Source organism: Olivibacter sp. EAT-5, assembly GCF_044784325.1.
Classification (GTDB): domain Bacteria; phylum Bacteroidota; class Bacteroidia; order Sphingobacteriales; family Sphingobacteriaceae; genus Olivibacter; species Olivibacter oleidegradans.
The window spans coordinates 4,899,872-4,957,542 of the sequence record NZ_CP173028.1 but is presented as its reverse complement, the minus strand read 5'-3'; the positions used below and the strand labels follow the sequence as shown (position 1 = coordinate 4,957,542).

At 39.7% G+C, this 57,671-nt stretch carries 46 protein-coding genes and 1 tRNA gene (2 of these 47 running past the window's edge); 26 read left to right on the top strand and 21 right to left on the bottom strand.

Annotation, left to right across the window (positions count from 1 at the left end; genetic code table 11):
• On the top strand, positions 1 to 969 hold the 3' portion of the coding sequence (gap, locus tag ACH11B_RS20715; RefSeq protein ID WP_013667143.1) for a type I glyceraldehyde-3-phosphate dehydrogenase. 27 nt of this gene lie to the left of the window's left edge; 969 of the gene's 996 nt are visible here — the last part of the coding sequence; its start codon lies beyond the left edge, outside the window; its stop codon occupies positions 967 to 969.
• A 58-nt stretch (positions 970 to 1,027) separates the two neighbouring features.
• On the opposite strand, the gene ACH11B_RS20710 is transcribed toward gap, so the two are convergent.
• Together ACH11B_RS20710 and ACH11B_RS20705 are read right to left on the bottom strand one after the other, a co-directional pair.
• Positions 1,028 to 1,747, bottom strand: a complete 720-nt coding sequence (locus ACH11B_RS20710) for a copper homeostasis protein CutC (RefSeq protein WP_130855839.1) — start codon at positions 1,745 to 1,747, stop codon at positions 1,028 to 1,030.
• A 77-nt stretch (positions 1,748 to 1,824) separates the two neighbouring features.
• Positions 1,825 to 2,844, bottom strand: coding sequence for a N(4)-(beta-N-acetylglucosaminyl)-L-asparaginase (locus ACH11B_RS20705; RefSeq protein ID WP_013667141.1), 1,020 nt, complete (start codon positions 2,842 to 2,844; stop codon positions 1,825 to 1,827).
• A 186-nt stretch (positions 2,845 to 3,030) separates the two neighbouring features.
• On the opposite strand from ACH11B_RS20705, the gene ACH11B_RS20700 reads away from it, so the two are divergent.
• Positions 3,031 to 4,221, top strand: coding sequence for an NlpC/P60 family protein (locus ACH11B_RS20700; RefSeq protein WP_377608784.1), 1,191 nt, complete (start codon positions 3,031 to 3,033; stop codon positions 4,219 to 4,221).
• A 38-nt stretch (positions 4,222 to 4,259) separates the two neighbouring features.
• Here the strand turns inward: ACH11B_RS20700 and ACH11B_RS20695 are convergent, their stop codons facing one another.
• From ACH11B_RS20695 to ACH11B_RS20685, 3 genes are read right to left on the bottom strand one after another with little or no spacing between them, the layout of a single operon-like run.
• On the bottom strand, positions 4,260 to 5,747 hold the full coding sequence (locus ACH11B_RS20695) for a M14 family zinc carboxypeptidase (protein ID WP_289553206.1): 1,488 nt from the start codon (positions 5,745 to 5,747) through the stop codon (positions 4,260 to 4,262).
• Positions 5,748 to 5,789: 42 nt separating this feature from the next.
• Entirely contained in the window at positions 5,790 to 6,848 is a 1,059-nt protein-coding gene (locus ACH11B_RS20690; RefSeq protein WP_289553204.1) for an LD-carboxypeptidase, read from the bottom strand.
• Between the two features lie 35 nt (positions 6,849 to 6,883).
• Positions 6,884 to 8,221 (bottom strand): dihydroorotase, encoded by a 1,338-nt coding sequence (locus tag ACH11B_RS20685; RefSeq protein ID WP_289553203.1) that lies wholly within the window; start codon positions 8,219 to 8,221, stop codon positions 6,884 to 6,886.
• A 93-nt stretch (positions 8,222 to 8,314) separates the two neighbouring features.
• Between ACH11B_RS20685 and ACH11B_RS20680 the strand changes: the two genes are divergently transcribed.
• The 7 genes from ACH11B_RS20680 (at position 8,315) to ggt (ending at position 18,087) form a co-directional block, all read left to right on the top strand.
• Positions 8,315 to 9,643, top strand: coding sequence for a DEAD/DEAH box helicase (locus tag ACH11B_RS20680; protein WP_377608787.1), 1,329 nt, complete (start codon positions 8,315 to 8,317; stop codon positions 9,641 to 9,643).
• A complete protein-coding gene (locus ACH11B_RS20675) occupies positions 9,640 to 9,897 on the top strand; it encodes a hypothetical protein (RefSeq protein WP_130855845.1) in 258 nt (85 codons plus the stop codon). Before ACH11B_RS20680 ends, ACH11B_RS20675 begins: the two co-directional genes overlap by 4 nt.
• A gap of 44 nt (positions 9,898 to 9,941) precedes the next feature.
• The gene (gene gldC, locus ACH11B_RS20670; RefSeq protein WP_013667134.1) at positions 9,942 to 10,292 is read left to right on the top strand and encodes a gliding motility protein GldC; all 351 of its coding nucleotides are present in this window, start codon (positions 9,942 to 9,944) and stop codon (positions 10,290 to 10,292) included.
• Between the two features lie 334 nt (positions 10,293 to 10,626).
• A complete protein-coding gene (locus ACH11B_RS20665; RefSeq protein ID WP_404273984.1) occupies positions 10,627 to 13,665 on the top strand; it encodes a SusC/RagA family TonB-linked outer membrane protein in 3,039 nt (1,012 codons plus the stop codon).
• 49 nt (positions 13,666 to 13,714) lie between these two features.
• Positions 13,715 to 15,160 (top strand): RagB/SusD family nutrient uptake outer membrane protein, encoded by a 1,446-nt coding sequence (locus ACH11B_RS20660; protein ID WP_289553199.1) that lies wholly within the window; start codon positions 13,715 to 13,717, stop codon positions 15,158 to 15,160.
• Positions 15,161 to 15,348: 188 nt separating this feature from the next.
• The gene (locus tag ACH11B_RS20655) at positions 15,349 to 16,353 is read left to right on the top strand and encodes an NAD(P)H-dependent glycerol-3-phosphate dehydrogenase (RefSeq protein WP_289553198.1); all 1,005 of its coding nucleotides are present in this window, start codon (positions 15,349 to 15,351) and stop codon (positions 16,351 to 16,353) included.
• A 27-nt stretch (positions 16,354 to 16,380) separates the two neighbouring features.
• A complete protein-coding gene (ggt, locus tag ACH11B_RS20650; protein WP_377608792.1) occupies positions 16,381 to 18,087 on the top strand; it encodes a gamma-glutamyltransferase in 1,707 nt (568 codons plus the stop codon).
• Positions 18,088 to 18,145: 58 nt separating this feature from the next.
• Here ggt and ACH11B_RS20645 read toward each other — a convergent pair whose 3' ends face one another.
• Both ACH11B_RS20645 and ACH11B_RS20640 read right to left on the bottom strand, forming a co-directional pair.
• Entirely contained in the window at positions 18,146 to 19,939 is a 1,794-nt protein-coding gene (locus tag ACH11B_RS20645; protein WP_130855849.1) for a DEAD/DEAH box helicase, read from the bottom strand.
• Positions 19,940 to 20,224: 285 nt separating this feature from the next.
• Positions 20,225 to 20,959, bottom strand: a complete 735-nt coding sequence (locus ACH11B_RS20640) for a DUF4397 domain-containing protein (RefSeq protein WP_130855850.1) — start codon at positions 20,957 to 20,959, stop codon at positions 20,225 to 20,227.
• A 161-nt stretch (positions 20,960 to 21,120) separates the two neighbouring features.
• Between ACH11B_RS20640 and ACH11B_RS20635 the strand changes: the two genes are divergently transcribed.
• From ACH11B_RS20635 to ACH11B_RS20620, 4 genes are all read left to right on the top strand, one after another.
• Positions 21,121 to 23,739: a DNA translocase FtsK gene (locus tag ACH11B_RS20635; RefSeq protein ID WP_130855851.1), complete on the top strand. Its 2,619-nt coding sequence runs from the start codon at positions 21,121 to 21,123 to the stop codon at positions 23,737 to 23,739.
• Between the two features lie 115 nt (positions 23,740 to 23,854).
• On the top strand, positions 23,855 to 24,505 hold the full coding sequence (locus tag ACH11B_RS20630; RefSeq protein WP_130855852.1) for an outer membrane lipoprotein carrier protein LolA: 651 nt from the start codon (positions 23,855 to 23,857) through the stop codon (positions 24,503 to 24,505).
• 39 nt (positions 24,506 to 24,544) lie between these two features.
• The gene (locus ACH11B_RS20625) at positions 24,545 to 24,817 is read left to right on the top strand and encodes a hypothetical protein (protein WP_013667125.1); all 273 of its coding nucleotides are present in this window, start codon (positions 24,545 to 24,547) and stop codon (positions 24,815 to 24,817) included.
• Positions 24,814 to 25,581 (top strand): MBL fold metallo-hydrolase, encoded by a 768-nt coding sequence (locus ACH11B_RS20620; protein ID WP_130855853.1) that lies wholly within the window; start codon positions 24,814 to 24,816, stop codon positions 25,579 to 25,581. Before ACH11B_RS20625 ends, ACH11B_RS20620 begins: the two co-directional genes overlap by 4 nt.
• Here the strand turns inward: ACH11B_RS20620 and ACH11B_RS20615 are convergent.
• Positions 25,548 to 26,360 carry a DUF3050 domain-containing protein gene (locus tag ACH11B_RS20615; protein ID WP_377608795.1) on the bottom strand — a complete coding sequence of 271 codons (813 nt, stop codon included), beginning with the start codon at positions 26,358 to 26,360 and terminating at the stop codon, positions 25,548 to 25,550. The genes ACH11B_RS20620 and ACH11B_RS20615 overlap by 34 nt on opposite strands.
• A 234-nt stretch (positions 26,361 to 26,594) precedes the next feature.
• Between ACH11B_RS20615 and ACH11B_RS20610 the strand changes: the two genes are divergently transcribed.
• On the top strand, positions 26,595 to 27,230 hold the full coding sequence (locus ACH11B_RS20610; RefSeq protein ID WP_013667122.1) for a peroxiredoxin: 636 nt from the start codon (positions 26,595 to 26,597) through the stop codon (positions 27,228 to 27,230).
• A gap of 311 nt (positions 27,231 to 27,541) precedes the next feature.
• Positions 27,542 to 27,739, top strand: coding sequence for a cold-shock protein (locus ACH11B_RS20605; RefSeq protein ID WP_013667121.1), 198 nt, complete (start codon positions 27,542 to 27,544; stop codon positions 27,737 to 27,739).
• Positions 27,740 to 27,854: 115 nt separating this feature from the next.
• On the opposite strand, the gene ACH11B_RS20600 is transcribed toward ACH11B_RS20605, so the two are convergent.
• The 3 genes from ACH11B_RS20600 to ACH11B_RS20590 all read right to left on the bottom strand — a co-directional run bounded on the left by ACH11B_RS20600 (position 27,855) and on the right by ACH11B_RS20590 (position 30,188).
• Positions 27,855 to 28,835: a 2-hydroxyacid dehydrogenase gene (locus tag ACH11B_RS20600; protein ID WP_377608797.1), complete on the bottom strand. Its 981-nt coding sequence runs from the start codon at positions 28,833 to 28,835 to the stop codon at positions 27,855 to 27,857.
• A 97-nt stretch (positions 28,836 to 28,932) separates the two neighbouring features.
• On the bottom strand, positions 28,933 to 29,322 hold the full coding sequence (locus ACH11B_RS20595) for a DUF1634 domain-containing protein (protein ID WP_377608800.1): 390 nt from the start codon (positions 29,320 to 29,322) through the stop codon (positions 28,933 to 28,935).
• A 32-nt stretch (positions 29,323 to 29,354) separates the two neighbouring features.
• Positions 29,355 to 30,188 carry a sulfite exporter TauE/SafE family protein gene (locus ACH11B_RS20590; protein WP_130855855.1) on the bottom strand — a complete coding sequence of 278 codons (834 nt, stop codon included), beginning with the start codon at positions 30,186 to 30,188 and terminating at the stop codon, positions 29,355 to 29,357.
• 131 nt (positions 30,189 to 30,319) lie between these two features.
• Between ACH11B_RS20590 and ACH11B_RS20585 the strand changes: the two genes are divergently transcribed.
• Together ACH11B_RS20585 and ACH11B_RS20580 are read left to right on the top strand one after the other, a co-directional pair.
• A complete protein-coding gene (locus ACH11B_RS20585; RefSeq protein ID WP_289553191.1) occupies positions 30,320 to 31,543 on the top strand; it encodes an exonuclease subunit SbcD in 1,224 nt (407 codons plus the stop codon).
• A complete protein-coding gene (locus ACH11B_RS20580) occupies positions 31,540 to 34,605 on the top strand; it encodes an AAA family ATPase (protein WP_130855857.1) in 3,066 nt (1,021 codons plus the stop codon). The genes ACH11B_RS20585 and ACH11B_RS20580 overlap by 4 nt, the downstream gene beginning before the upstream one ends.
• 27 nt (positions 34,606 to 34,632) lie before the next feature.
• On the opposite strand, the gene ACH11B_RS20575 is transcribed toward ACH11B_RS20580, so the two are convergent.
• The 3 genes from ACH11B_RS20575 to ACH11B_RS20565 form a co-directional block, all read right to left on the bottom strand.
• Positions 34,633 to 34,708, bottom strand: a tRNA-Gly gene (locus tag ACH11B_RS20575).
• A gap of 91 nt (positions 34,709 to 34,799) precedes the next feature.
• On the bottom strand, positions 34,800 to 35,243 hold the full coding sequence (locus tag ACH11B_RS20570) for a hypothetical protein (RefSeq protein WP_377608802.1): 444 nt from the start codon (positions 35,241 to 35,243) through the stop codon (positions 34,800 to 34,802).
• A 69-nt stretch (positions 35,244 to 35,312) separates the two neighbouring features.
• Positions 35,313 to 36,503 carry a HAMP domain-containing sensor histidine kinase gene (locus ACH11B_RS20565; protein WP_130855859.1) on the bottom strand — a complete coding sequence of 397 codons (1,191 nt, stop codon included), beginning with the start codon at positions 36,501 to 36,503 and terminating at the stop codon, positions 35,313 to 35,315.
• 249 nt (positions 36,504 to 36,752) lie between these two features.
• Between ACH11B_RS20565 and ACH11B_RS20560 the strand changes: the two genes are divergently transcribed.
• A complete protein-coding gene (locus tag ACH11B_RS20560; RefSeq protein ID WP_377608804.1) occupies positions 36,753 to 36,926 on the top strand; it encodes a DUF6496 domain-containing protein in 174 nt (57 codons plus the stop codon).
• A gap of 18 nt (positions 36,927 to 36,944) precedes the next feature.
• Here ACH11B_RS20560 and ACH11B_RS20555 read toward each other — a convergent pair whose 3' ends face one another.
• From ACH11B_RS20555 to purL, 3 genes are all read right to left on the bottom strand, one after another.
• Entirely contained in the window at positions 36,945 to 37,190 is a 246-nt protein-coding gene (locus tag ACH11B_RS20555; RefSeq protein ID WP_149105714.1) for a hypothetical protein, read from the bottom strand.
• A gap of 174 nt (positions 37,191 to 37,364) precedes the next feature.
• Complete coding sequence (locus ACH11B_RS20550; protein ID WP_377608806.1) at positions 37,365 to 39,833, bottom strand: TonB-dependent receptor domain-containing protein; 2,469 nt, start codon at positions 39,831 to 39,833, stop codon at positions 37,365 to 37,367.
• Between the two features lie 660 nt (positions 39,834 to 40,493).
• Complete coding sequence (gene purL, locus ACH11B_RS20545; protein WP_377608808.1) at positions 40,494 to 44,153, bottom strand: phosphoribosylformylglycinamidine synthase; 3,660 nt, start codon at positions 44,151 to 44,153, stop codon at positions 40,494 to 40,496.
• A gap of 304 nt (positions 44,154 to 44,457) precedes the next feature.
• On the opposite strand from purL, the gene ACH11B_RS20540 reads away from it, so the two are divergent.
• From ACH11B_RS20540 to ACH11B_RS20525, 4 genes are all read left to right on the top strand, one after another.
• Complete coding sequence (locus ACH11B_RS20540) at positions 44,458 to 45,201, top strand: sensor histidine kinase (protein ID WP_377608810.1); 744 nt, start codon at positions 44,458 to 44,460, stop codon at positions 45,199 to 45,201.
• Positions 45,198 to 45,902, top strand: a complete 705-nt coding sequence (locus ACH11B_RS20535; protein ID WP_377608812.1) for a LytR/AlgR family response regulator transcription factor — start codon at positions 45,198 to 45,200, stop codon at positions 45,900 to 45,902. The genes ACH11B_RS20540 and ACH11B_RS20535 overlap by 4 nt, the downstream gene beginning before the upstream one ends.
• Before the next feature lie 104 nt (positions 45,903 to 46,006).
• The gene (locus tag ACH11B_RS20530) at positions 46,007 to 48,283 is read left to right on the top strand and encodes a cation:proton antiporter (RefSeq protein ID WP_377608814.1); all 2,277 of its coding nucleotides are present in this window, start codon (positions 46,007 to 46,009) and stop codon (positions 48,281 to 48,283) included.
• Positions 48,284 to 48,319: 36 nt separating this feature from the next.
• Positions 48,320 to 48,538, top strand: coding sequence for a hypothetical protein (locus tag ACH11B_RS20525; RefSeq protein WP_013667106.1), 219 nt, complete (start codon positions 48,320 to 48,322; stop codon positions 48,536 to 48,538).
• Between the two features lie 76 nt (positions 48,539 to 48,614).
• Here the strand turns inward: ACH11B_RS20525 and ACH11B_RS20520 are convergent, their stop codons facing one another.
• The 3 genes from ACH11B_RS20520 to ACH11B_RS20510 form a co-directional block, all read right to left on the bottom strand.
• The gene (locus ACH11B_RS20520; RefSeq protein ID WP_013667105.1) at positions 48,615 to 48,920 is read right to left on the bottom strand and encodes a hypothetical protein; all 306 of its coding nucleotides are present in this window, start codon (positions 48,918 to 48,920) and stop codon (positions 48,615 to 48,617) included.
• Positions 48,921 to 49,016: 96 nt separating this feature from the next.
• A complete protein-coding gene (locus ACH11B_RS20515; protein ID WP_377608816.1) occupies positions 49,017 to 50,234 on the bottom strand; it encodes an MFS transporter in 1,218 nt (405 codons plus the stop codon).
• 31 nt (positions 50,235 to 50,265) lie between these two features.
• Positions 50,266 to 50,931 carry a FadR/GntR family transcriptional regulator gene (locus ACH11B_RS20510; RefSeq protein WP_377608818.1) on the bottom strand — a complete coding sequence of 222 codons (666 nt, stop codon included), beginning with the start codon at positions 50,929 to 50,931 and terminating at the stop codon, positions 50,266 to 50,268.
• A gap of 398 nt (positions 50,932 to 51,329) precedes the next feature.
• Here ACH11B_RS20510 and ACH11B_RS20505 point away from each other — a divergent pair, with 398 nt between their 5' ends.
• The gene (locus tag ACH11B_RS20505; RefSeq protein ID WP_377608820.1) at positions 51,330 to 54,260 is read left to right on the top strand and encodes an FAD-binding and (Fe-S)-binding domain-containing protein; all 2,931 of its coding nucleotides are present in this window, start codon (positions 51,330 to 51,332) and stop codon (positions 54,258 to 54,260) included.
• A 129-nt stretch (positions 54,261 to 54,389) separates the two neighbouring features.
• Here the strand turns inward: ACH11B_RS20505 and ACH11B_RS20500 are convergent, their stop codons facing one another.
• Complete coding sequence (locus tag ACH11B_RS20500) at positions 54,390 to 55,238, bottom strand: cold-shock protein (protein WP_130855869.1); 849 nt, start codon at positions 55,236 to 55,238, stop codon at positions 54,390 to 54,392.
• A gap of 283 nt (positions 55,239 to 55,521) precedes the next feature.
• Here ACH11B_RS20500 and ACH11B_RS20495 point away from each other — a divergent pair, with 283 nt between their 5' ends.
• The 3 genes in view from ACH11B_RS20495 to ACH11B_RS20485 are tightly spaced (at most 22 nt apart) and all read left to right on the top strand, a layout consistent with a single transcriptional unit that may run on beyond the window.
• Entirely contained in the window at positions 55,522 to 56,736 is a 1,215-nt protein-coding gene (locus tag ACH11B_RS20495) for an MFS transporter (RefSeq protein ID WP_013667100.1), read from the top strand.
• A 16-nt stretch (positions 56,737 to 56,752) separates the two neighbouring features.
• Positions 56,753 to 57,394 carry an HAD family phosphatase gene (locus ACH11B_RS20490; RefSeq protein WP_013667099.1) on the top strand — a complete coding sequence of 214 codons (642 nt, stop codon included), beginning with the start codon at positions 56,753 to 56,755 and terminating at the stop codon, positions 57,392 to 57,394.
• Positions 57,395 to 57,416: 22 nt separating this feature from the next.
• A protein-coding gene (locus ACH11B_RS20485) for a DeoR/GlpR family DNA-binding transcription regulator (protein WP_130855871.1) crosses the window boundary here: on the top strand, positions 57,417 to 57,671 show its 5' end (the start). 495 nt of this gene lie beyond the right edge of the window; only the first 255 of its 750 coding nucleotides appear in the window; the start codon lies at positions 57,417 to 57,419; its stop codon lies off the right edge, out of view.

The following is a 57,671-nucleotide window of genomic DNA, read 5'->3' as shown; positions in this document are numbered from 1 at the left end:
CGTATAGGACGTCTTGCATTTAGGGCTGCTATAAACCGTGAAGGTATAGAAGTTGTTGGTATCAACGATTTAGTTGATCCGGAATACATGGCCTATATGTTAAAATACGATTCTACACATGGTCGTTTTGATGGAACGGTAGAGGCAAAAGATGGAAATTTAATCGTTAATGGAAAAACTATTCGTGTAACAGCCGAAAAAGATCCTGCAAATTTGAAATGGGGAGATGTAGGCGCCGAGGTAATTGTTGAATCAACAGGTTTGTTCCTAACGCAAGAAACTGCTCAAAAACATATTGATGCCGGTGCTAAGAAAGTGGTAATGTCAGCTCCCGCTAAAGACGACACGCCTACATTTGTCATGGGTGTAAATCATAAAGAACTAAGACCTGATCAACATATCGTTTCAAACGCGTCTTGTACTACCAATTGTTTGGCTCCGCTTGTAAAAGTGTTGCACGACAAATGGGGAATCGTTGAAGGTTTGATGAGCACCGTACATGCTGTAACAGCTACCCAAAAAACGGTGGATGGCCCTTCCGTAAAAGACTGGAGAGGAGGACGTGGTGCTTATCAGAATATCATCCCTTCTTCAACAGGTGCTGCTAAGGCGGTAGGCTTGGTTATCCCTTCAATCAAAGGTAAATTAACGGGTATGTCTTTCCGCGTTCCTGTTCCTGATGTATCGGTAGTGGATTTAACAGCTCGTTTAGAGAAACCAGCTACATACGAAGAAATTAAGCAAGCTTTCAAAGACGCATCAGAGGGCGAATTAAAAGGTATTCTAGGATACACTGAAGATGACGTTGTTTCAGAAGACTTTAAAGGGGATGCAAGAACCTCTATTTTCGATGCAAAAGCAGGTATTGCTTTGAACGATAATTTTGTAAAAGTCGTTTCCTGGTACGATAATGAATGGGGATATTCCAATAAACTGATCGACTTGGTTCAGGAAATTGGCAAATTGTAAAATTGTTAAGTAGTTAAGTAGGTAAATAGTTAAATCAACTATATGCCTACTTAACGTTTTAGCTATTTAACATCGCTACTATCTTCCTAATTTTATGCTCATTACTTACCTCGATCGTATCGCCCATATTGGTTATTGCCATGTTGTGATAGATCATTTTACTTGGAATAGGTTCTTTTGCTGATGTATGGAATTCTTTAGCATTGGTCGATTTTTTTAATTCTGTAATGTTTTGTTCATTAATGCCCGAACCAGGCATAATGACGATTCTATCACCTGCCTTTTCAACTAAGGTCTTTAAGAATGCAGTTCCTTCTGTCGCAGTATTTTCCATACCCGATGTCAATATACGTTCGCAGCCACATTCTATAATATCTTCTAGCGCTTTTAAACCATCATTGCTGCAGTCGAAGGCGCGATGGAAGGTAACACCCATTGGAGAGGCTAGTTTAACCAATTCTTTCGTTCGCTCGATGTCTACATTCCCATCTTGATCTAGTAGACCAATCACTATACCATCGCAGCCAAGCTGTTTGCATATAGCGATATCTTCTTTCATGACGGTAAATTCATCATCAGAATAAAAGAAGTCTCCTGCACGTGGTCTAACCAGTACATATACCTTTATTTTAAGCAGCTTGCGAACGCTTTTTATGGTTCCATAGGAAGGTGTTGTTCCGCCTTCATTTAAATTCTCACAAAGCTCGATGCGTTGGGCACCGCCAAGTTGCGCGGACAAAGCGGATGCAAGTGAGTTTGCACATATTTCGAGTGTCATATGTAGTTGTTGGTTATTAGTCATCAGTTGTTGGCGGAAGAAGCTAGGCTTCAAAACTCATAACACGAAAACGTTATTTAGTATATACTTTTCCCTTTAATAAGTAAGTCTTGTTGTTCTTCATTACACACGGCAAACGAAAATCCTTGTTGTAGGGCATAGGCGCCATATTCACCTTGCTTATTCATGGCTAAGAAGCCAACTTGGATTTCCTTCGCTTTCGCGGGTTTTTTCTTTACAATGCGCTGAACGGCTTCCTTGCAGGCATCTTCCGGTGAATAACCTTGGCGCATTAATTCAACAACCAGAAAGCTTCCAACGGTTCTGACCACTTCTTCACCCACGCCCGTAGAAGTAGCAGCACCTATTTCGTTATCTACATACAAGCCGGCGCCAATAATGGGACTGTCACCCACCCGGCCATGCATTTTAAAAGCCATTCCACTTGTGGTGCAGGCACCGCTAAGGTTGCCACGGTTATCCAAAGCTAGCATACCAATTGTGTCGTGATTATATTGATTACCTGGTAATTTATTTGGCGAAAAATGCTGATTTTCAATATTCATAATCGGCTTGTACTCAGCTTTTTTTAACCATTCTTTCCAAGCTTTCTCTGATTCTTTTGTCAAAAGGTTTTCCTTCTTAAAACCGTTTTCCAATGCAAATTGAAGCGCACCATCACCTGCAAGCATTACATGTGGAGTCTTTTCCATTACCAACCTGGCGACTGAAATGGCGTGTGTAATATGCTCCATAGCTAACACGGCCCCGCAATTGCCATTCTCATCCATAATGCATGCGTCTAATGTCACGTGTCCATCGCGATCAGGATAACCGCCTTTGCCAACGGTAACATTTTTAAGATCGGCTTCCGGCACTTTTACACCAGCTTCGACGGCATCTAATGCACGTCCTCCTTCTTTTAATATTTGCCATGCAGCTTGATTGGCTGCAATCCCAAAATCCCAGGTGGAGATGACAATAGGCTTGGAAGATTTTGCGGAAAACGAGAGTGGATGTCCATATGTTTCGTTCTTAATTCCCAAGGCAACAGTTCCGATAATGCCTTGACGAATGAACTTTCTTCGATTGATCATTCTAGTTTATTTATATCGATGCAAACATAAAAAAACTCTTTAGAAAAACGGCAAGTAAGTGACATGCAAAAGAAATCGTTGCGCAAAATGCGTTATTTTGCATTTTTATATAAAAATTATGCAAAGATAATTTGCTCTTCTTGACATATACGTTAATTTAGTACCCAATACCTCCATCTGAATTATATGAAAAGGATCACAATTCTTGTTCTATTCGCTTTAGGGCTTTGTTCGCGGTTAAATGCACAGCAGAATTTGCCCCTAGAAGAAAGAATTGTACACTTAATAGAGCTCACACGCAGTAAATATGCATTGGATAAAAGGACAGTTGTTTTTGAAGCTTATACCGATTCTTTAGGAAGATGTGTACTTGAAACGAGCAGCAATGTAGCAGCCGCCTATTTTCGTGAACAATACCAAACTGCCAATATAAACCAGCCTTTGTTCATTAATACTTTGCCGGACGCGGCGCTGGAAGATACTACTTTCGGTGTAATAAATGTTTCTGTAGGTAATATGCGTACGTTCCCCAAAAACGCTGCGGAAATGGCCAGTCAAGCACTGCTCGGTTGGCCTGTTGATGTATTGAGAAAGAAGGAGGGGTACTATCTAGTGCGAACGATCGATAGTTATATTAGCTGGCTAGATGAAGCGGCTATTTCGTTAAAAACAAAACCTGAAATAGATGATTGGAATAGAAAGGAAAAAGTAATAGTTGTAGGCGACTACGGGCATGTCTACAGTGATCTGGATAAAAGGTCTTTACGAGTTTCTGATATAGTGATGGGAAATATATTGGTAAAAGAGGGTGAGTTCGAGGATTTTTTTAAAGTCATTTTTCCCGACGGCAGACGTGGTTATATCGATAAAGCAATAGCGCTGGATTATGAAGATTGGAGACACGGGCTTAACCCGTCAGCAGATGCAGTTCTGGGAATTGCAAAAACAATGATTGGTGTGCCTTATCTATGGGGAGGAACATCGATAAAAGGAGTTGATTGCAGTGGATTTACAAAGACAGCCTATTTAATGAATGGTTTTATCATTCCGAGAGACGCTTCACAACAAGTCTTAGTAGGAGAGCCCATTAATATTTTAACGAATGATAAACTTGATTTATCCAAAGCACTTAACAATTTAAAACCAGGCGATCTCCTATTTTTTGCTGGAGGAAAGCATAGAAGCGCAAATGCCAAGGTAACCCATGTGGCATTATATATAGGCAATGGCAGCTTCATCCACGCCGCAGGCAAGGTGAGGATCAACAGTATGGTGCCCGGAGCCTCCAATTATGATGATTTTGAAAGTCGAACGGTAGTAGCAGCGCGTCGCTATTTAGCAAACCGGGAAATAGAGGGCATAAAGAAGGTGAAATAGTTCGATTGACACCTCGTTTCTTCCAGTCTGTTTCCTCATTATTGAATATAATTTTTAAAGTTTTCATCCAGCTCTTTCGACAAGTCAACCAAATAACCATTTACAATGGCATACTTAGGTTCATCCTCTTTAGCAAGAAAAAAATTCGCCTGACTTCCTAGCGTTGGACTGTTGCCATAAATTGTTCCGTTACCGGTTAAAAGAAGCGGCCATTTATAGTGTTTATTATTCGCTACGTTTTTAACTTGAACAGCAATGTAACCTGCTCGCAATAATCCGATAACCTTTTCCTTTGTGAGTTCGTTGAGATGATTTATTGCTGTCGGATACAATTTCCCTTTCATAAAACTAAGCCCTTTCGCATCCAACTCCTCATAGCCATAACTATCTTTCAGGTCACCTACATCGTCAATTCTACCTCGTATATAAAATGCACTGTCCGGTGCATTCAATTCGTCTCTTTTAATCGCTAGATCAATCGGATAGGTTACCGAGTCTCGTTCAGCTTGGATATTCCTTATTAATAGATCACATAGTTTAGTCGCATTTTCAGGAATATCTTGATAAGCCTTTTGTTCATACTGGGTATAACTTTCTTGTGCGATCTCAATCAAGGCGTTTAAAATAATCAAAAAGTTTAGCTTTCGGATATATTGCTTTTCGGGATCATTCTTATAACCTCCCGATTCGATGAGCACCGTGCTGGCTCCCCATTTCTGAAAATTGTCGCCGAAACCGCGGGGTTCATGTGTGTCATCGTATTTAGCCACACCATTGGGGATGTATTGCTGTAAGATTTTATTCATTCCCACAATAAGTTGCATCGCTCGGCCCCTTACATCATTAATGTCTTTTTCATGATTATAAGCTGGTGCCAAGAACGATATTGTCGCTGGATTTGGCGTGCCCGGAACGTTGTAATAAATATGTTGATCATGCAAATTAAAGCCGAATGCCGGTTTGTTAACTTCGGCAGCATGTTTTAGTATGCGAGCCTCCGGGCTCGCGGTTTCGCGGGCATCTCGATTTAAATCGATGTCCAACGCATTTCTGCGGTTAAAAATTTGAGCACCATCGGGATTGATCATGGGTAGAAAGTACAATGTTGTTTCTTTGTTTAGCAGATTTCGAACGGAATCAAATTGGTCATTTCTACCCTCCAAAAAATTAAAGAGATCAAATAGCGCCATGGTAGCGGTACTTTCGTTACCGTGCATTTGTGACCATAGCATCACTCGTTTATTTCCTGAGCCATATTTCAGCTGATAAAGCGTTCTTTTTTGTACGGATTGGCCTAACTTACTTATTTCAAAAAGCTTACTCTCTCCTCGTTTTAATATCAAAGGCTCTATATCTGCGTGTTTAAATCGACGATGCGTAAGATCTTTTTCTTTAAAAGTTTCAAAAGCAGTTGCTAACATAGCGGTATCGGGACTATAGTTTTTTTTGTTGTTAAAGCTGGATTTTTCGCGCTGACAGGCGCTTATTGTAAGTAAAGCAAAGAATACGATTTTAATTAACTTCATATTGCACGGGATTGTGAGAAATAACCACAGACCTAATTCATTTTAAGAAACCATCTTCCCTTCAACAAGAAATGTGCCTTCATTTGCGTTCATCGTAACTTCTGCGCCGACAGGAAGAATAAACTGCTCGCGAATATGACCAATTAGTGCACCCTGATAAGCGGGTATACGAAGTGGTTTAATATAATCTTCTAAAATTTGATCGAGTGTCAATGAGCCATAACCACCACTAGGCGAGCAATCTGTGCATTTTCCAAAAATAAAACCTCTGATTTTATCGAGTGTACCGTTTAGCTTCAGCTGACAAAACATGCGTTCAACTCGATATGGTTCTTCTGATACATCTTCCAAAAATAAAATGCTATTATCAAAATCTGGATAATATTTTGAACCGGCAATACTGGTCAAAACGGTAAGATTTCCACCTAATAATTTGCCTTTGGCAATACCGGGGACAATTGTTTGGATACGGTTTTGCCTTGGAATAAGATCGTCACCTTTGTTCAATGGATTGCGGTAGAGTGGGGGGATGCCGTTAAAGAAAATATCTCGGAATTGCTCCACGACTAGGGTCGGCCAGGAACTCGATCCTACCGGGCCATGAAAAGTTATCAAACCTGTTTGACTGTGTATAGCAGCGTGTAAAGCTGTAATGTCACTATATCCCAAAAATATTTTAGGATGGTGTCTTATTAGATTGTAATCTATTTTATCTAACAACCTCGCAGCGCCTGAACCTCCACGCATGCAAACTATAGCTTTAACCCGCGTATCTTCGAACATATCATGCAAGTCATCCAATTTTTGTTTATCATTCCCTGCAAGATGGCCGAAGCGATCATGGGTATGTTTACCCCATTTAACTTTAAATCCCAGGGCTTCGAATGTCTCTTGTGCTAGCATAAATGGCAAGTTTCCATCAATAGCCGACGAGGGAGAAATGATACCAATAGTATCGCCCGGTTTTAATTTTTCAGGATAAATCGGGGCGATCTTAGGCATGTTTTTCTTGGCAGCCTGCACCGTAGGCAGGTTCAAATTCGCCGATGTGACATATGCTATGCCAGTTCCCATGAAACGCAAAAGAGTTCGTCTATCCATTGCCTAATGGTTGTGATTGAATTTACCTGAATTAGCTAATCTCTTTCAAATAATAGGCGTTTCCCCGGTTCGTTGCTCACAATTTTTTCATTTTCAAAAGCCAGATTTCCGGAGACAATCGTATGTGTAATCGAGGATTTAAATGTATATCCATCAAACGGCGACCAGCCACATTTTGATAGGATGTTGGATGAACTTACAGTATATGGTTTGTTCAGATCAACTAATACAAGATCTGCGAAATAACCTTCACGAATAAAACCTCTATTTTCAACCTGGAAACAAATTGCCGTATTATGAGCGGTTTTCCAAGCAATATCTGTTAGCGTTAGCTTTCCTTCATGGTATAAGTCAAGGAGGGCTTGGAGTGCATGCTGTACTAAAGGTCCTCCTGATGGCGCGTCGATATACGGCTTGGATTTTTCTTCCAGCGTATGTGGCGCATGATCGGTAGCTATTACGTCTAATCTTCCGTCCAACACCGCTCGTAGAATTTCTCTTTGGTCTTCCTTCGTTTTTACCGCAGGGTTCCATTTGATGAAATTGCCCTTCGTTTTATAGTCCTGATCGTTAAACCACAAATGATGAATGCATGCTTCTGCCGTTATTCTTTTTTCTTTAAGCGGTATATCGTTTCTAAACAGGTGCGTTTCCCTTGCGGTCGAAATATGTAAAATATGTAATCGAGTACCAAACTTCTCCGCAAGTGCTACTGCGCTTGAAGATGATAAATAACAAGCTTCGGCAGATCGTATCAAAGGATGCATATCCGGCGTAAGTTTATCGCCATACTGATTCTTGAAATTTGTTAAATTTTGCCGTATTGTAGCTTCATCTTCGCAATGTGTTGCAATAAGGATAGGTGCATTTCTAAAGATAGCCTCTAAGGTCTTTTGGTTATCAACAAGCATATTTCCGGTTGATGATCCCATAAAGACTTTGATACCACAGACATCTTTGGGATTGGTTTTTAATACTTCCTCCAAATTGTCATTAGCAGCTCCCATAAAAAAGGAATAATTTGCCAACGAGTTTTTTGATGCTATTCTATATTTGTCTGCTAACAACCCCTGAGTCAACGTATTTGGAACCGTGTTGGGCATTTCCATAAAGCTGGTAGTACCACCGGCAACGGCGGCCCTGCTTTCATGCCATATATCTGCTTTGTGTGTCAAACCAGGTTCTCGAAAATGGACTTGATCGTCGATTAGGCCCGGAAAAAGATGTAGACCCTCCGCACGAATTATGTGATCGGCCGGGTGGTTAATCTCTGACGAAATCATTTCTATTATACCATGGTTTATATATAAATCAGCGATCTGAGTAGTTCCTTCGTTTACAATGGTAGCGGCCTTGATTAAAATGGATGACATAGTATTTTGTTCAGTATGATAAGTCAAACTTAGGCAAAATTGGCTTCATAAACAATTTTATTCAATCCAATCAATTCTCTATCTTTGCAGGCTATGCACAAATCATTTGAGGACTTTAAGTTTAACAGGCAAATACTGAACGCAATAGCTGACGCGGAATATAAAGAGCCTACGGCTATTCAACAAAAGGCGATTACTCCAATACTTGCCGGGCAGGACGTGATGGGTATTGCTCAAACGGGTACAGGAAAGACGGCCGCTTACGTATTGCCCATAATTATGAAGCTCAAATATGCCCAGGGATCAGACCCGAGAGCATTGATCTTATCGCCGACAAGGGAATTAGCAATGCAAATTGAAGAGAATATACAATTGTTCGCTAAGTATACGGATTTGCGTACCGTAGTTCTTTACGGTGGACTAGGGCCTAAGCAGCAAATAGAAGCACTTGAGAAAGGGGTGGATATTCTTGTGGCTACTCCGGGAAGGTTTTTGGATCTATACCTAGCTGAGCACATTAATACGAAGCAAATCAAGTTGCTCGTGATGGATGAAGCGGACAAAATGATGGATATGGGATTTATCGGAAAAATCCATAGGATTCTTGAAGTTGTTCCTAGAAAAAGACAAAATTTGCTCTTTTCTGCAACAATGAGTGAGCTAGTTCATAAAATTGCCGGTGATTTCTTGGCTTTTCCAACTATAGTAGAGGTGTCGCCACAAGCTACGCCGGCAAACACGGTAAGCCAGCAATTATACTTTGTGCCGAATACAAAAACGAAAATTAATCTCTTGCAATATTTACTAAAAAATGATGAAGATTTTCACCGGCTCATCATCTTCAGTAAAACGAAAACGATCGCTGACAATATATATCATTTTTTATCTAGAAAATATGGCGAAGACGAAGTGCGGGTGATTCATGCCAATAAGGGACAAAATACGCGAATCAACTCTATCAACGCCTTCAAAGAGGGATCTGTAAGAATACTTGTTGCGACAGATGTAGCTGCCAGAGGGTTGGATGTAAGCGATGTAAGCCACGTTATTAATTTTGATATCCCAATTGTTATAGAGGACTATGTACATCGCATTGGTCGTACAGGCCGAGCAACGAAATCGGGCATTGCCATTAGTATGTGTACGCCAGCGGAAGCGTACTATATTGCGAAGATTGAAAAACTTATTCGCCAGCAAATTCCTGTATTTGAACTACCCGCCGAGGTGCTTATAGAAAAGACTCCTTTTGAGGAAAAACAAGCTCAGGCTAGGGAAATTGATATGCAAAAGCGGAAAGAGAATCCCGAATTCAAAGGGGCGTTCCACGAAAAGAAAGCGGCGAACAAAAAGGTGAATAAAGCCGGTAAAAGCAAAACGGCAAGTAAAAGGGCAACAAAAGGCAATATGAAACGTAAAAGATGAAGAATCTCCGTTTGACTCCGCTCAATATTGTATGTGCCTTGCTCGCTGTTTCGGGGGTGTGGAGTGTAATTGTTGATCAATTGGCTTGGAAGAGAATTGCGCTTGGCATACTATTAATTGTTATACTGATCATTGCGGACCAGTTCTTTCGTCTTTTTTTTCAACGAATCAGACGTATTTGGCTTGTTGAAATGGGCTTTGTTGTTTTTACCATCTTGGTGATATGGCTAATAGAAAATCAAGGCTCTTTTTGATGTAGAGCTATTAATAGATAATGAATAAACTAAAATAATATAAAGTGAGAAAAGCAGAAATAAAATTAACAATTGAATTAGATGACGCTAATATTCCTGAAAATATAACCTGGGAGTCGACAGAAGGAGAAAACAAAGAAGCATTACCAACCAAGGCAATGTTTCTAGCACTTTGGGACCATCATTACAAAAATGCGCTACGTATTGATTTGTGGACAAAGGACATGCCTCTTGATGAAATGAAACGTTTCTTTTATGAAACCTTGCATACTATGGGCGACTCATTTTTGAGAGCTGCGGGCAGCGATCCTTTAGCGGAAGCCGTAATAGGAGATTTACGCGACTATTGCGCCCATTTTGCTGAAAAAATGGAAGTAGTACAAGCTCAAAAATAACGTTTTCAAAAAGAAACAACTAGTTCAATAAAGTGAACTAGTTGTTTCTCTTTCTCTACAAAGTATCCTTCTCATTCCACATGCCATAATTATGTAAGCAATATTGGCTGTCTTCAATTGCAAATTTCTGATTAAATAATCAAATTGTGTATTTGACGCTTCAGCTTTTCATAAATAGCGTTTTTAACCCTCATTGCTATAAAAGAAAGGCTGATGAGCCGTTAGTAATATGCTACGACTCCTTAGAGTGGACAGACAATTGTTACATACCCTGCATTATTAATCGTTATTTATTAAGCCTTCTGTTATGGTGGTTAGACTCTTATTTTATTTAATGCAATCGTTTAAATACATCAGTATACTGATTGCTTTTTTGTTAGTTGCCGATGTGTTATTTATAAAGCTGTCTCAAGCACAAGAGATTCCAACTCCGACCATTCCCGGCGATACGACCAACACAAAAACACAAGACACGATAACCGGAATTGTGAGGGATGAACAAGGAAATGCACTTCCGGGCGTTTCGGTAATGGTAAAGGGAAAACCCAACACCGGCACCACAACCGATCCGAACGGCCGCTACAAAGCCACTGTTGGCGGTAATACGATACTTGTGTTTTCTTACACCGGTTACGGAAGTAAGGAAGAACGCATTGGAAAGAGAAAAGAAGTTGATGTTGTCCTTAGAGCAGAGCAGGAAGCGTTGGAAGAGGTAGTTGTTATTGGTTATGGTTCGGTAAAAAAACGAGATTTGACCGGTTCCGTGGCGCAAGTAAAAGCTACTGAAATCAATGCTTTTCCAACAAGTAATGCATTGCAATCGTTATCAGGCCGGGCACCTGGCGTGCAAGTTTATCAGGGTTCCGGCGCACCCGGGCCTGCTATGTCCGTACGTATTAGGGGGGCCAATTCCATCTTAGGAAGCAACGAGCCCTTATACGTCGTGGATGGTTTTCCCTTATCGGGGAGTAATCCGACTATCCTAAATAACGCCGACATAGAAAGTATGGAAATACTGAAAGATGCATCCGCGACAGCAATATATGGTTCGCGGGGGGCCAACGGTGTAGTAATTATCACAACAAAACAAGGCGGAGTTGAAGGTACGGGAAGTGCAACACAGGTAGATTTTGAAGCTAATTACGGCATACAGCAAATCCGAAAAAAACTGGATTTGATGACCGGACCTGAATACGCCACGTTTTATAACCTACGTGCTGCAAATGATGGAGTTACCCCTTATTTTACGCAAGAACAAATTAATAATTTACCATCGTTCGATTGGCAAGATTTTATTTTCCGTTCAGCACCGATAAAAAGCACCTCACTCAATATTGGCGGTGGAAATGAACGTACGCAATTTTCAGTCGGTGGTAGTGTGCTTGCACAAGACGGAATTATCAAAGGAAGCGATTATGATCGATATTCTTTACGCGGAAGTATTCAACATCAGATTAGTGACAAGCTAACAGTTGATGCTAATGCTACGTTAAGTAGATTAATCACGGGAAGAAAAGACAGTAATGGTGGAGCAAGGGGTAATTCATTGATATCATCAATTTTAGGGGCACCTCCTGCATTAACGCCATACGACGATAATGGGGGGTACAGATTGCTCTCAAACGCCTTCAATATCGCAGCACCGGATATTATAAATCCATTGAATTGGATAAACGAAGAAACAAACAAAACGGAAGCAAATTTAGTGCTTGCAAATGCAGCCGTTACTTACAAACCTATATCAGACATCAATATTAAACTCTTAACCGGTATTGAGAACCGAGATGATCGCGAAAATATGTATCGCACAAACCGGTATCAAGGCTCAACGGGTGAAGCAAAAATTACGGCTAATAATGAACAAAGTAGATTGGTTGAACTAACCGCAAATTATAATAAGATTTGGAATGAGCGACACAATTTCTCCGCGTTAGCTGGTGTAACTTATCAGGATTTTATAAATAGCTACGTGATGGGAAGCGGCCAGGGATTCATTAGTAATGTAAGCGGATGGGATAATTTAGGCGGCGCATTGGTGCCTTTAGTGCCTGCATCAGGTTATAATAAATCAACTTTGCTGTCTTATTTGGCAAGAGTAAACTACACATTGGATGATAAGTATCTTTTTACGGTAAGCTTTCGTGCCGATGGGTCGTCTCGGTACCGTACGGACAGTCGCTGGGGTTATTTCCCGTCCGGCGCTTTTGCATGGCGAGTCTCGCAGGAGGATTTTATGAAAGATCACAATTGGATATCTGACCTTAAATTGCGGGTAAGCTGGGGTAAAACAGGTACACAGATTGAAGATTTTTATCCGACGTTTAATCCATTAGCTGGCGGATATACTGTTTTCGGACAAGATTTGCACTTAGCTTTTGCGCCTGAGACTGATCTTCCAAATAGGGATTTAAAATGGGAAACGACTGAGCAGATCGATGCGGGACTTGATTTTGGTGTTTTAGATAATCGGCTTGTTTTTACGGCAGATTACTACCGCAAAACCACAAAAGATTTATTAAATGCTGTTCCACTGCCCACCTCAATGGGATACGCAACAACCTTTCAGAATGTGGGACAGATACGTAATAGCGGTGTTGAATTAGGTCTGAATGCTAACATTTTCAAGGGCGATTTTAAATGGGATGTTACTGCTAATATTGCATTTAACAGAAGCAAAGTCTTAAAATTATATGCAGGAGCCGATATATTTGGCGATGAACTGAAGATGAATGTGGTAAGTGATTCCAGAACCATTTTACGCGAGGGTTTACAAAGGGGCTTGTTTTTCGGTTATCTAGAAGACGGGTATGATGAAGAAGGCCAGATAAAGTATAAAGATTTAAATGGTGACGGGTCGATCAGTAACGCAGACCGAACGGTAATAGGCAACCCGAATCCGGATTTTATTTATGGGTTGAACTCCTCCATGTCTTATAAAAACTTTGATTTTACCTTTTTTATACAAGGGATGACCGGTAATGACATTTTCAACGCCAGCTCAATTGGCAGCACTGTGGATTATGTTTCCGGACTGAATATGGTGCGTGATGTGCTGAATAATCATTGGACTCCCGAGAATCCAAACGCAAAGTATCCGGTAATCAGCAATACCGTTAATGCACGCGTGTCTGATAGATGGATTGAAGACGGTTCCTTCTTACGATTAAGGAATATCCAGCTAGCTTATAATTTACCTGTAGAGAAGTTTAATCTCGGGTGGCTTAAGCGTTTACAGGTTTACGTGAGTGGGCAAAATCTGCTCACATTAACCAATTATTCATGGTATGACCCGGAGATGCCTTCCAGTGGTTCTGATTACCTAAGTTATCCGATCGCTAAAACCTATACATTCGGTGTGAAAGCTGGTTTCTAACAAAAAAGACTTTAAGAATATGATACACAAAGCTCAATTAATATATACGATGAAGCATCACAGCCTGGGGATATGGCTAATAGTCGTATTTTTTACGCTATCGAGTTGCAGCAAAGAATTGGATCAGGAACCACGGTCGATCTTGGAAGAAACCTTTTATAATACAGCTGCCGAGGCCGAGGCAGCCGTCAATGCGATTTTCCCCCCAATTCGTTTAGGAGCGCAGGGCATCGCTTCTTATAATGCTACCTTGGAGTGCCATAGCGATTATGCCTACGGAAGAGGAAGTTGGGCGCAGTTTAATGATTTTAGTGGCTTAGATGCTACGAATACCAATCGAGTAGGCGATTTTTGGAATTCATTTTATCTGGCCATCCGAAATGCCAATCTTGTCATTAGACACGTACCGGAAGGTAATGCAATGAATGATGAAGAAAAGAACAGGTATGTTGCAGAAGCAAAGTTCATGCGTGCCTGGTGCTATTTTCATTTAGTTCGTAATTGGGGAGGCGTACCGTTACGTATTGAAAGTAATATGGAAGAAAAGGATGTGCCAAGAAGCTCGGTTGAGGAAGTTTATGCTTTGATTGATGCTGATTTACGGTTTGCAGAAAGTTACCTCCCTGAAGATAATGCTGCACAGCCGGGAAGGCCTACTAAATGGATGGCAAAGACGGTGCTAAGTGATTACCTATTAACCAACAATAAATATCAGGAGGCAAGAGATAAAGCATTGGAGCTTGTGCAATCCGGCCTTTTCTCCCTTGTTCCTATACAACAAGTTGATGACTTCGAACGTATTTTTGGAGCAGGAGTAGGCGTAACAGATGAAGAAGTTTTTCATTTCAAATATACACGAGAAGGTCAGGGAAATTATTATCCATTTATTATCAACCATCCGGAAACAGGGTATTTCATGAAAGGGGGTGGAAAAGGTGCTTATGCCCAATATTCCAATGTTAATAATAATTTTTATAAGGAATGGAGTGACTTGGATTTACGTAAACAATTGTGGTATCCAATGAATATCGGTCTAGGAGAAGGAACCGTTCTTCAAAAAAAGTTCATTGACCCCGCAGCTGCAAATGAATACGGGGCAATTAATGATTTTCCCGTATATCGTTATGCTGAAGTATTACTGTTATTTGCTGAAGCAGAGGCACGGGTGAATGGTGTCACAGCCGAGGCGCTGGATGCATTAAATCAAGTTAAAAGACGTGCTTATGGAAGAGAAATAAATACAGCTTCTGACATCGATTATCAAATTGGGTCATTTTCTCCTGAAACGTTGATAGACTCCATCCTACAAGAAAGGGCCTATGAATTTCAGTTTGAGGGAAAGCGTTGGTTTGATTTGAAACGCACAGGTAAAGCAGCAGAGATACTTCAAAAGAATAAAGGTGTGGCCATTGCTGATAAACATTATTTATGGCCGATTCCATTAGCTGAATTAAACTACAATCAGGGTATAACGGAAAATAACCCCGGGTATTGACAGTTGCTCGTCTATTTGTCTTACTATCTTGTTGGGCAAGTATAACACTTGTTATTACAGTAAACCAAAGTCTGGGAGCGATCCTAGACTTTTGGTTTACATGGCGTAATAGTTCTAAAAAAGAATCCATGTAGTAGTAATGTAAAAAAATCCTTAATTTGGCCTACTTTAGCAGAGTTGGTACACGCATGGAAAGAAAAAAGAAAGTAGCCGTAATAGGAGGGGGTAGCTGGGCGACAGCCATCATTAAGATGTTAAGCGATAACGAAGTGGAAAAAGACATTTTCTGGTGGATGCGAAACAAGGACGCTGCATCCTACATTAGAGAATACCATCATAATCCAAATTACCTTAGTGCTGTAGAAATTAAAATCCCTTCGGACCAGATAACAACCAAATTGTCTGCTGTTATCAAATCTTGCGATCTCTTGATCTTAAGTATACCTGCAGCGTTCCTGAAGGATGCACTTTCGACAGTTTCAGCAGAGCTATTGCAAGGTAAATATATTATAAGCGCGATCAAAGGCATTGTTCCGGAAGAAAATCAGATAATTGGCGACTATTTACAGAGTCGATTCGACGTTCCCTTGGATCGCATTGCTGTCATTAGCGGACCCTGTCATGCGGAGGAAGTCTCCTTGGAAAAGCTTTCTTATCTAACTATTGCCTCTGCGTCTCCACATACGGCTTCTGTTTTTTCGTCTATGCTCAATACGCGTTATATTAAGACGATTCAATCCGATGATATATATGGAACCGAGTATGGAGCTGTTTTGAAAAATATTTATGCCGTTGCCAGTGGCATATGTCATGGCGTGGGGTACGGTGATAATTTCCAAGCGGTTCTTATTTCCAACGCTATTCGTGAGATGGCTCGCTTTTTGGCAAAAGTACATCCGATTAACCGAGATATCAATGAATCCGCTTATTTGGGTGACTTGCTTGTAACGGCATACTCACAATTCAGCCGAAACAGAACTTTTGGGAATATGATTGGAAAGGGCTATACTGTTAGATCTGCTCAACTGGAGATGAACATGGTGGCAGAAGGATATTATGCATCAAAATGTATTCACCAAATTAATAAAACATATCAGGTAGATATGCCCATTTGTAGAGCCGTATATGCCATTTTGTATGAAAAACATTCACCTCATATCGAAATGAGACTTTTATCTGAACAATTAACCTAATTATTAACCAATCATATAAGACTTATTATGAACACCTATTTACGATCAATCGGCAGATTCAGTTGTTTGTTGCTGTGCTTTTTACTTCCAACCCATCATATTGTCGTTGCACAGGATGCAGTTTCAGGATATAGGAATGGTATGGTAGTTTCTGCTCACCCGATAGCTTCAGAAGTTGGTTTGAATATACTGAAGAAAGGTGGAAACGCGGTTGATGCTGCCATTGCAGTACAATTTGCCCTAGCCGTCGTTTACCCCAATGCCGGGAATATCGGTGGAGGCGGGTTTATGGTGTATCGTTCTGCCAAAAACGAATTTGCCGCTTTGGATTTTAGGGAAACAGCTCCCGGCAAAGCGACACGAGATATGTATTTAGACCCCGAAGGCAATCCAATCGAGCGTTTAAGTTTAGATGGACAGTTATCAGTAGGGGTTCCGGGAACCGTGGATGGAATGGTTAAAGCCCACGAAAAATATGCTAAATTGGCTTGGAAGGATTTGCTTCAGCCAGCAATAGATTTAGCGAGAAAAGGTTTCCCCCTTACAGCTATGCAAGCGGAGGAGCTGAATGCAAGAAAGGAAGCTTTTCAGCGGTTCAATCCAATGGGAACGGCGCTTATTAATAAAAAAAGCGAATGGAAAGGAGGCGATCTTTTAGTGCAAAAGGATTTAGCCCGGACACTTACCGCAATTAAGGAGAAAGGTCGTTCTGGTTTTTACGAGGGTCGGACGGCTTTTTTGATTTTGGAGGAAATGAAGCGCGGTAACGGAATTATTAGTTATGAGGATTTAAAACGCTATCAAGCTAAATGGCGCGAACCGATTATAGGAAATTATAAAGGTTACCAAGTTGTGTCGATGCCGCCTTCATCTAGTGGCGGTATTGCTTTAGTGTCCTTGCTCAAATCAGTTGAACCCTATCCGTTGAGCAGGTGGGGCTTCCAACAAGATTCGACAATTCAAGTGATGGTGGAAGCTGAGCGGAGGGTTTATGCGGACCGCGCGGAACATTTAGGAGACATCGATTTTTACCCAGTACCAATTAAGGGGCTGTTGGATTCCAATTATCAGCTTGGAAGAATGCGAGACATGAATTTTAATCGGGCTACCCCTAGCAGCGCCATCAAAGCAGGAAGCCCTCAACATCATGAGAGTGAACAAACGACGCACTTTTCAATTGTTGACAAAGAAGGGAACGCGGTATCCATAACGACTACCCTGAATAATGCCTATGGCTCACAGGTGGTGGTGCAAAAAGGAGGGTTTTTATTAAATGATGAAATGGATGATTTCTCAATTAAACCAGGTGTGCCCAATTTATATGGACTTCTTGGTGGAAAGGCAAATGCAATAGAACCGGGAAAGCGAATGTTAAGTGCAATGAGTCCGACAATCTTAACCAAAGATAACAAGCTTTTTATGGTTCTTGGTACACCTGGCGGATCAACTATTATAACGTCGGTATTTCAAACGATCTTAAACGTCATAGAATTCAATAAAACAATGCAGCAGGCTGTTGATGCACCCCGTTTTCATCATCAATGGATGCCGGACGAGGTATTTGTAGAAGAGAACGCGATAACAGACGCTGTCCGAACTCGTTTGGAGCAGAAAGGATATAAGTTTACGCCTAGAGGTAGCATTGGTAGGGTGGATGCAATTTTGGTAGGTTCGGATGGCTCATTGATGGGAGGCGCCGATTCAAGAGGAGACGATAAGGCCGTTGGATATTAACTTAAAAATAAGAAACAATTGGTATAAAAAAAGCCCCTACTAAATAGGGGCTTAAGGGTTACCATTTTTTTCGTTCACCTTTTCTCTCGCGACGTTTTCCCGAAAAATCACGAAAACCTCCGCCATTACCACTATCTCTTTCACGATCGCGTCCTCCACGTCCACTACTTCTTGAAGAGCGCCCACTCCGACTGCTTCCACTTCTAGAAGGGCCTGCGTCTCGGTCGCCGGCTAATTCAACACGTACGGAACGTCCGTTGAAATCCGCTCGCTGAAATCCGCTCATGATTTTGTCAACTACATCATTTTCTACTTCAAAGAAAGTATACACACCTTTTAGGTCTATCTTACCGATGCTTTTACCGCTTATCTGTGCATTGTTACAGATGTATCCCAACATATCTCCTCTGGTAAAATCATCCACCGAACCAAGATTAATAAATAAGCGAGTAAAGTCAGATTTGTAGCCTGTACGGCCAAAACGATCTGCTTTTCCTCCCTTTTCTGATCGGGAGTCAGTTGCCGCAGATACATTCAGATCAGGTGCATTCTCGTAATAATCCAAGAAGCGATTGAACTCCAAGCTAGCAAAGTGCTTAATGACATCTTCTTTAGAAAAATCACTAAACTCGTCCATGATACGTGGAAGGTATTGACCGATTTGGTCATCATTCACTTCAACGGCTTTTACTTTATGAACAAGTGCAAACAATTGTTTCTCGCATACATCAAAACCATTAGGAATCTCTGCTTTTACGAATTGCTTGCCGATTACACGTTCAATCTGTCTTATTTTCCCTAGTTCTTTAGAGGTAACCAACGAAATAGAAACTCCCGTTTTACCTGCACGAGCAGTACGACCACTTCTGTGCGTATAATTCTCGATCTCGTCCGGTAAAGAGAAGTTAATAACGTGTGTTACATTATTAACATCGATACCACGCGCAGCAACATCAGTTGCGATGAGCAGTTGCAAGCTACGTTCGCGGTAACGTTTCATTACTTTGTCGCGTTGTTGTTGCGAAAGATCACCATGTAGAGAATCGGCATTATAACCATCCTTTATCAAGGCTTCCGCAATTTCTTGCGTTTCAATTTTCGTGCGGCAAAAAACAATACCGAAAATTTCAGGATTAAAATCTACAATGCGTTTAAAAGCCGCGTATTTATCGCGCGGTCTCACGATGTAGTATTCGTGATCGATATTTGCGTTACCTGTATTCTTTGTTCCTACGGTAAGTTCAAACGGATCGGTCATGTAATTTTTTGCGATCCGACGTACTTCTGCCGGCATAGTGGCTGAAAATAACCACGTTTTCTTTTCATCGGGAGTAGTTGAAAGGATATCGTTAATGTCCTCTTGAAAGCCCATATTGAGCATTTCATCCGCTTCATCCAAAACTACATACCGTACTCCCGAAAAATCTATGGCCTTTCTGCCGATAATATCGAGCATACGGCCAGGTGTCGCAACCACAATTTGTACACCACGTCTAATCTGGCGCAGCTGATCGCTAATATTAGCGCCACCATACACAGCTACAACGTGTACATTGTCTAGATTTTTAGAAAAATTTTTTAAATCATTAGTAATCTGTAAACACAGTTCACGCGTAGGACAAAGCACTAATGCTTGAGGCGTGTTTTGTGAGAAGTCTAATAATTCTAATAACGGCAGGCCAAATGCTGCGGTTTTACCGGTTCCTGTTTGGGCTAATCCGACAAAATCGCTGCTGCCTGTAAGAAGGGCCGGAATGGCCTGCTCCTGGATTGGTGTAGGTTTTTCAAAACCTAGCGCCGATATGGCATTAACAACATCATGACGGATTCCCAATTGACTAAATGGGTTCATGAAATTCAAAAAACGTTAGACTTTATTGTCTAAAGAAGGTGCAAAGGTAGACTTAATTATTGATATATGCAAGCTTATAACCTTTTTTATTAACTGACTACATTAATTGTAATATAGAACCTCAAACCTGTTTTAACATTAACTTGTTTTAAAAAGATCATTATCTTATTTACCTCTTAACTATTTCCCACCCGAAGTAAGAGTGAATGAAGTGTTGTGAAAAAAAGCCGCCCAAGGGGAGCGGGCGGCTGTCCATCGATTGGGATATGATGGACATCAATCAACCTAATCGTGCTTGAAGATGGAGACCTTAAGCTTTTTCGCCTCCTCTTCAGTGTCTATAAAGCCAGTAGCCAGTATAGTATAATATTGTCCTTGTTTTGGTGTAAAAGTAGCGTTCGCGATTGATACATGCGTATCATGGTTAATTACCTCCAGTGTGTAGGCTGTGTTGTCGTCCGCTTTAATATTACCAAAAGCACTATTTTGCTTAAACTTTTTATCGGACGCTAAAAGTGTATCCACCGCACTTGTCTTCAAGTCAAATTTCACGGAGTCAGGGCAAAGATTAATAAAACGAATTCTTGCCATGCCGCTGGCAGGGACATCGCTTGCATAAAAATCCCGCATACCTAACAGTTCCAATGAATCAAGGCGATCTACCGCAAAAATGGAATAGCATACCCCACCCTCTAAACTCCAATTTTTTACATCCAATTTTTTATTGTCCGCTGACGTATTTACCTGAAATTGGTTACCCCCTGGATACACCAATTGGTAAACCGTTCTATCCAAATATTTAAATTGTTGTGTATTAACTCTATACCCGTTTATTCCTACGATTAAATCACCAGCATCCGGTGATGTATGTATAAACGATACAAGTGCTGCGGGTATGGTTCCATCTTGTCCGTTATCGTCATCTTTAAGACATGCGCTCATTGGCAACAAAAAACAAAGGCCTAGAAACGCATAGATCAATCTCTTCTTGTTATTTAACAATAAAGTATGTATGTTCATGTGAATTAATAAACGTATGTAGATAGCCTGTTGATGGCTTATCTTCTGATACCTTTAACGGGTTGGGGAGTGCGAGCGCTACAGTATTTATAAAATTTATTTAGGGCGAAGCCTTCGTCCAAAAAAATCCATAAGTTTGTACCAAAGAATTGTAGAAATTAATGTCTTTAAAAGGAAATCAGTTTAGGTCTAATACAGTAAAGGGAGAAGGGAAGATACGAAATAACGGTACCCCTAAAAGATCACGCGATGAACAATCGACGTTTGGTACCCGATTTTCGGGGCGAATAAATTTCCAGAATAGTAAAGCTGTGAAAATTGCCGGCCTATTTTTTTTGGTGCTGTCTCTTTATTTTTTCATTGCATTTACCTCTTATCTATTTACTTGGCAAAATGACCAAAGTTATATATCTGCGGCTAATGGAGGGTGGAACACACTATTTAAGACCAGGGAAGAGCTGGAAACCTTGGGATTTAAAGAGGTAGTTGTTGAAAACTGGCTTGGCAAGTTGGGTGCATTATTGGCGAATCAATTTATGTACGAGTGGTTCGGTATCGCATCCTTTTTGTTTGTAATAGCCTTTTTTGTAATGGGGTATAGGCTTCTATTTAAAGTAAGACTCATTGCTTTAGATAAGCTTTTTGGCTACGGTTTTTTTCTTTTGTTGTTCATATCGGTAACGATTGCTTATTTTCATAGCTTCATCTTAGAATATCCACATTATTTAGAAGGAGAGTTCGGCTTTTGGACCAATAAGATACTAGAAGCACAGGTTGGCACGGCAGGTGTTGGAGCCTTTTTGTTATTTATAGGCTTAACCGCTTTGATTATTGCATTTAATCTCGATTTTAAACTGCCGGAGAAAAAGAAAAAAATAGTGTTAAATGATGATGTCAACGATCTTATATCCAACGTGGAGGAAGAAGAGGATGATGACGTTCAGGAGGATGAATACACAACACCCGCCTTTCAGCGCAATCAAATAAAGAATGACCGGAGCGATCATATTGGTGGCGAGAAAGAAAATGAAACTCGTTTATCGCAGAACTTAGAAGTTAAACCTAGAAAGGTTGAATTGGACTCAGACGCAAGTTCAAATAATCCTTCATTTGAATTGGAACCGCTCATTGCAAATGAACCGGAATCCGAGCGAAATATGCCACTCAACGAGGTTAAAGAAAGTCCTGACTTACTGGTAGAGCGCGTGAAGGAGGAAAAGCCGTTGACCACCGCTGATACGCTTGTAGAGCAATTTGGTCAATATGATCCAAAATTAGATTTATCAGGCTATCAACACCCTCATTTAGACTTGTTAAAAGATTATGGTTCGGGAAAGATCGTGGTGAATAATGAAGAACTGGAAGCAAATAAAGATAAAATTGTTGAAACACTTAGCAATTATAATATTGAAATCGACAAGATCAAGGCAACTATTGGTCCTACGGTTACCTTATATGAAATTATTCCTAAGCCAGGTGTGCGTATTTCAAAAATCAAGAATTTAGAAGATGATATCGCACTTAGTTTAGCAGCCCTTGGAATACGTATTATTGCACCGATGCCGGGTAAAGGGACTATTGGTATTGAAGTTCCAAATAAAAAGCCGGAGATGGTTGCTATGAAAGCAGTTATCGCTACCGAAAAGTTTCAGCATACTGAAATGGACTTACCGATTGCTTTAGGCAAAACTATTTCGAATGAAGTATATATAGCTGACCTAGCCAAAATGCCACACTTACTAGTTGCAGGGGCAACGGGCCAGGGTAAATCAGTGGGCATTAATGCCATTATTACTTCTTTACTATATAAAAAGCATCCGGCAGAATTGAAATTTGTGATGGTAGACCCGAAGAAGGTTGAACTATCGCTTTTTAAAACTATTGAGCGACATTTTTTAGCTAAACTTCCAGGAGAAGAGGAAGCCATCATAACCGATACGAAAAAAGTTATCAATACCCTCAATTCACTTTGCATTGAAATGGATCAACGTTACGATTTGTTGAAGAATGCGCAAGTGCGAAATCTGAGAGAATATAACAACAAATTTGTTAACAGAAGGCTTAATCCTGAAGAGGGACATCGCTTTATGCCTTTCATTGTTCTGATTGTCGATGAATTTGCAGATCTGATGATGACAGCCGGAAAGGAAGTGGAGACACCTATCGCGCGACTTGCGCAATTGGCACGGGCCGTGGGAATACATTTAGTAATTGCAACGCAACGCCCTTCCGTTAATATTATTACCGGTACTATTAAAGCAAACTTTCCGGCTCGTTTAGCTTTCCGAGTTCTTTCTAAGGTGGACTCACGCACGATTTTAGATACCGGAGGTGCGGATCAACTTATTGGACGAGGTGATATGTTGCTCGCGACAGGAAGTGATTTGATCCGGATACAATGTGCTTTTGTGGACACCCCCGAAGTAGAAGAGATTTCAGAATTCATCGGGGCACAAAGAGGCTATCCTTCAGCTTTTCTGTTGCCCGAGTACGTGGATGAAAATGGAGAGGGCAGTGGTTTAAGTGATATCGATTTGGTAAACGACCGCGATGCATTATTTGAAGAAGCTGCGCGATTAATTGTTTTGCATCAGCAGGGTTCTACGTCCTTGATTCAGCGAAAACTCAAATTAGGGTATAACCGTGCAGGGCGCATTATCGATCAACTTGAAGCAGCAGGCATTGTAGGTCCTTTTGAAGGTAGCAAGGCCAGGGAAGTGCTATACCCGGATGAATACTCATTGGAACAATTTTTGGAAAGTTTAGCTAAAAAGGATTGATGGAAATCGAATACGCAATTAAACGTTTTGCAGATAAAAACGTCTATCCCATATAACCTAGCTATTGAGCCCCTACCAATCGCTGGGGAAAACGGTGGCTACAGAAGTTTATAATATGAAGAAATTTATTTCTGTGATTATTTTGCTTGCTTGCAGTTTAATGGCTTTAGGTCAAAATGATCCTGCAACAAAGAAGCTGCTAAACGACATAAGTAAAAAATACCAATCGTATAGAACGGCTAAAATTCAATTTAGCTTAAAGGCACTTAACCAACAAAAACAGACGACGGTAAATGAAAAAGGGGAGTTAACTGTAGAACCTCGAACCAATAAATACCGTATCGTTCTTGACGATCAGGTAATGATCTCGGATGGTAAACAGCAATGGCATGTACTGAAAGAAGAGCAGGAAGTTCAGATTAACGATGTAGAAGAAACACAATCGGGATCAATTACCCCGGCAAATATTTTTTCGTTCTATAATCAGGGATTTAAATATCCTGCCGCAAAAAGCGAGCAAGTAGCAGGCAAGGCCTTGTGGGTGATTGATTTGACCCCGACGGACAATAGCAAGTCTTATTTCAAAGTGCGATTACGGTTAAACAAATCAGTAAATCAGATTTACGATGTTACAGTTTTTGATAAAAGTGGAAGCCTTTATAGCTACACCATCCAAAATTTCATACCCAATGTTAAAGTTAGCCCCAAAACTTTTATATTTGACAAAGCAGATTATCCGGGGATGGAGGTTGTAGATTTGCGATAAGTTCTGCGATCGGGTCAATGATTTTTATACATAGAAAAAGTGTTACCGTTTACGCAACATAGTTTGGATAAGTTAGAGGCTCTTTTTAAGGGCATGGGCTATAAAGTTCGCTATGAAAAAGGAAACTTTAAGACAGGTTCCTGCCTTTTACAGAATAGTAAGATAATAGTTGTTAATCGCTTTTCGAATGTAGAGGTAAAGATAAATTCGTTAATTGAGCTTTTGCGTGAACTGGAACCCGATATATCCCAGCTGGATGATAAACAAAAACAACTATTATTTAATATTAAACAAACTAAATTAACACTTTGACGATTAAGTTTTTAGGTACAGGAACATCACAGGGCGTGCCTGTAATTGCATGCAGTTGTAACGTCTGTACCTCTTCTGATTATCGTGATAAACGTCTTCGTTCTTCTATTTTGCTCACGGAGAAAGGCAAAAACATTGTGATCGATACCGGCCCTGATTTTCGTTTTCAAATGCTCCGTGCGAAAGTAAATCATTTAGAAGCCGTACTTTACACGCATGCACATAAAGATCATATAGCAGGTTTGGACGATATCCGTGCCTTTAACTATTTTCAGGGGACAGCAATTGATGTTTTTGGCGATTATTTGGTTCAAGAAGCACTTAAACGGGAATTCTATTATATCTTCGCTGAGCACAAATATCCAGGTATACCTAAGATTAATTTAAGAGATGTAACCGATCAATCCTTTTTCGTGGGAAATATAGGTGTTCAACCTATTGATATTATGCATTTTAAACTACCGATAAAAGGTTATCGCTTTGGTGATTTCACTTACCTTACCGATGTGAAATCCGTTTCGGAAAGTTCCGTGAACAAAATAAAAGGTACAAAAACTTTAGTAGTAAACGCGTTGCAACGAGAGGCGCATATTTCTCATTTTACTTTAGAAGAAGCTATAAACTTTGCGAGCAGAATAGGGGCTGACCACACCTATTTGACCCATATCAGCCATCGTTTGGGCTTGCATGAGGAAGTTTCCAAAGAATTGCCTCCAGGAATCCACCTTGCTTATGATGGATTAGAAATTTCTTTGGATGATTGATCTTTTTGGCACTTCATTTTCATTAAAGCACAATCCCAGAGCTTAATGCGAGATTGTAAGGATCTTTTTACCGCTTGTATCGCATCTTGCCAAACATAGGGGTCGTCACCGCACAGGGTGCTCGTCATCTCGAGTGCAAGATTGCCATGATGATCTCCATCTACTTCAATATGTCTTTCCAAATAGTATTTAAAAATGGAAATACTTTCCGGAAATTCGCTGTCCAAATCTTTTATGATGGAAATAAACATATCAGGAATCAAGTCTTCTCTACTAAAGGTAAATACAGCTGATTGAATTGCCGGGGTTGCATGGCTTATTATATCGAAAGTGTCGCTAACAAAATCTACTGCCGCCTCCGGTGCATCTGCTATACGTAGAGCAATTTGCATTGAATTACCTTCTTTAAGTGCCTGCGTCAATTTGGTTATTGAAGTCGTGTCAGCTCCACACTGCTCCATTGCTTCCAAATACATTTCGTAATGGCTCTTTCGATTTCCCAGATGGTCAATATCAGATTCTTCACCGGTGACAATTTCGTTGATTAAATAACGTGTGTTTGCGTCGCCAATAGGATACCAAGGTATTTGAACGCAAGTTAAACTTCTTTGTAACGCTTTTAACAAGGACATAAAATCCCACACGGCAAAAATGTGATGTTCCATAAAAACTTTCAGATCATCAATACTTGTAATACTCCTATAAAGCGGGTGGTAAATGATCTCCTCCTTCTGTTGAGCGATCGCTTCTTCTAATTGTTGTATATAAGCTAACTGCATGGCCTGTAATTTTCTGCAAACATAGCTATGTGCGACGTAATTAACATAACACAGATGTCAAAAAAGCAAGTAGGAGCTACTATGAAAACCATTTCCCCGGATTTATGTAATGTCAATGTAATAGGTGTAGATCGAATCAGCTATAAGTAAAATTTGTGATGGCGGCGTTTGTTATTGTCGAAAAAAGTCGATTAATTTGATATACTTTGTATTAACTTTAAAGGAGGAAAAATAATGAGTTTACAACTAGGAGATGTTGCACCAAACTTTGATGCGGTCACAACAGAAGGAAATATTAATTTTTATGATTACGTTGGAGACAGTTGGGTAGTACTTTACTCTCACCCATCTGATTATACACCGGTATGCACAACTGAATTGGGAAAAACAGCATCCCTGAAGCATGAGTTTGACAAGCGTAACGTGAAAGTCTTGGCACTTAGTGTGGACAGCGTCGAGGATCACCATGGATGGGTAAAAGATATTAATGAAACCCAGCATGTGGAGGTAAACTTTCCGATTATTGCGGACAAAGACAGGAAAATAGCAGAAGCTTATGGAATGATTCATCCCAATGCATCTGCCACTGCGACTGTGCGCTCGGTTTATATCATCGATCCAAATAAAAAAGTACGGCTTACGATTACCTATCCTGCGTCTACAGGCAGAAATTTCCAGGAAATTTTGCGTGTGATTGATTCATTACAACTTACCGAGAATTATAGTGTTGCAACACCTGCTGATTGGAAGGATGGAGAGGATGTTATTGTAGTTCCGGCTATAAAAACAGAGGATATTCCATCAAAATTTCCGAAAGGCTATAAGGAGATCAAACCTTATTTGCGCACAACTCCACAGCCGAATAAGTAAGAGTAATCAGCTAATAACTTAATGAGCTATTAGCTGAACTTTTAACAAATCAGTGAGTAACGATGATATCAATGAAACAACTTATCATATACCGTTCAATTTTTTTGCTTGATCATTGAAAAATTGAAAATTTTATAGTAGGTTTGGTATAGTTTAAATAAATCTGTTCGGGTTCTCACCATCGCCGGTAGTAATGTGGACTATTTTTTTAAGCAAAATTACTGAGAATTAACCCTGTGTTTCCTAAATTATGATACATCAGTATTTCTATATAGGGCCACAACAATCGTACAACAACAAATTTTTTATTAATGAAAACCGGAAAAGTAAAATGGTTCAACGCGCAAAAGGGATTTGGATTTATTATTCAAGAAGACGGGACCGACATTTTTGTTCACTTTAAAGACGTAAAGGGCGGAATAGATGCAATCAAAGATAATGATCGAGTGGAGTTTGAGGTAGCCGATGGAAGAAAAGGCCAGCAGGCTGTAAATGTGAAGAAGATCTAGTGTGTATAACTTCTGCTTAAGCTTGTATTAAGAAATTCTAACAGCCCGTTATTACGGGCTGTTCTATATTATGTTACCCTTTTATTAATAATTCGTAACCTTCAATTTCGGATCGTCAGTGCTGTTCGTAAACTTCCGGGTTGACTATATGTAATAAAGGTCGTCCCTGGAACGCAGCGATAACGTTTTTAGCCGCAATACTGGCCATCCCATTTCGCGCTTCTACGGTATTTGATCCTATATGAGGGAAAACAGCTACATTAGGCATATTGAGAAGCGGGTTGTCTGCTTGCATCGGCTCAGGATTAGTTACATCTAGTCCGGCTCCCCATATTATACCTTGCTGCAAGGCTTCGATGAGATCGGGTTCATTGTGTACGCCACCTCGCGAAGGATTTATAAAAATGGCAGACGGCTTCATTTTACGGAAAACGTCTCTATTAAACTTATTTTTCGTCTCCGGTGTTAGAGAAGAGAAAGCAACTAAAACGTCACTTTGACTTACTAAGTCGTCGAAGGATACACGTTTTGCCCCCAGGTTTCTTTCGGCTTCTTTATTGTGCGAACGGTTGTGGTAAATAATAGGCATATTAAAAGCCGCCTTTGCTTTTTTTGCTAGTTCGCAACCAATATTACCTAAGCCAAATATGCCTAACGTTTTACCCTGAAGGGAAAAACCAAGATCATCTATTGGTTGGCTAAACCCCCATTCTCCTTTAATAATTTTTTTATGAAGGTACAGTGCTTTCCGCGATACAGCAAGCATTAAAAGAAAAGCGGTGTCAGCGGTGGCTTCGCTTAATACATCCGGCGTATTGCCGACAGGAATACCCCATTTGGTGGCCGCCTTAATATCAACGCGGTCATAGCCAACAGAATGGAGTGAGATGATTTTCAAATGCTTGCATGCTGCAATAAATTCACTATTGATCGGCCCCCAACCGGCAGTTATCAATGCGTTGTGTTTACTGCAGCGATCAATCAGCTCTTGCGTGCTAAGTTCTCTTCTGTCAATGTGTTGTTCATAAGTTATGCCAGCCTCATTTAAAAGATCTAGGCCGATTTGCGGGATCATGCGGTCGATAAATACGGTCATACGTAATCGTTTTATTATAATAATTATACTAACGATAAATAGTTAATCCTGCTTTAGGTGGTTCCCTTGCATTAGGTATTCCTAAATCGGAACGATGCTAATGGGCAAAACCAAAAAAAATACTAAAACAGATTATTGCGATAACAAGTAGTGTAATTCCTACATAAAGATAGTCTTTCTCTAACAAGAAAGCCACTAACGAAAATATTATACGTAGAATTGGTGTTAAAAACAAGAGTAATATTCCCAGCAGGATTACATCATCGCCTCTTCCATGTGCCACCCCAATAAGTGTTTGCTTAGATAATGTTATGATATCTACGTCTTTCTCTATAAAGGTACCGTAGTGAATTGTATCACGTTCATGATTGAACAGATAAATCAATCCACCCAAAGCGGCAACACCAAGCGCCGTCCAAACGCCGTATCGCAATAGATTTCCTATAACCAGCTGGATATCTCTATCTTTTACTTTCTCATTTTGCATTCGTTATTGAATTAGAGCTTCCTCTCATCATATTATATATTTCCGGCGGCGCCGTTATAAATCATGTTGAGTGCCAAAATAATGATGATAACGGCAAAAAACATTCTTAATTTTTTTGGGTTGGCCCTCAGTAGGACTTTAGCACCCGTCATAGCACCCAATAAAACACCTATTACCACCGGCATGCAAATATCCGGTTCGATATATCCTTTCTGCAAATAAATAACAGCACTGGCGGTAGCAGTGACTCCCATCATAAAGTTACTAGTGGTTGTTGACACCTTGAAAGGAATACGCATAATATTATCCATAGCGATTACTTTAAAGGCACCGGATCCTATTCCAAGTAATCCCGAAAGCATACCCGCCAAACCCATCATGCTAAAACCGCCTATTACGTTTTTGGTTCCATAGGAGATAATCCCGGAAGTGCTGGGATAACTTGAAGGTAACTTTAATGCTAAAGCCAAGGAGCTTGAGGATTTCACATTGTGTTCTTCCTTTTTACGCAAAGAATTTAACGCTGAAAATATAAGGGTACAACCAAATAGAATAGCGATTAAGCTGGTTGGTGCAATGGAGGCCAGCAAGGCTCCTCCCACAGCGCCTGCCGTTGTCGCTATTTCTAGAAACATTCCTAAGCGCATATTCGTGATCCCTTCTCTTACATAAGCTGCAGCTGATCCGGAAGATGTGGCAATGACCGAGACAAGAGCAGCGCCAATAGCATAATGTATATCAACACCCAATACTACTGTCAACAGCGGGATAATTACCACACCTCCACCAAGTCCGGTAAGCGATCCAATAAATCCAGCACAGCACGCCCCAAATAACAAGATGAGTGTAAAAGTTAAAACTGTCATTAATATGGTGTTTGGCTTCAAACTTAGCCAATTTGTGGGGATTATACAATTAGATAGCCTAGTGTGGACGTTATTTTTAAAGCTTTTAAAAAAAATTTCCGTTTTTTGCTTATATTAACTATAATGGACTTATGAAAATACTCCATACTGCCGATTGGCATTTAGGTAAGAGATTAGACAAGTATTCAAGGCTAGAGGAGCAGCGCGCTGTATTGGATGAGCTAATTGCCCTAGCAGATGAAGAGGAAATAGATGTTGTGTTAGTCGCCGGAGACTTATTTGACGCTTTTAACCCGGCCGCTGAAGCCGTGGAACTTTTATATAGAAGTTTGAAAAGATTGGCAAAGAATGGTGAACGAGTTGTTATCGCCATCGCTGGTAATCATGATTCGCCCGATAGAATAGATGCCCCCGATGTATTGGCTCGTGAATGCGGGATTGTGTTCGTCGGTTATCCACAGGCCACAATCGCTGTAGGTGAATTGTGTGGTGGCTTTTGTATTACTAAGAGTGAACCTGGCTTCCTCGAGATAAAGGTTCCGAAATACGATTATCCGCTTCGTTTGCTGTTAATGCCTTACGCTAACGAATATCGATTGAGAACATTTTTGGGTGTGGATAATGAGGAGAAAGAATTGAGAAGTATTTTGGAAGCCCATTGGGAGCAGCTGGCAACAAAGTATTGCGACAAATTTGGCGTAAATATATTAATGGCACACCTCTTCGTTATGAAGAGGGGAGAAGTCCCCCCCGAAGAACCCATCGATGAAAAACCTATACTGCACATTGGTGGTGCGCAGGCTGTCTATAGCGAAAATATACCGGAGAGTTTACAATATGTGGCATTAGGGCATTTACATCGATATCAGGAAATAGATAAAGCTCGCATGCCTATTGTGTATAGCAGTAGTTTATTAAGTTATAGCTTTGCTGAAGCGGGTCAACAGAAAAATGTAGTACTGATAGAAGCTGAGCCAGCCAGAGCAGTAGATTTCCGGCAATTGCCACTAAAAGCAGGAAAACCACTATATAAAAAACGTTTCGAAAGTATATCAGAGGCTCTTGAATGGTTGCACCACTGCGGTCCTGCCTGGATTGAATTGACAATGGTAAGTGAAGATTTCATGAATGCAGAAGACCGAAAGCAACTTCTACAGGCCCACGACGGCATCGTTACTATCATTCCTGAAGTAAAAACCAAAGGAAATGTAGCTGAAGAGACTAGAACAATCGATTTAAGTCAGTCAGTCGAAGAATTATTTATCCAGTATTTTAGCTTCAGGAACAAACAGCAACCAAATGAGGACTTGTTAAAACTATTTACAGAAGTAAGAGCAGAGCAGATAGACGAATGATTCCAATTTCATTAACTATAAAGGGACTTTTTTCCTATCAAAAGGAGCAAACGATTAATTTCGCTCGACTAATTGAGGGACAATTATTCGGCATTTTCGGTTCCGTGGGTTCAGGCAAATCATCGGTTTTGGAGGCGATTGCTTTTGCTTTGTACGGAGAAACCGAACGACTGAGCACCCGGGACGATAGAAACTATAACATGATGAACTTGAAATCGGATGAGTTGCTCATTGATTTTGTGTTCAGCAACTTCGACGAAAAGCAGTATCGATTTATCGTTAAAGGGAAACGTCATGGCAAGAAATTTGAGAAAGTAAATACTTTCGATCGGTCTGCTTATAAGTTTGAAAATGGTATGTGGCAACCTTTGGAGGTAACAACTGCGACACCTTTATTGGGACTTAGTTACGAGAACTTTAGACGTACCATTATTATTCCACAAGGCAAATTTCAAGAGTTCTTACAGCTGACAGATAAAGCCCGAACGGAAATGCTCAAAGATATTTTTCAGCTGGACAAATATGATTTTTTTCAACAGACCGCCTCTTTAGAGCGAAAGAACAACGAAGTGATCCAACGTCTAAAAGGACGTTTATCTGTTTTTGAAGGAATAAATGAAACCTATGTTGGTCTCGCTTTGCAAAAATTGCAAAGCTTGGCAGCAGAAGTCTCGACAATGAAGGCCGAGCTTCAACAGAGAGAAAGCGACCTAAAAGAGCAGGAGATATTGAAACGATTATTTGAGGACTTAAAAACTGCTGAAAACTCCTATAAGCAGTTGCATCTTAAGTCATCGGAATATCAGCAGTTGAAACAGCAATTGAGTGATTATGAATACTGCGAACGTTATTTTAAGGTAAATATACAACGAGCGGAAGAGCTGGCAACAGGAATAGAAAAGCGAAAAGAAAGCTTGAAAGAATATCAGTATAAGCTCAAAAACTGCGAAACATTACTGATGGAGCAACAGCAAGAACTTGCCAATATCACGTTGAAATATCAATCACTTGAGCTCCTTAATCAAAAGCGTAACGATTATCGGACTGCTTTGCAAATATTGCAGTTAAAAGAAGATATCGATCATTTAAGTGGACGAATTATCAAGGGGAAAGAATTTGTCCATAAAGCGCAGCAGGAGAAGATATATCGAGAAAAAATAGCCTTAGCGCTTCGAGAAAAACTAAAAAAGAAACGGAATGAAAAGCTGGATTTGAACACCTTATCGCAGATAAAAAATTGGTTTACTTCCCGCGAGCATTTAGAAAAAAACAAAAAAACAAGCCAATTAGCACTTGATGATATAACTGGAACTTTAAAGCAACTTGAAAGTACCATCGACGACTTACTTGTTGGGGTAACTACTCCGATCCAAAATCATAAAGAATCATTAGACACACGCATAAAGACCATTGATTTTGAGCTCGATAAGCTTTCAAATGAAATTGCGCATGCCCGGATGCAAGTTAAATTAGGTGATTTTGTCGCGGCCTTGCAGCGAGGTGAAGCTTGTCCGCTTTGTGGAGCATTGGAGCACCCTCAAGTTATGGTCTTAGAGGATGTGGAAAATCAGCTCCAACAATTAAATGCTAAATCTGTACATCTCAAGGACGAACGGAATCTCGTGCAGGGACTTATACGCCAGCTTGAAATATTAGATGGAAAAAAAGCCACCATTCTTAAGAGTCGGGACGAACTCCTTTTTAGGGCCGAGTCAGACGAACAGGCATTACAAGTACATTTCCAATCCTTTATTTGGGAATCTACTTGCGGTAGAGACGATGCCCGCACTATTGATCGGTTACTTGAAGAACACAAAACCGCAGAAAAAGAGTTGGAACGACTGGAACTGGAGATTAATGAAAATGATGCCATTTTGAAAAAAGCAGAAATAGATAGAGATCAATATGAAATCGGAATACAAAAAATAGTAGCAGAAGAACGAGTAAAGGTTGGGGCCTTAAATATGCTCACGAAACAACTTCACAACTTATCTGAAGATGAAGTTTATCAATATGATAAAAACTATCTGGAAAACAGTATTTTAGATATAGATAGTGAAAGTAAAGCTATTGTCGATCAATACGAGCAACTTCAAGCTTTGGTACAGGAGGAGCAACAGCTAAAAGTATCGTTGGAAGCAAGATTTCAGGCAGTCAATGAAAACTTAGCTGCCGAGCAGGAACGTCTGGACTTTATTACTGATCAGTTACGAGGTTCTTTAAGTAAATCGAAGTATGGCAGTTTGAATGAAGTTAAAAATATATTAAATCTAGCAATTGCTGTAGAAGAGGTCCGAAGCAGTGTAGACCTATTCTTCCAACAATTATATAATGCGAAAGAACAATATACCAAGCTAGCTACGGAGGCTAGCGATAAAGTTTACAATGAGGAGCTGTTTCTAAGGTCATTAAGCACTTATGAAGTGCTCAGGGATCGATTCAATCAAGAACAAGAGAAATATGCTGCTGCCAAAGCAGATTACGATAGGCTTCTAAAGCAACTCGAAGAAAAACAACAACTAGAAGACGATTTGGCGCGTTTACAGCATCGAGCAGATAACCTGACTATTCTTAAAAGCCTATTTAAAGGAAGTGGCTTTGTTAGTTATATATCCACGGTTTACTTACAACAATTATGTGAGGCAGCGAACAAGCGTTTTTATAAGCTTACACAGCAGCAATTGCGACTGGAGGTAACCGATAAAAATGAATTTCAGGTAAGAGATTACTTAAATGATGGTAAAACCAGATTAGCCAAGACCTTGTCCGGCGGCCAGACTTTTCAGGCTTCATTGTCGCTAGCCTTAGCTCTTGCGGAATCTGTACAACAACAAAATCGATCCAAGCAAAATTTTTTCTTTTTAGATGAAGGCTTTGGTTCTTTAGATCGGGAATCATTGGCAGTGGCGTTTGATACGTTGAAAACATTACGAAACGAAAATAGAATTGTGGGGGTTATTTCTCACGTAGAGGAGTTACAGCAGGAAATAGATGTTTATCTAAAGGTTAAAAATGATCCTTTTACGGGCACTCAAATAAGTGGAAGTTGGGAAATTAAATAAAAAGGATCACACCGAAGCATGATCCTTTGGAGCGAAAAACGAGGTTCGAACTCGCGACCTCAACCTTGGCAAGGTTGCGCTCTACCAACTGAGCTATTTTCGCATGAGGAAACAAATATAAGATAGATAAATATTCTTTGCAAGCGGTAAGTAAAAAAATTGGGTCTTTTTACAGCATTCACTGATACAGGCCTTTATTTCTTCAGGCCTTCTGAGGATATATTATTTGGAAGGAAATAGGTGAACAATTTAAAAAACAATGCTAAGAAATCCCATATAAAGCGGTTATTATCTTGTGCACTTTCACCGCAATCTATCGATGCCGAACGTTGTAACAGGTGTTGTAGTGTTTTTGACTGATGATTAATGCCAAAAAAATGTGTCAGTTTTAGAAGGTAATACTCGAAATATAAATGACCCCAGATTTCCATAAGAAAAGATTTTCGCTTTATTTTAAGAGGATTCCCATAAATAGATTCATAATCCTGTTTTATAGCATTGGCTAACCATTCCGTTCTCTCTCTTACATTACTATCCAAAAAACGCCATAGGTTAATATTGTTTGTAATATGAATAAGTCCAGGCTCATAACCTACGCGTATGGTAAATGAGTGATAATGAAGTATTCGTTCTACCATCGTTTTATGGCGCGAGGTTTGGATAGGAGAGATATTCGGGAAGGATGATACGGACTTTCGGTGTTTTCATTACTTATTTAAATTAGAAGAAGAAAATGCACTTCTTTTTGGAAAGCTTGTGGTAAGTCCTTCGGTTTTCTCTTTCGTAGCTTTTATAGGTAACATAAAATAAAAAATTGAACCTTTCCCAGGTTCACTTTCCAGTCCGAATTTACCCTTATGATGAGAAATAATTTGTGCGCAAATAAACAGACCCATTCCTAAACCTTGGTGTTTATGCTTCTCATCACTCACTCTATAGTATTTATGAAATATATATGGTTGCTTCTCTCTGGGAATACCTTGTCCACGGTCTTTCACACATACCTTTAGCCATTTCTTATCGATAATCTCGGTATAAACAAGGACTTCGGTACTAGTAGGCGAGTATTTAAGCGCATTTGTTAAATAATTAGTCAGCACCTGTTCTAGTCTTTCCTGATCACCTTCCAGCCATACTTTTGTATTACAATTGACGTTAATCTGCCTATCAGGGTAACTATGTCTGACATTTTCTATCGTTTGCCTTAGAAAATCCCGACAATTAAACACAGCAAAATTATACTCCATTTTTCCCGCTTGTAATCTGGAAGAGTCCAGAAGGTCTTTTGCAAGACGGTTCAATTTATTGATTTGGTTCAGGCCCTTAGATAATAGCTGTATGGTTTGTTCGATGTTTTGACTGTTAGCGTTACGTAATGCCAATTGTAGGTAGGCATTTATAGAAGTAATTGGCGTACTAAGTTCATGTCCCGCAATACTGATAAATTCTTCTTTGGCGGCTTCGGTCATTTTTGTTTTCTGAAGCTCATCCTTTAAGAATCTATTATCATGGTACAATCCTGCAATATATTCTTGTCTGTCTTGAATGGATTTAATTTTAAAAATCAAGAAATCCGTACTGTAATCCCCAAAGAGACAATCCAGCCATAATCCGGTATACGTTTCGAACTTAATTTTCTGTTTGATTGATGACGGAGTAATCAACAGAACGGGAGTGTCTTTTACATTCGGGTTATTATTCATTACTCTTAAGACTTCTTGCGCGTCGCTACCCTCAAAAGCGTCCGCTCTTAGTATTAAGAGTTTATATTTATATGTGAAGATATGTTGCAGTGTTTCATCCGTCGACATAGCAGCCTGGGCAGGCAGGTTATTTGCTTCCAAAATTCTCATTAAAGAATTGTTGGCTTCAGCTAAACTATCAAAAACCAGTATCATACAATCTAATTTACAACGTTAGGTGGTTTGATCTGACTTACTAATATCAATAAATCCTATTTACTAATAAAAAAAATTACACGAAATTGCGTTTTCTGAGGACGGAATTCTTATTTACGCCACTTTATCTTTAGATTGTTGCGCATAACTCTCTAACGAACAATATCCTTGAACTACTAAAACTTTTATATTTTATACGAAACATCTAAGTCTTTCTTTTGTTCTTAGATACACAAATTAAGCAATATTATGGCAAAGTATTCAAAAAAGGCAAGTGAGAAGGTTGAAGAAACTATGCATGAAATGAAAGAAGGTAAACTGAAGAGCGGAAACGGAAAGAAAGTCACTTCAAAAAAACAGGCTGTAGCCATTGGCTTATCGGAAGCGAGAAAAGAAGGCGCTAAAGTGCCAAAGAAAAAATAAGTAAGTTTCACAACATCACTATTTAGTAGAATCCTTATTTTTTTTCAGCATGATAGTTTTTTCTCTTGCTTGCAATAGATGGTTTGTGAGTAATTGATTTAAACCCTTGTCGTTGTCAGCATCGGCTTGGCTTACAATTGCAGTCGCTTCGAAGTACTCATTATCAATATGACCGTTAATGTCTAGTTGGATTTTACCATTTTGCAATAAACGTCGAGTGTATTGCATATTTGATATAGCGGGTTGTTTTTTTTGATATGTCATAACTTTCTTCAAAAACCTGTCTTATGGAAACAACAATTCCCAACTAATTGTTGTAATTTATTGCATTATGTTTGTGATTGATCATAGGCAATTAGTTGATCAGCACATATTATTTATGACAAAAGCCGCTGTCATCTCACGACGGCAGCGGCACAAACACACATGAAAATATTTTTATTTCCCTACGCGGTTTTTCTCTGAGCTATCTAAATTTCTTTCAGATATTTTCAGCTTTTGATTCCCAAAGTTAAATGTAAAAGTCAACCGGGCCACGCGACTTTCCCACGTGTTGAAAACACGGACATTCAAATTTGAGTAGTCTGTTTTGACTGTGTTTGGTCGCGTATTAAATATATCGGTAACTGCAAATTTTACCTGCGCTTTTTTATTCCAAAATGATTTGTTAACACCGAGATCTAATCCCCATGACGTGCCGATCTGGTAAATGCTCCACCGTAGAGGAGAGCGATACTGCAGGGTAGCTTCGAAACGTAAACTCTGCGTTACATTGAATGTATGATTGCTGTTCGCTTGTACGGCGAATTGGCCGAAATCTATAGGCGCGGCAGGAATATCTGCCTTATAACCGAGATGCATGGCATTAATATTTGTGTTACTACTCCAGACTTTACCAAGTTCTAAAGGAATATTCAAATTTGCAAAATATACATTTTCGCTTGCGATATTCTCATTCGTTACATACACTATATTAGTTTCATCATCTTGGTACATCATTTCTCCAACCATATCTTTGGTTTTCTGGTATCCTGCTGTTAACGTATATTTCTTTAGAAGTGTATAGCTTAATTCGTAAGAATTTGTATATGACGGGTTCAGAAATGGATTTCCTTGTTGATAGCTGTAAGGGTCAACATAGAACAAAAACGGATTGAGGTTTCCATAATTTGGCCGATTTATTCTTCGACTGTAGGACAGGCCTATACTTTGCTTATCAGATAGTTGTTGATTTAAGCTGATGTTTGGAAAGAGACTTAGATAATTCCGTTTATTTCTCGCATTCATCGTTATCGAATTACCGTCAGAATAAGTATGTTCGGCACGTAAACCGGCTTTAATCTCGGTTTTGTTAATGGTTTGATTGTAGATCGCATAAGCAGCGCTAACCCGTTCTTTATATATAAAATGATTCGAGCGATTTTCGTTATTTTGCCAGTCACCATTTATCTGATTGTAAAAGCCCATGTTGTTGTCACTTTTCACGCTGCTGTATTTCATTCCCAGTTCGATTTTACTTTTAGAATTTAACGGATGAGTGTAATCAATCTTCGCTGTCTGTATATTGATGATTGAAGGCATATCGTTTAAGATGAATTCCGGGCTTCGTAAGTTCTCACCGTTCGATCTATAAAAATAATTGTCATAGTAGTTGGATGTTTTATCACTGAATCTAGAAACATCTACTTCAGCAACAAGTTTACGTCCATTGGTATCGATATTAAACGTGTTATTAACGTTAAAGGACAGATTGTTATACTTGTTTCGACCGCGATTTAGCGTTGTAAGTGTAGAATCCAGAGGGGCATTTAAATCTGAAATCCGGTTGTTACTGGTGGAGTGATCATTTCCTTGCAAGAAAAAGCCGGAGAATAAACCGCTTAATGTATTCCGTTCCGATGTTTTATAATCAATACCACCCCTTATACTGCTGCTCGCGCGTTCATTTTGGAAATCAGCAAATTGATCGAATACTTTTGCCGACGCGCTTTGCCCAACAATTCTATATAACTCCAGTGTGTTATTAAAATTGCTGTTAACGTAGCTATAATTTCCGAAAAGATTGACTTTACCTGTTTTGTGATTAATTTGCAATGAATTATTCGACTTATGGGTACGGCCGTATCCTCCGCTCAAACTCAATGTTCCATTGGTACCCTCCATATTATTTTTCTTCAATTTGATGTTAATAATCCCGGCAGTACCTGCTGCATCATATTTCGCGGAAGGATTGGTGTTTAATTCAATGGATTGCACGTTATTGCCGTCCATCGATTTTAACATATTAGCTAATTGTTCAGCAGATAGATAGGTTTGTTTCCCATCTATCATAACTGTTACGCCTTGACGTCCCATGAGGCTTATATTCCCATCTTTGTCAACACTTACGCCAGGTGATCGTTCTAATATATCCATTGCACTGTTACCTGCTGCTAGTGCAGTATTAGCGACATTTACAACCAAGGCGCCATCCTTACGTTCGATGGAAGGGGTACTAGCCGTAACAGTTACCTCTTTTAGTGCATTTGTCTCCGGCATTAGAACAAAAGAAGCTGCTTGTATCGTTTTTTGTCCGGATCTTATCGCAATAGGTAAATAAGTCTTGCGGAAGCCGATCATAGATGCAGATAATATATACTTCCCTTCGTCTACCGCAGGTATCTGATAGTTACCTTTCTGGTCACTGAATACTGAGCGAATATAAGATGAATCTGCGGCCCTGAGCAAAATGATTGTCGCTAAGTCAACAGGTGCACCTGTTTGGTCCTTCACGGTTCCTTGAATATTTGCTTTCTCTTGTGCCAGCACGCAGATAATGAAAGAATAGAAAAAAAATAGGGTTAGTACAGAGATTCTCAATAAAGGCATTGGTTTATAATGTTTTTTGTGTGTGTTTGGAATATTCATGGCTAAATTTCTTTTTGCCAAAAGTATTTATCATATACATGTTCTTGAAGATGAATTAGGTAAATGCATTCAAAATCTCGGTAAACGACCTGTTTTATTGGGTAAATTTTCGATTGTGCTAGAGGATTAGTTGTTACAGACTAAAAGGACGATTTAGCTTTTGACAAAGGATTGTTTTATTCTTTTGATGTTCCATTGATCAGTAAGGTTTAATTTTTTTATGCGTGTTTAATGTGCTTACTGACTTATAGACGCTGAAAATGCCAAAACGTTGCAAGTAATCACATATTTTCGAAAATAAATAATCCCTAAGCAAATGAACCCTGATAGTATGGCTTTGTGTGCCGTTAAGTATGCATCGTGAGAGAAGCGAGGGATATATTATAAGGGGAGGTCGGAAGTGGATTCGAACCACTCTGGGATCTCTTGCGGAGCTCCGCCTAACCGCTCGGCCATCCGACACGTTCTGATTTGGATCAAAAGTACTGATATCGACGGGCTTTACTTATACAATCCGATCGCAGTAAACGTGCAGTTGATGTGTAGTTAAGAACCCGTTCTTTTGTTTTCTCCTTTTTAGGTGCAATAAATATTCCGCATGATTTGTCAGTCCGTAAATATGCATTAACAAAAAGCCCGGCTGCAGAGCCGGGCTTTTTGTTAATGTTGTTCAATCCATTTCCTAGCATTGACGAACGCTTCTATCCATGGAGAAATTTCGTCATTCCTATCACTTGGATAATGAGCCCAATGCCACTTAAATAATGAACGCTCGATATGAGGCATCATTACAAGATGTCTGCCCGACTTATCACATAACATGGCGGTATTGTAATCAGAGCCATTTGGATTAGCAGGATACGTCTCATAATGGTATTTCGCCACGATATGATATTGGTCTTCGCTATATGGAAGTTGAAATTTACCTTCACCATGTGAAATCCATACCCCCAAAGTCGACCCGGCCAGACTTGAAAGCATTACCGAATTATTTTCCTGTATTGTCAGTGCTGTAAATCCGCTCTCGTGTTTATGGCTGTCATTATGTAACATTTTGGGTTTAGATTCATGGTCGGGATTAATAAGGCCAAGTTCAATAAAGAGTTGGCATCCATTACAAATACCAACAGACAGTGTATCAGGACGTTTAAAGAAGTTTTCGAGTGCAACTCGGGCTTTTTCGTTATACATAAACGCTCCCGCCCAGCCCTTTGCCGATCCCAAAACATCTGAATTGGAGAAACCTCCGACAGCACCAATAAATTGGATGTCTTCCAAATTTTCCCGCCCGGAAATTAAGTCGGTCATATGAACATCTTTTACATCAAAACCAGCTAGATACATGGCGTTAGCCAATTCTCTTTCCGAGTTACTTCCCTTTTCACGAATCACTGCAGCTTTTGGTCTAGGTTTGGTATTATCAATTTGTGGTTTTTTACCATCAAAATGCTTGGGAAACGAATATTTCAGTATATGGTTTTTATAGTTTTTGAAACGCTCGGTAGCCTTTTGCTCACCACTTTGTTTTTGATCAAGCAGATAAGAAGTTCTAAACCAGACATCTCGCAGTTCATCTATGTCAAAGGACCATTTCGAACCGTTGTTTGTTAATTCTAAGACCGCTTGATCGCTTACCTGACCGATCTTATGGAAGGTCACCCCTTTATTGTTCAACTCGAGTTCAATAGACTCATCCGCTTGAAAAACTACACCCACATTCTCTGCAAACAGAAGTTTGATACTATCTTGTTCTTCTAAAGCGGATAAATCAATTTGAGCTCCAAGGTGACGATCGGCAAAGCACATCTCCAACAGCGTGGTGATCAAGCCGCCACTTCCAATGTCATGCCCTGCATGTATCTTTCCGGATTTTATAAGTTCCTGTACGGCATTGAATCCTTCTTTAAATGCGTTAGGATCAATTATGTCAGGTGTATCGTTACCTATACAGTTTAAAATTTGAGCGAAGGATGATCCGCCCAATTTAGGTTTATCTCCGGAAAGGTTTATATAATAAATTGCCCCTTTATTTTTTTGCAATACAGGTTCTACGACGGCAGTGATGTCAACGCAATGCGCAGCTGCAGATATGATAACTGTTCCAGGTGCTATTACTTCGCCATTCGAGTATTTTTGCTTCATAGAAAGCGAATCCTTTCCTGTCGGTATGTTGATACCTAAATCAATAGCAAAATCAGAGCAAGCTTTGACAGCTTCATACAAACGAGCATCTTCACCATCATTTTTACATGGCCACATCCAGTTTGCGGACAACGAAACACTTTGTAGCCCATCCTTTAGCGGTGCCCAAATTATATTGGATAATGATTCAGCTACCGCATTACGACTGCCTGCCGCTGCATTGATTAGCGCAGATAGGGGAGCATGGCCCACCGATGTTGCCACACCGTCTTTTCCTTGGTAGTCAAGGGCCATGACGCCGCAGTTGTTTAAAGGTAATTGAAGAGGACCCGCACATTGCTGTTTAGCCACTCGTCCACCGACACATCTGTCTACTTTGTTTGTTAACCAATCTTTGCAGGCCACTGCTTCGAGTTGTAATAACTGATGGAGGTATTGGTCCAAATGAGTCTCGCTGTAGGAAAGATCCCGATATACCCTTTTTGCGGTTTTATCTTCCATAATTGTTTTTGGCGAACTACCGAACATATCGTTTAAAGCTAAATCCATCGGTTTGGATCCATTGCTTGAAGAAGCGATGGTAAAACGGTGATCGCCTGTGACCTGACCTACTGTATAGATTGGTGAACGTTCGCGGTCGGCAATTTTCTTTAGCATTTGCAGATGTTCTTCAGCAATAACCAAGCCCATACGTTCCTGTGATTCGTTGCCGATAATTTCCTTTGCAGACAAAGTAGGATCGCCCACAGGAAGTTGATCTAGATCAATTTGTCCTCCCGTACTTTCAATTAACTCGGAAAGACAATTTAAGTGACCACCGGCACCGTGATCATGTATAGAAACAATGGTGTTATGATCGCTCTCAACTAAGCCACGAATTGCGTTTGCAGCTCTCTTTTGCATTTCCGGGTTGGATCGTTGAATAGCATTTAATTCAATACCGGAGCCAAAAGCCCCTGTATCAGCTGAAGAAACTGCTGCACCGCCCATTCCGATACGATAGTTTTCGCCACCTAGTACAACAATTTTATCACCTGGGCTAGGCTGCATTTTTTTTGATTGTTCTTCTTTACCATATCCAACTCCCCCAGCCAGCATAATTACTTTATCGAAACCTAGCTTACGAGCATCCTCCTCATGTTCAAAAGTAAGAACAGAACCCGCGATAAGAGGCTGGCCGAATTTATTTCCGAAATCAGATGCGCCATTGGATGCTTTTATTAAGATATCCATTGGCGTTTGATAAAGCCAATCCCGCTCTTCCATGGCTTTTTCCCAAGGTCTATTCTCCTCCAAACGCGAGAACGCAGTCATATATACAGCAGTTCCGGCCAACGGCAAAGAACCCTGTCCTCCTGCGAGACGGTCTCTTATTTCGCCTCCAGAGCCTGTTGCTGCTCCATTGAAAGGTTCAACGGTTGTGGGGAAGTTATGAGTCTCCGCTTTAAGGGAAATGACTGAGTTGAACTCTTTGATGGCGTAATAGTCAGGTTGATCAGCTCGTAGCGGGGCGAATTGTTGTAATTTAGGCCCCTTTATAAAAGCCACGTTATCCTTATAAGCAGAAACGATATCATTTGGGTTCTTCTCAGAGGTTTTTCTGATCAACTTAAATAAAGAAGTCGGTTGTTCTACGCCGTCAATTATAAAAGTACCATTAAATATTTTATGTCGACAGTGTTCCGAGTTAACTTGAGAAAAACCAAACACTTCAGAATCCGTAAGTTTTCTGCCGAGTTTTTTAGCCAACGCATTAAGGTAGTCAACCTCCTCATCACTTAAAGAAAGGCCCTCCTTTTGATTATAGGCTGCTATATCTTCTACTTCTAATATAGGTTCGGGTTTTAAACGAACCGTGAAGATGTCTTGACTTAATCCATTATATTTTTGCAATAGCATGTGGTCAAAGTCAGTAAAATCAGGGCTAACCTCCTTAAATTCCTCTATTCGAAGAATATCGGAAATTCCCATATTTTGCGTTATCTCCACTGCATTCGTACTCCAAGGCGTTATCATGGTAGCTCGAGGGCCGATAAAAGAACCTTCCAGACTTTCGCCTGTATGTAATTCAGCTCCACCAAAAAGCCATATTAGTTTAGCTGTTTCATTGGCTGTTATTGGCCGTTCTATTTGTAAAGCAAAAATGGTGTGGTGAGGGTTTTTGAAGAAGTAAATCATGATGTTTTATACGTGCCGCAAAATTAGGCAAAATTGCTTTTAAATGCAATGTAAGAAAGAGATAGCAAACCGTATCCCGCAAGTATTCCACCCTGAAAAAGTTCTAATAGAAATAAAATCATCAAGTTAAAGGAAATTAAACATGAATTTGTCCGTTTTTACTTTTGTAAGTAAAATGTAAAATGATAAGAAATTCACTTTTACATCTACAGTCGCGGTTCCATGCAATATTGCTTTTAGTTATTCACCTGATTTTTTCGGGAAATAGAATATATTAGCCTTTTATTTGTGTATTTTGAAACTCATGATAACCGATACAATATATTTGGTTTCCACTATAGGTTTAGCCATTTTGCTACTGGCATCCATTATTGTATTATTGTTTTTGTGGAAAAACCAGGAGCAATTAAAGGAGGAAAATTTGAGGTTAAAGACGAAGTATGAAGAAATTGAAAAAAAATACACAGGCGTTCATGCAGAGCAGCTTCGGTATAAGCTGAATCCTCATCTATTCAGAAATGCTCTGAATGCGATCCAATCACATGCTTACCAAAGCTACTATGCCTTGGATAAGCTATCAGGCGTGTTAGACTATATTTTATATGACACCGACGGACGTTTAGTAACGATAAAGGAAGAGATAGCGTTTGCACGCAATTTTATTGAGATAAATCGATTAAAAACGAGTCCGTTGTTCGATATACGCATAAAGAATAGAATAGACGAGGGAGATCCCCGTTGCAACCAAGCTGTAATCGCACCACTGACATTTATAAATCCTATAGAAAATGCTTTTAAACATGCCGATCTTCAAAGTGACAACGCCTTTATAAGCGTCAGCTTCTCTTTTGAAAATGATTCCTGGTTTGTACTGCAGGTAGCTAATAAAATCAATGATTTGCCGGTACCGTTAAATACGAAGGGAGGATTAGGAAATACGATCTATTTAGATCGGCTTTCTTCTGTTTACGGCGAAGGAGGGTATTCTTGTAAGGAATCGATAAATAATGGAATTTTCATTACCGAACTAAGAATAAAAATACTGTGAAGGAATTAAGGTGTATTTTATTGGATGATGAGCTGCCCGCACTTCGGTACTTGCGATCGATTTGCGAAGGGTTTAGTAATGTTGAAGTTGTCAAGGCATTTAATAACCCTTTGCGAATGCTAGAAGAGGTTGATCAGCTGGATTTTAATGTATGCGTCCTCGATATTGAAATGCCGCAAATGAACGGAATGGAGTTGGCCGGTAAACTGGAAGGAAAAGCCATCATATTTACTACCGCTTATAAAGAATTTGCCGCCGAAGCCTATGAATTGGATGCTGTAGACTACATTATAAAACCTATTCAGTTTGATCGATTAAAAAAAGCTTTTGATAAATCATATAATTTCCTCCAACGGGAAGAGCTTCCCCAGTACGTCCAGTTGAACAGCAATAAAGGGAAAATACTATTACACTTTGCAATGATTACATTTATTGTGGTCTCTGAAGTTGATAAAAGAGACAAGAGGGTGATCTATGACGACGGAAGGGAAGTAACGTTAAAAAATATTTCATTTGAACAACTCGTTAAGCTTCTTCCGCGAGACGCTTTTGTGCGCATCAACCGACAGACAATTATTGCCACTCGGTGTGTACATGCCTTTACCCATAATCAGGTTACCCTATTAGTAGGATCCAAGTCTTTTGTCTTCTCCTTGAATGAACATTATCGTAAAGATTTTCTTGCGATGTTCGGCGCTTAACTTTATTACATTTTATTTCTCGTTGGTTACAGAATAGACTGTCAGCGCTTTCATAAAGGATACCTAAGTTCTAAATTCGTAAAAGTACTTTAAAAATTTTCATAATGAGGCGATATAAAGATTTCGTATTTTACGTGGTGAGTATTGGGGGCTTTTCTCTGTTCATCTACTTGCTGATCATTCAAGGTGCTAACTTAGAATTTGAAAAAAATGTAAAAGTGGAACAGATAGGAGTTTCAGGCTCAGCCTGGAGTCACTTTATCGATTCATTAAAATATAACTTTTCTTATCCGTTAGCCACTTTATTATTACAGATCATCGCCATTATACTGGTTGCTCGATGCTTTGGCTATATGTGTAGAAAAATTGGTCAGCCGAGCGTAATTGGTGAAATAATCGCCGGGATCGTATTAGGACCTTCATTGTTAGGCGCCTATTTTCCAGATTTTTCAGCGGTTCTTTTTCCCGCAAGCTCACTGGGGAATCTAGGTATTATGAGCCAGATTGGTCTTATACTTTTTATGTTTGTTGTGGGGATGGAACTTGATTTAGGCATTTTAAGAAACAAAGCGCATGAAGCTGTAGTAGTGAGTCACGCCAGTATAATTTTTCCTTTCGCCCTCGGCGTTGCGTTGGCCTATTTCATTTATCAGGAAACAGCACCTGAGGGTGTCAATTTCATTTCTTATGCACTGTTTATTGGTATCTCCATGAGCATTACTGCTTTCCCCGTATTAGCTCGGATTGTGCAAGAGCGTGGACTTTCAAAAACCAAATTAGGTGCTATGGCCATTACATGTGCCGCAGCTGATGATATAACGGCCTGGTGTATACTCGCGGCTGTAATTGCTATTGTGAAGGCAGGTTCCCTTGCTAGCGCCCTTTACACTATTTTATTATCTGTAGCTTATGTAGCACTCATGCTAAAATTTGTTAGACCTTTTTTAAAGAGAATAGGAGATCTTTATTCCACTAAAGAGAGTTTAAGCAAGCCAATCGTAGGTATCTTTTTCGTAATCTTACTGTTATCCTCTTGGAGCACAGAAGTGATCGGCATCCATGCCCTATTTGGAGCCTTTATGGCAGGCGTAATCATGCCCGCTAATATAAATTTCAGAAACATCTTTATTGAAAAGGTAGAGGACTTAGCCCTTGTCCTCTTGCTACCTCTTTTTTTCGTTTTTACCGGTTTGCGTACGCAAATAGGACTGTTAAATGAACCCGAGCTATGGGGGTTGTGCCTTGTTTTCATTTTAGTAGCTGTAGTAGGGAAGTTTGCGGGAAGCGCAATAGCCGCAAGATTTGTAGGGCAAAGTTGGAAAGGAAGCCTGACAATAGGTGCATTAATGAATACGCGTGGATTAATGGAGCTTGTAGCACTTAATATTGGATATGATCTTGGCGTGCTTTCTCCGGAAGTTTTTGCTATGTTGGTACTTATGGCCCTGGTTACTACCTTTATGACAGGCCCTTCTCTAGCATTTATTAACTATTTTTTTAAGGATAAGCAGGAGGAGAATTCACTTCCGGCATTACAGGTTGATAAATACAATATTCTGATCGCCTTTGGTAATCCACTAACAGGTCGTCTGCTCGTACGTCTAGCCAATAGTCTAACTAGAAAAACAAAAGATACGGTAAGTGTTACAGCATTACATCTTTCCATTGCAAACGAATTGAATCAATTCAACGCATTCGAATATGAAAAAGAAAGCTTTGCGCCAATAGAATCTGAGTCAAAGGAGTTAGGGCAGTCCGTTGTTTCACTGTTCAAGCCTTCAGATAATATCGATGATGATATTATAGAAACAGCCAACAAAGGCGAATTTGATCTACTCTTAGTTGGTGTTGGCAAATCTGTATTTGAAGGCACATTGTTAGGTCGGATATTGGGGCTCACCTCTACCGTTGTAAATCCCGAAAGGTTATATGAGACGTTTAAAACGAAAGGTAACTTTTTTTCTTTTGGTGTATTCGACGAACGAACCAAGTATATATTGAAGCACTCGAAAATTCCTACAGGCATATTGATTGACAAACAATTAAGGGAATTAAAAGAAGTGATCGTGCCAATATTCTCCTTGAGTGATAGCTTCCTATTGATTTATATTCAGAAACTTATACAGAATGGCGGCGTCAAGATTTATATCATGGACATTGCAGGTGTCATTAAACAGAATATTGAGTTTAAAGAAGCTATCAGAGCGATTGATGTGGTAGCATCAAATCACCTGTCAGTAATAGACGAAAGAACCATGAATAAGGCATTATTGGACCAGAAAGATTTGCTGCTCGTTAGTCTGGATAGCTGGAAGAAGGCAGTTGAATCAAGAAGTGTCTGGTTGGCTGAAACTCCTTCTGTACTTATTCTAAAACCCTAGCTCGTAAATAAGCATTTGGTAACATAAATTTTAATTATGGAGACTTTAATATTCAAGACTGATATTCAAACGCCTCTTATTAAGAACAAACTGCTGAGCGCGTTAGAAAATATTAAAGGCCTAAATCATTGGAGGCTCGATATCGAATCCATTTATAAACTGTTAATAATAAACGGTATTGGCATAAATTATCTGGAAGTCATCAATGAATTAGGGAAGATTGGTATTCACGCTATTCGTATGTACGAAGAATAGCTGTTTTTAACCTGATAATCAAAAAATCCCGGATATAATACCGGGATTTTAAGGTTGGTTGGTGATATAAAAAATATTAGGCAGATGTTAAGTTGTTGTAAAACTCCATTTTCGTGACTTCTATAACATGTTTATCACAAGAGTAGGTAATAATAAAACTATGAAAATGATTGTCAACCGTACTTTCATTTCCATAAAATAATACATCCATATAACGTACATATTCATAGTCTGACGTCAGGCGCTTGTCTATCCAAGCGTTTTGAAAAGGTTTAACTTCCAGATTCTTTATATCTATTCCTTTCGGCAATCTTTCCGGGTGTTGTAGAAAAAACCTTTTAAGATGATCAGCAAAGTCATTGAGTGCGACAAAGTTTCCCATAATACTTTATTGTTATGGGTAAAACTAGGTATTAACAACAATAGCTGTATATACATAAAGTACACAGAAAAGCGTAAAAAAATGCGCAAAAGGTTATCACGACCTTTTGCGTTGACTTTCTACATTCGGGAGAAAACCTGTTATAATTCCTATTAGCGGCAAAAAGGCACATATTTTAAATACATAATTGATACTTGTATGATCGGCTAACCACCCTAATAAAGCCGATCCTACACCGCCCATCCCGAAGGCAAATCCGAAAAAAAGACCTGCAATCATACCAACTTTGTCAGGAACTAAGTCTGTAGCATAGACTAAAATTGCCGAAAAAGCCGATGATATAATTACCCCTATAAGTACGGCTAAAATACCTGTCCAGAATAAATTTGCAAAAGGTAGAAGCAGCGTAAAGGGAGCAGCCCCTAATATGGATATCCAGATAATATACTTTCTTCCAAAGCGATCTCCCAAGGGCCCTCCAATCATTGTACCAGCTGCTACAGATGCTAGAAAAGCAAATAAGTACAGTTGAGATTGTTGTACACTAAGATGAAATTTCTCAATTAGGTAGAACGTAAAATAACTGGTCATACTAGCCATGTAGAAATATTTAGAGAATATTAAGACAAGCAGGATCCCGAGCGCTGTGAGAATACGTTTCTTAGAAAAAACCGGTGTGCTTATTGTTGTTTTATCCGATTTGACGCTTTTTAGATACAGATGTTCTTTATACCATTTTCCGATTTGCAAAAGAACTATGATAGCCAAAATAGCCGCCAAGGCAAACCAAATAATATTAAGTTGTCCATAAGGAACTACTATTAAGGCAGCCAACAATGGACCAATGGCACTGCCGGCATTACCGCCCAGTTGAAAAATAGATTGCGCCAATCCTTTTTTTCCACCAGACGCTAAGTGTGCCACTCTGGAAGATTCAGGATGAAATACAGAAGATCCCATTCCAATTAAACTTACTGCTATTAGTATGGGAATGAATCCGTTAGCTGTTGATAATAATATCAGGCCAAACAGCGTAAACGCCATGCCGATTGCAAGCGAATAAGGACGTGGAGTTCGATCGGTGTAATAGCCTACAAAAGGTTGCAATAGCGAAGCGGTTAGCTGAAATGTAAAAGTTATCATTCCGATTTGTGTAAATGATAAATGGAAATTGCTCTTTATTAATGGATAGATTGCAGGGATTACCGACTGGATCATATCATTTAATAAATGCGTGAAACTAATGGTAAAGAGGATTGAATAAACTGTTTTTCTTACGTCAGAATCAAGCGTGCTATTGGTAAGCGTTTTCATTTTTTTAGATTGGAGAATTAGAGATTTTTGATTATTGTGAAATGTGTCCGATTATTTTTGCTGCTGTGTTCCAAGCTTTTTTGGCGTTGCCTGCAATTATATCTTTTAGAAGCTGCTCGTGGAGTTGCTGTGTGTTCCTAAAAACAGAAGTATCCGAATATATACTATGGAACCAATTTTTTAAATGAATCGAAACTATTTTATATAAGTCCGTTAAAATCTCATTTTGTGACGCCTCTGCAATGGAAATATGAAAGTTAACGTCGGCGTCAATGCAGTTTTCCAGCGAATCAGCATCAGCAGCTTTTTTACGAGCATATAGATGAGTTTGTATCTGAATAATATCTCGTTCTGTTCGGTTAATTGCGGCTTTCTCCGCAATCTTCATTTCCAACAATTGCCTAACCTCATCCAGTTCTTTAAAGTCTGCCCGTTTAAATCGCTGTTCGATAGGCTCCTTATGAATATGATTATTTTCCACAAAAGTACCGATACCTTGTTGTACTCGCAATAAACCGGAATTAACTAAGATTTTAACGGCTTCCCTAATAGTAGAACGACCAACTCCAAAAGACTTCATTAACTCCGATTCGATCGGAAGCTTCTCATGTAATTTATAATTTCCGTTAAGAATTTGTTTTTGAAGTTTAGATGCCACTTCGTCGGCAAGTGATTTTCGCTGTATTACTGTTTTCATTATACTACTTTATTCATCATATCATCAGATGAATGTACAAATGTAATAAATGATTTATAAAATCAAAGCCCATCGAGAGCTTGTTGTACATTATTCTTCTTAGTATTGTGTTTTATATTGTTTACCTCATTTAATCCATCAACATGAAGGTGCCTTGCGATGAACTGCAAAAAATATTTTTTTTAGTGTTTAATGGAAAAGAAAGTGTTTTTTTGTAAAAAATAGAAGACTGATATGAACGTATATTGGATAGATCATTTTAAGTTAATCGCCTGACATCAAAAATGAGGTTGACTCGGGTATTACACTCAATTAGATTTGGCCTATATTATAGATCATAAGAATCATAGTAGCGATATATTATAATAACTAGACCATCATTTTTTTTAAACTTGTATATGGATTCCCCGCATATTAATCGTCAATTTGAAAATATACAATCTATTTTTTCAGGTGAGTTATATTACAATGACAGCCCTGAGCATCATGCCGTGCGACTCGCGTATTCTACCGATGCTTCTGTATACCAAGAGTTGCCCATAGCCGTAGCTGTTCCGAAGAACGAAAACGACTTAAGGGTGTTAATAGATTTTGCTAAACAAACGGGAATCACCTTGATACCGAGAACTGCCGGAACCTCATTAGCAGGGCAGGTTGTTGGGAAGGGCATTATTATCGATGTATCTAAGCACTTTAACAAGATTTTAGAAATAAATCAGGAAGAGCGTTGGGTAAGAGTACAGCCAGGCGTAATAAGAGATGATTTAAATGCGTTCTTAAAAGACTACGGCCTAATGTTTGGCCCGGAAACTTCCACTGCAAGCCGAGCCATGATCGGCGGGATGATTGGGAATAATTCGAGTGGTTTGCATTCAATCGTTTGGGGTGATACACGGAGCCATCTATTGGCGATGAAAGTCTTATTGGATGATGGTAGTTCTGCTATTTTTGAAGCACTCGATGAGCCAAGTCTTTTTAGTAAGCTAAAGCAAAACGATAGGGAAGGTGAAATATACAGAGCGGTTAATGCCCTGTTAAGTGACAAAGGAAACCAAGCGACCATCAGACAGGGCTATCCTAAACATTCAATTACAAGACGCAATACAGGATATGCTTTGGATCTATTGGCAAAGCCCAACGAAGCCTTTAATTTTTGTAAATTGATAGCTGGTTCCGAAGGTACTTTAGCACTGGTTACCGAAGCTAAATTAAACGTTATCTCGCTACCACCACAGGAGGTAGGAATACTCTGTATACATTGCCATTCGCTTATTGAATCTTTGCATGCCAATATTACAGCCCTAGCACACCACCCTGAAGCGTCCGAACTAGTGGACAAATACATTCTTGATTTCACGAAAGATCATCCCACTTACCGGTATAATCGTTTCTTTATTGAAGGTGATCCGGCCGCTTTATTAATGGTCGAGTTCCGGGACCATGATGTAGAAGGTGTAGTCAATAAAGCAAATACATTAAAATCGGCCTTAGCGTCCAACAATATAGGCTATGCTTATCCGCTTATTACAGGTAGTCGCACCAATTTGGTTTGGGACGTTCGTAAAGCTGGATTAGGACTGATCCGTAATTTACCGGGAGACACACAGCCTGTGAACCTAATTGAAGATTGTGCTGTTTCACCTGAAGATCTTCCTTCTTATATAGAAGAAGTTCAGGCTATATTAACCAAATACGATACAAAGGCGTCCTATTATGCACATGCGGGAGCCGGCGAGCTACACGTTGAACCTTTGATTAATCTAAAAACAGCCGACGGAAGGCATAAATTCAGAGCGATATTAGCCGAAACGGCTGTTTTGGTAAAAAAATACAATGGATCGCTAAGCGGAGAGCATGGTGATGGTCGTTTGCGGGGAGAATTTATAAAGACGGTGTTAGGAGAGGAGGTTTATCTGCTTTTAGAAAAAATCAAATCTATTTTCGACGCTTCTTCTATTTTTAATGCGAATAAAATTGTCCGCACACCGCCGATGGACAAATTTCTACGATACGAAACAGACACCTCTGCTATTCACATAAATACAATTTTTGACTATCAAAAACAAGAGAATATTCTTCGTTTAGCCGAAAAGTGTTCAGGTTCCGGAGACTGTAGAAAATCACATATAACAGGAGGCACGATGTGTCCCTCTTATATGGCAACTCGTGAGGAGAAAGATACAACAAGAGCACGTGCTAACATGCTTCGGCAGTTTTTAACCCATTCCACTAAAGAGAATCGCTTTGATCATGCAGAAATCAAAGAAGTGATGGATCTGTGTCTAAGTTGCAAGGCCTGTAAAACGGAATGTCCTTCTGCGGTTGATGTAACAAAAATGAAGGCAGAGTTTTTGCAACATTACTACGATGCGAATGGGACGCCCTTTAGAACATGGCTCATCGCAAATTTCACCAAGTCTCAAAAGATAGGGAGTTATGCGCCCCGTCTGTATAATGCTGTTATCAAGAACCGTGTTTTATCGTCATTAGTAAAAGGTGCCATTGGCTTCGCTCCGGAACGATCCTTGCCTGAAATTGGCAACACAACCCTTCGAAAGTGGATACAACGACAAAAGCCGCAAGATCTAGCTGTTGGGCAAACGGTGTATCTCTTTTGCGATGAATTTACCGATTACAACGACACGGGGATCGGACAAACAGCTTTTAAACTGTTGAGTGCATTGGGGTACCAAGTAAAATTAATTAATCATAAAGAGAGTGGCCGCACATACTTGTCGAAAGGTCTACTACGAAAGGCAAAAAAAATAGCCAATCAAAATGTTTTGGCATTCAAAGATGTAGTTTCTGATAAAAGCCCATTGATAGGTATCGAACCTTCGGCGATTCTCACTTTTAGAGATGAATATTTAGATTTAGTTGATAAAGATCTGGTATCCGACGCGCAGCGGATAGCAAGACATGCTTTACTAATCGATGAGTTTATTGCAGAGGAAATAGATCGTGGAAACATAAAGAAGGAGCAATTTAAAGCAATCGAAAAAAAGATCAAATTACATGGACATTGTTATCAGAAGGCATTTCACTTGGTTGCCCAAACAGAAAAAATATTGAAGTTTCCAACTGGACATGAAGTAGAGGTCATTCCCTCCGGTTGTTGTGGAATGGCAGGCTCTTTCGGCTATGAAAAGGAACACTACCATGTTTCGCAGCAAGTAGGCGAATTGGTCTTATTGCCTTCGATACGCTCGACAGATTCCAGTGAAATAATTGCCGCGCCGGGCACAAGTTGTCGACATCAAATAAAAGATGCAACCAGCCGTAAAGCATATCACCCTGTTGAGATACTCTGGGATGCATTGGTTAAATAGTCATGCATAAGCGAACGTAGGTTAAAAATATATCCAAAAAAAAAAAATTCACCCGATGGCAGGTAAATTTGCTTCAAGGATATAAAACGAATATTGGTGAATAAAGGACTGCGGTTAAAAAGGCGTAATTTATCTTGTTATACTACTGGTTATATAGTTTTGCCAATGCTCCTTTTCATCGCCATCTAATACGTCGACAAAAGATTTGGCAATCTCCATTTCGTGCGCGTTACTTAGGTCGAGGGCTTCGATGTTTGCTTCAACGATTTCAGTGCAAAAAGCAGGCCCAAAGCTGTACGCTTTAATGCGTTCTAATTCCTTATAACCAATTTCTGTTGCGTATAGGTATAAAATTTCTTCGGGAATCTCGAAGTCGCCATCAGCTTCATATCCAATATACTGAAAGCAACCGCTTTTCCAAACAAGGAAAAGTATTTCATGGTTCAAAGATTCTCCAAAAAACACGTATATCCTCTTCAGTAAGAGATCCGCAACATCACGATCAAACAGTTCGTGTAACACCGTATCTAACGTTTTAACATATTTAAGAAAGAGTGCGGAATTCAATGATTGCTGAAAATACTGGGTGATGACATCATAAATTTCGTCCTCGGTTTTGCCTTGCAAAATCTGTTTTGCCGCCAAATTTATTAGGTTATATTCTTCGTCTTTTTTTTTCCGATATCCTTTATGCTGCAAATCAAGCGTCTGGGGTAGTGTTATTTTAGCTTCTATATCTAGAAGTTGCATAGCAATATCCCAATCTTTTCTGTTTGTCGCTAAATGGCAATTATGACCGATATAACCACCTTTTTTCTTGTCTGGTTTTTTTTCACCAATGACAACATCTCCACTGTCGATTGCTAGTGGCGTCGAACTAAAGCCGCGAATATGAACGAATAAGGATTCTTCTTCAGGTAATGCGATTATCCCGAATCCTTTTTGATTATCAAACCATTTCACTGCACCGATGAACATGGCCTGGAGTTTTTGATTATGATTCAACGGCGATAAAAGTAAGCATTATTCGTTACAATACCAGTATTTTTTTTATTATTTATTGATTATCAAATTAATGTAAACAGAATCTTATGGAATATGGGTAGCTTTCACAAAAACCACCAATTACTCTCACAATTCCGGTCAATAACCTATAGCGTTTCTAAGCTTTCAAGGGCTCTATTTAAGAAGTCAGGATATCCGGAGATACATCTCAGTTATTCGTTTTGCGATATTATGCGATTTTGCATAATATTGCAAAATGAATAACACTTCAATAAATGGAATTAATCCCGCTAAAGCGCGTTCCGCAACACAATATATTTTTTTGATATGTGGATTGGGAATTTCCAGTTGGGCTCCTATGGTTCCCTATGCTAAGGAAAGACTAGGCCTTAATGATGCAGACCTAGGTTTACTGCTTCTTCTTCTGGGAGCCGGGGCCATTACAATGATGCCCTTGACGGGTGTTATGACAACGAGATATGGGAGTCGACCGGTTATTCTGTATTCAACCTTAATTATGGCCCTTAGCTTACCGATGTTGCTTTTGATGACGTCTCCTATCTTGATGGGAATCATGCTTTTTATATTTGGTGCTGCTGTCGGCACCATTGATGTAGCCATGAATGCGCACGGCGTACAGGTTCAAAATATCTTTACTAAACCTATCATGTCCTCGCTTCATGGACTATTCAGCGTGGGAGGGCTATTGGGATCTTTGGGGTTAGGATTCTTTATTAGATTCGGTCTGGAGCCAATTGTAGCCGCTATTAGTATTTCACTTTTGTTGTTACTTATCGTTTGCAGCCAATACACCAATTTGCTTTCAGCAGATTCGGAGATAAAATTACGAAAATCCAATTCCTCGGAAGTTATTGACGGGCAGGGGGGCTTCTCTTGGATGAAAGGAAGTGTTCTATTTCTAGGTGCCATGTGCTTTATCGTTTTTCTATCAGAAGGAGCTATGTTGGATTGGAGTGCCGTTTATCTCCGGGAAATTAGGTATGTAGAACCTGAATTTGCAGGTAGTGGTTATGCTGCTTTTTCAATAGCAATGGCAATTATGCGTTTAGTTGGTGATCGAATTGTGGCGCGTTTAGACGGAAAGCGGGTCGTAGTAGGTGGAAGCTTATTGGCAGCGTTTGGATTGTCATTGGTCGTTTTCGTTCCCTGGATTTCAGGTACATTATTTGGATTTGTTCTTCTCGGATTGGGAGCTGCCAATATCGTTCCGGTATTTTTTACCGAAGGAGGACGAATAAATGGCCTTTCTCCAACCGTAACGATTCCGGCTATTACGACAATGGGATATGCCGGGCAATTAATAGGGCCGGCAATTCTCGGGTTCATCGCCTATAACTTTTCGCTTCCAATAGCATTCGCATGTATCGGCTTAATGCTTTTACTGGTAGCTTTGAGTTATAGCGTTCGTAGAAACGAGCGATCTAAACTGTTGAAAAACTATTCAGAATAATTTAAGAAGAAACCGTATGCTAGATGTAAAATGCATAATATTTGATTGCGATGGTGTCCTGGTAGATACCGAGTCCATTATGATTTCCGTTTTATTGGAAATGGCAGGGGAGCCGGCTGTGATAGATTTGGAAGAAGCACTCAAACTTTTTAGTGGCCGACAAATTTTGGAAACCATCAAGATATTGGAAGAGCGGCGGGGAAAAGCTTTTCCAGAGAATTTTGAGATTGAGTTCCGTAGAAAAGCGTATGAACGGTTCAAACAAGAGGTACGGCCGATAGCCGGTGTAAGCGAACTATTGTCAACTATAAAACTTCCCTGCTGTGTCGCTTCAAGCGGACCCCGGGAGAAAATTGAATTGAATCTTCAGGTGACGGGCCTGATACGTTTCTTTGAACCTCATCGAATTTTTAGCTCTTACGAAATTGATAGCTGGAAGCCTGATCCAGGTATATTTTTATACGCTGCTAAATCAATGGGCTATAAGCCTTCTGAATGTGTGGTTATAGAAGACAGTTTAGCCGGTATAACGGCTGGCTTGGCTGGCGGTTTTCGTGTTTATGCCTTTGCAAATGGTTATGATGAAAACGAATGGATCGACGAACGCGTACAGGTGTTCCGGAAAATGAGTGAATTGCCTGCACTATTGGGTATTTAAAAGTATTAATAGCAACCTGTAAATGGTAAAAGAGCAACGATTAGATCATATTTTGACGGTCCTAAAGGGCTCAGAAATGGTCACTTATGAATTATTGGCACAGAGTCTAAAAGTATCAGAAGATACGATAAGGAGAGATATTGACATCCTTCACAAAAATGGCCTCTTATCTAAAGTAAGAGGAGGAGCAATTTTGCGATCTAGGAATCCTTTAACTTTTCAGGATCGATCGTCTTACTTAAAGAAGGGTAAAGATGTCATCGCCCTCAAAGCACAA

Bases quoted from the DNA above. Each gene is read 5' to 3' on its own strand.
- ACH11B_RS20710 (WP_130855839.1), bottom strand. From the start codon at position 1,747: ATGACACTCGAAATATGTGCAAACTCACTTGCATCCGCTTTGTCCGCG.
- ACH11B_RS20705 (WP_013667141.1), bottom strand. From the start codon at position 2,844: ATGATCAATCGAAGAAAGTTCATTCGTCAAGGCATTATCGGAACTGTT.
- ACH11B_RS20700 (WP_377608784.1), top strand. From the start codon at position 3,031: ATGAAAAGGATCACAATTCTTGTTCTATTCGCTTTAGGGCTTTGTTCG.
- ACH11B_RS20695 (WP_289553206.1), bottom strand. From the start codon at position 5,747: ATGAAGTTAATTAAAATCGTATTCTTTGCTTTACTTACAATAAGCGCC.
- ACH11B_RS20690 (WP_289553204.1), bottom strand. From the start codon at position 6,848: ATGGATAGACGAACTCTTTTGCGTTTCATGGGAACTGGCATAGCATAT.
- ACH11B_RS20685 (WP_289553203.1), bottom strand. From the start codon at position 8,221: ATGTCATCCATTTTAATCAAGGCCGCTACCATTGTAAACGAAGGAACT.
- ACH11B_RS20680 (WP_377608787.1), top strand. From the start codon at position 8,315: ATGCACAAATCATTTGAGGACTTTAAGTTTAACAGGCAAATACTGAAC.
- ACH11B_RS20675 (WP_130855845.1), top strand. From the start codon at position 9,640: ATGAAGAATCTCCGTTTGACTCCGCTCAATATTGTATGTGCCTTGCTC.
- ACH11B_RS20665 (WP_404273984.1), top strand. From the start codon at position 10,627: ATGCAATCGTTTAAATACATCAGTATACTGATTGCTTTTTTGTTAGTT.
- ACH11B_RS20660 (WP_289553199.1), top strand. From the start codon at position 13,715: ATGAAGCATCACAGCCTGGGGATATGGCTAATAGTCGTATTTTTTACG.
- ACH11B_RS20655 (WP_289553198.1), top strand. From the start codon at position 15,349: ATGGAAAGAAAAAAGAAAGTAGCCGTAATAGGAGGGGGTAGCTGGGCG.
- ggt (WP_377608792.1), top strand. From the start codon at position 16,381: ATGAACACCTATTTACGATCAATCGGCAGATTCAGTTGTTTGTTGCTG.
- ACH11B_RS20645 (WP_130855849.1), bottom strand. From the start codon at position 19,939: ATGAACCCATTTAGTCAATTGGGAATCCGTCATGATGTTGTTAATGCC.
- ACH11B_RS20640 (WP_130855850.1), bottom strand. From the start codon at position 20,959: ATGAACATACATACTTTATTGTTAAATAACAAGAAGAGATTGATCTAT.
- ACH11B_RS20635 (WP_130855851.1), top strand. From the start codon at position 21,121: ATGTCTTTAAAAGGAAATCAGTTTAGGTCTAATACAGTAAAGGGAGAA.
- ACH11B_RS20630 (WP_130855852.1), top strand. From the start codon at position 23,855: ATGAAGAAATTTATTTCTGTGATTATTTTGCTTGCTTGCAGTTTAATG.
- ACH11B_RS20615 (WP_377608795.1), bottom strand. From the start codon at position 26,360: ATGCAGTTAGCTTATATACAACAATTAGAAGAAGCGATCGCTCAACAG.
- ACH11B_RS20610 (WP_013667122.1), top strand. From the start codon at position 26,595: ATGAGTTTACAACTAGGAGATGTTGCACCAAACTTTGATGCGGTCACA.
- ACH11B_RS20605 (WP_013667121.1), top strand. From the start codon at position 27,542: ATGAAAACCGGAAAAGTAAAATGGTTCAACGCGCAAAAGGGATTTGGA.
- ACH11B_RS20600 (WP_377608797.1), bottom strand. From the start codon at position 28,835: ATGACCGTATTTATCGACCGCATGATCCCGCAAATCGGCCTAGATCTT.
- ACH11B_RS20595 (WP_377608800.1), bottom strand. From the start codon at position 29,322: ATGCAAAATGAGAAAGTAAAAGATAGAGATATCCAGCTGGTTATAGGA.
- ACH11B_RS20590 (WP_130855855.1), bottom strand. From the start codon at position 30,188: ATGACAGTTTTAACTTTTACACTCATCTTGTTATTTGGGGCGTGCTGT.
- ACH11B_RS20585 (WP_289553191.1), top strand. From the start codon at position 30,320: ATGAAAATACTCCATACTGCCGATTGGCATTTAGGTAAGAGATTAGAC.
- ACH11B_RS20580 (WP_130855857.1), top strand. From the start codon at position 31,540: ATGATTCCAATTTCATTAACTATAAAGGGACTTTTTTCCTATCAAAAG.
- ACH11B_RS20570 (WP_377608802.1), bottom strand. From the start codon at position 35,243: ATGGTAGAACGAATACTTCATTATCACTCATTTACCATACGCGTAGGT.
- ACH11B_RS20565 (WP_130855859.1), bottom strand. From the start codon at position 36,503: ATGATACTGGTTTTTGATAGTTTAGCTGAAGCCAACAATTCTTTAATG.
- ACH11B_RS20560 (WP_377608804.1), top strand. From the start codon at position 36,753: ATGGCAAAGTATTCAAAAAAGGCAAGTGAGAAGGTTGAAGAAACTATG.
- ACH11B_RS20555 (WP_149105714.1), bottom strand. From the start codon at position 37,190: ATGACATATCAAAAAAAACAACCCGCTATATCAAATATGCAATACACT.
- ACH11B_RS20550 (WP_377608806.1), bottom strand. From the start codon at position 39,833: ATGAATATTCCAAACACACACAAAAAACATTATAAACCAATGCCTTTA.
- purL (WP_377608808.1), bottom strand. From the start codon at position 44,153: ATGATTTACTTCTTCAAAAACCCTCACCACACCATTTTTGCTTTACAA.
- ACH11B_RS20540 (WP_377608810.1), top strand. From the start codon at position 44,458: ATGATAACCGATACAATATATTTGGTTTCCACTATAGGTTTAGCCATT.
- ACH11B_RS20530 (WP_377608814.1), top strand. From the start codon at position 46,007: ATGAGGCGATATAAAGATTTCGTATTTTACGTGGTGAGTATTGGGGGC.
- ACH11B_RS20525 (WP_013667106.1), top strand. From the start codon at position 48,320: ATGGAGACTTTAATATTCAAGACTGATATTCAAACGCCTCTTATTAAG.
- ACH11B_RS20520 (WP_013667105.1), bottom strand. From the start codon at position 48,920: ATGGGAAACTTTGTCGCACTCAATGACTTTGCTGATCATCTTAAAAGG.
- ACH11B_RS20515 (WP_377608816.1), bottom strand. From the start codon at position 50,234: ATGAAAACGCTTACCAATAGCACGCTTGATTCTGACGTAAGAAAAACA.
- ACH11B_RS20510 (WP_377608818.1), bottom strand. From the start codon at position 50,931: ATGAAAACAGTAATACAGCGAAAATCACTTGCCGACGAAGTGGCATCT.
- ACH11B_RS20505 (WP_377608820.1), top strand. From the start codon at position 51,330: ATGGATTCCCCGCATATTAATCGTCAATTTGAAAATATACAATCTATT.
- ACH11B_RS20500 (WP_130855869.1), bottom strand. From the start codon at position 55,238: ATGTTCATCGGTGCAGTGAAATGGTTTGATAATCAAAAAGGATTCGGG.
- ACH11B_RS20495 (WP_013667100.1), top strand. From the start codon at position 55,522: ATGAATAACACTTCAATAAATGGAATTAATCCCGCTAAAGCGCGTTCC.
- ACH11B_RS20490 (WP_013667099.1), top strand. From the start codon at position 56,753: ATGCTAGATGTAAAATGCATAATATTTGATTGCGATGGTGTCCTGGTA.